Below are 54,040 nucleotides of genomic sequence, written 5' to 3'. Positions count from 1 at the left end.
ACGATGTACGGGCTCGACGTCTTCTATGACCCCGTCGTGACTCGGCAGCAGGCGGAGGCACTGATCGCCGAGGGCGGGCACGGCAGTGGAGAGCTTGCCGGGCGCCTGATCGCGTTCCAGTGCGACCGGTTCGAGCGGGCGTCGGCGACGATCGGCGATGCGGGCGCGGTCTGCGCCGTCATCGACCCGGAGGGGGTGACCTGCAGCGACCTACCGATGCGGGTAGAGCTCGCCGGCGCCTGGTCGCGCGGCCGCACCATCGTGGACCGGCGTGACTGGTCGGGCGACCATGCCCACGACCCGCATGGCCGATCGGAGAGCATCGTGCGGGTCGCGCTCGACGTGGACGGCCCTCGTTACACCCGCCTCTGGCTGGATACGGTGCGGGGTCACTGACCCCATCCCACCTTGATCGAGCAGCAGTCAGGGGGTTCGGGCGGAGCGCTTGAAGTTGGTCCACCCGGTCCAACCGCGTTCCCGGAGGAGTTCCAGGAAGCGGGGCGCGGCGGGCACCAGTTCGAGGAAGAGTTCGTCGAGCAGCCGCGCGAGGTCGTCGGGCATGTCTTTCGTTGGGTCGGACTTCTCCTGCGAGCGTGCTGGGTAGGCGGCCTCGAGTTGGGCGACGAGTCGGTCACCGATCGCCGGCAGTCGAGGATCGGTCGGCTCCCAGTCGATGGTCTCGGCGAGATCGCGGTACAGCGCCAGGCTCTCGGGGTCGTCGAGTTGCTGTTGTTTCATCGTCATGTACAGCGGCATCCGTTCGGGGAGCTGGGCAGCCACCAGGATCCACGCATCGCGTTCCCCACCGATGAATCGGTCCGTGAAGCCCAGCTCGCGCAGCCGGCCCAGATAGGCGACCGCCTCGGCGGGAAGTGCGAGACTGTCGCCGGCCACGAGACGGACGATGCGTTCTCGATGGCGTTGCCGCTGGCGGATCTCGGCCCGCAACTGGCGGTCGATGTCGTCGACCGCGGCCGCGAACTCCACACCGTCTACGGCAAGGAGCTCGCGGACCCGGGACAGCGGGACACCGGCTTCGGCCAGGGTGCGGATCTTGATGAGATCGGCGACCGCGGTGGCGTCATACCGGCGATACCCGGAGTGGTCGCGCTCCGGCTCGGGAAGCAGTCCCGTGGCGTGGTAGTGCCGGACCGCGCGCACCGTGACGCCGGCATACGCGGCGAGTTGGCCGATGGTCAGCATGACTCTATTGTCCGAGTCTCGTGTCAGGAGATCTTGCGGTGGTAGGTGTGCATCGCGAGTGTGTAGGCGACCAGCAGCGTGCCGGCGCACCAGGCGATGGCGATCCACCCGTTGTTGCCGACCGGTTGTTCGGCATACAGGTCTCGGATCGTGTTGACGATGGAGGTAACTGGCTGGTGCTCGGCGAACCAGCGCACCGGGCCCGGCATGCCCGAGGTGGGCACGAAGGCCGAACTGATGAACGGCAGGAATACCAGCGGATAGGAGAACGCGCCGGCCCCGTCGACCGACTTCGCCGTCAGCCCGGGGATCACGGCCAACCAGGTCAGCGCCAGGGTGAACAGGACGAGGATCCCGAGGACCGCGAGCCAGGCCAGGAGGCCGGCGCCGGAGCGGAAACCCATCAGGAGGGCGACGAGCACGACGAGCACCAGCGAGATCAGGTTCGCGACCAGCGAGGTCAGCACATGGCCCCAAAGCAGGGCCGATCGGGCGATGGGCATCGACTGGAGCCGTTCGAAGATGCCGGTCGACACATCGGTGAACAGGCGCAGTGCGGTGTAGGCGATGCCGGAGGCGATGGTGATCAGCAGGATCCCGGGCAGCAGGTAGTCGACGTACCTCCCACTGCCGGTGCGGATTGCGCCACCCAGGACGTACACGAACAGCGACAGCATGGCGATCGGCGTGAGGGCGGTGGTGATGATGGTGTCTGGGCTGCGCAGGATGTGCCGCAGTGACCGGCCAAGCAGGGCGATGGTGTTGCTGGCGACATCGGTTCTCATGATTTGCTCCCGACGGCTCTGCGGTCGTCGTGCCCGACGATCATGAGGAAGATCTCTTCGAGGGTCGGCTGCTTCTCGACATACTCGACCTTCGCGGGCGGAAGCAGCTTCCCCAGCTCAGCGAGTGTGCCGTCAGCGATGATCCGGCCCTGGTGCAGAATGGCGATCCGGTCGGCGAGTTGCTCGGCCTCGTCGAGGTACTGCGTGGTGAGCAGCACCGTGGTGCCGTGGCCGGCGAGCTCCCGGACGGTTGCCCAGACCTCGAGCCGCGCCTGCGGGTCGAGGCCCGTGGTCGGCTCGTCGAGGAAGAGTACCGGTGGGTTTCCGATCAGGCTCATCGCGATATCGAGGCGTCGGCGCATCCCGCCGGAGTACGTCGCGACCCGCCGACTCGCCGCGTCGGTCAGGTCGAACTGCGCCAGCAAGTCGTCGGCGATGGCTTCGCGGTCCTTCAGCCGGCGCAACCGAGCGATGAGGGCGAGGTTCTCCCGGCCGGTCAGGATCTCGTCTACCGCAGCGAACTGCCCGGTGAGACTGATGGACCGGCGCACTTCTGCCGAGTTGGTGGCGACATCGCACCCGTTTACCGTGGCGGTGCCATCGTCGGCCTTCAGCAGGGTCGACAAGATCCGCACGATGGTGGTCTTGCCCGCGCCGTTGGACCCGAGCAGGGCGAAGATCGAGCCGGCCGGGACGCTGAGATCGACGCCTCGAAGCACCGCGTTGTCGCTGTAGGACTTGGTGAGTCCGACGACTTCGATAGCTGTTTCGGTGGTCATGAGGAGAGTGTGCAACCCTGACGCAGCGTGAGGGTCAAGCCCAGCGTCGGGCCTAGCGCGCCATCCTGTGCCGCCCGGTGGATCTATGGCATGCACGTGCCGGCAACCGGCCGATCAGCTGCCGAGGTCCGGGATCCTGCCACGCTCCAACGAGCTCCAGAAGTCTCCACGCACGTAACGCTGCTCGGGAGCGGGGTCGAAGTCCCAGTGACGAACGCTGCCCGTCGCGAGAGCCCGGCTCACCAGCTGACGGCGCCGCTGGCTGACGCGCACCTGCTCCTCGAGAGCCGCGAAGTCGTAGCGGTCGTCCAGATCCTTGCGCAGCAACGCCACCCGCCTCGTGTGCTCCGGGTGTCCGGCAACGTTCACCAGCTCATCCGGATCGGTGTCGAGGTCGAAGAGCTGGTCCGGGTCCCCGGGACACCGGACGAACTTGTACTGCCCACGGACCACGGTCACGTGTGGTGCGACCGTGCCTTCGGCCAGGTACTCGATCACGATGTCACGGTCTGCCGCCGACGTGCCGGCCCCCTCGCGCCGGGCGATGTCCAGCAGCGAGGGTCCCGGATCATCACCGCCGGCCAGCTTCACCAGCGTGGGCGCCAGGTCGAGTAGCGACACCGGTGTGGCAAAGCGGCCGCGCGGAACCCGATCCTCCGGGCCGACGACGATCAGCGGCACCCGCGCAGACTGCTCGTAGGGCGACATCTTGTACCAGAGGCCCTTCTCGCCGCGCATGTCCCCGTGGTCGCTGGTGAGGATGACGACGGTGTTCTCAGCCATCCCGAGCTCGTGGAGCCTGGCGCGGATTCGCCCTACGTGGTCGTCGATGTATGCGACGGCTGCGTAGTACGCCCGACGCGCCCTGAGGATCTGCGCGGCGTTCGGCTGTCGGGCGTCGAAGCCGCTCATCGCCCGCAGCCGATGCGTATGCGGATCGCTGTCAGCGGTGGGAGGGTCCGGGTGCGTGGGTCCGTCGATCTCGACGTTGTCGTATCGGTCCCAGTGCTCGGGCGGCGGCTCGTACGGGTCGTGCGGGTGGATGAAGCTGGCGACCATGAGGAACGGGTTGCGCCGTCCGAGAGCTCGGTCCACCCGTGCGCGGTCATTGAGGTGTCGCAGTGCGAGAAAGCCCACCTCGTCGTCGAAATCCTGCTGCACCGTGGCCTTGCAGGCGCCGGCAGCGAACACACTGTCCGCCTCGTGGTACCACGGAAGTCGCTGTGACGAGTCCAGGTTCCAGTCCGGCACCATGTCGAGATCGGCGGGGTAGACGTCCGTGGTGAGTCGCTCTTCGAACCCGTGATGCTGGTCGGGGCCGATGAAGTGCATCCTGCCGACCAGAGCGGTGTGGTAGCCCAGTGCGCGCAGGTGATGGGCGAAGGTCGGTACGGAGGAAGGGAAGTCCGCGCCGTTGTCGTAGCAGCCGTTCTGTGACGGCAGCAGCCCCGTCATCATCGAAGCGCGGGACGGAGCGCACAACGGCGAGTTGCAGTAGGCACGGTCGAACACCGCGCCCGACTGGGCGAGTTGGTCGATGTGCGGGGCGGACACCACCTGGTTGCCGTACGCCCCGAGTGCGTCGGCCGCCAGCTGATCGGCCTGAAGGACCACGATGTTCGGAGGCGACGCGGCCTCGTGATCCCGCTTGGCGCGCTGGTCGCCGATCGCATCAACCACGCTGCATCGCTTCCCTTCGGTCATCGGGCGGACGCCTCCGACGCTACCGCAGCGGCAGAGCAGACACTCCACTCGGCGGAGGGGCGCGGGGGAACATGCGAGAGTCCGGGCCCGTTCGATCGAGCATGGACGACTGGTGGCGGCGCGTGGTGGAGGTGACCCCTCCGGCGGACCACCGGATCGTGCTCGCTGCCGGTCTGGTGGCCGTGCTGGTCATCGCGTGGTCGACGACCTGGCGCTTCGCGCGGCATGTGGTCACCGTGGTTCACGAGGGGTCCCACGGCCTCGTGGCACTGCTCGCGGGCCGGTCCCTGTCCGGAATACGGCTGCACTCGGACAGCTCGGGGCTGACGGTGTCCCGCGGCAAGCCGCACGGATTCGGCATGGTGGCGACCCTCTTCGCCGGGTATGTCGGGCCGGGGCTGCTCGGGCTGCTGGCCGCCTGGGTGCTGGGCACCGGTCACGCCATCGGCATGCTCTGGGGGCTGCTCGTGCTGCTCGGTCTGCTGCTCCTGCAAATCCGCAACCTCTACGGCCTGTGGGTCGTGATGGTCAGCGCCGCCATCCTCGTCGCTGTCACCGGCTGGCTCCCGGCGAGCTGGCAGAGCGGCTTCGCGTATGTCGTGGCGTGGTTCCTGCTGCTCGCCGGGCCATGGTCGGTGGTCGACCTGCAGCGCAGCCGAAACAGAGGGCGAGGGCGCACTTCGGACCCCGACCAACTCGCCCGGATGACCTGGCCGGGCGGTGGCGTCTGGGCGGCGCTGATGCTCGCCGTCGACGTCGGCTGCCTCGTGGTGGGTGCCAGGCTTTTGTTTCTGCGCTGATGGGGGTGGCGCGCTGCGGGCCGGTCAGGGCGGACACAATGACGGACATGCGAGTGCTGGTGGTGCCGGACCGATGCGATGACCTGCCTTCCGTCGAGGTGGCCCGGCTGGTGTCGCAGGGGTGGTCCGAGCGCAACCCTGAGGTTGAGGTCCAGGCTCTGCCCCTGGCGGCGGGAGACCGGGGATTCGTCTCGGCCCTGGCGGCGAGTCTTCCTGGTCGCCTCGAACCGGTGACGGCCACGGATGCCTGGGGGTGCGCGGCTCCCTGCACGCTGCTGCTTGTCGAGCGCGGCAGAGAACGGGTGGTCTATCTCGAGTCTGCGCAGGTGGCCGGCGGCTCCGTGCGAGGGAGGCGTGAGCTACCGGCTCCCCTCGGCACCTACGGCGTGGGAGAGCTGATCGCGTCGGCCCTGGACCTTGCGGCGACCCGGATCGTGATCGGCGTCGGGGGTCTGGCAGCGCTCGACGGTGGGCGAGGTGCCGTGGCCGCGCTGGCCGGACGGGCCGCAGGAGAGACGCCCGACCCTGCCGCCGACCTGCCCGCCGCCAGGGCCCGGCTGGGCACGGTCGGCCTGACGGCGGCGGTGAGCACGGACCCGGTGCTCCTGGGGATGCAGGGAGCGTGCGCCGGCGCCGTCGACGAGCTGCGCCTGACCCGGGCGCAGGCGCAGGAACGCGAGCAGGAGATGGGGGAGTACGTCGACCTCGCACGCCGCATCGTGCCCGAGCGGACGGACCTGCTCACTGGCAAGAGCCAGCGGGTGGACCGGCAGCCCGGCGCGGGCGCCGGTGGTGGTCTGGGTTATGGGCTCGCCCTGCTGGCTGCCCAGCTGACCGCGGGGCCGGCCCTCGTGGCCGCCACCGTGGATCTGGCCGGTGCGGTGGCCGGCGCCGACCTGGTCGTGACGGCCACCCAGGTCTTCGACTGGCGGGTCCTCGAGCACTCTGTCCTTCAGGAGGTCGCCGCCGCCGCCACGGCGGTGGCGCGGCCGGTTGTCGTGCTGGCCCAGGAGGTGCAGGTCGGTCGGCGGGAGACGATGTCACTCGGCGTTTCTGGTGCTTACGCGCTGGTGACCCCCGGTCGGCGCACGGCCGATGACAGTGGCGATCTCGGGGAAGGCCTGCGTGCGCTGGCGCGCCGAGTGGCGGGCACCTGGACACCACCGGGTCGTCGGGACGTACCCTGAAGGTGCACGGGAACAAGTTCGTCGTACACGGGAACAAGTTCGTCGTACACGGGAACAAGTTCGTCACATCGATGGTTAAACGTCGTTGAACCCACTTTCCATACGCAACCGGCCAAGTGAAGGAAGACCATGAGCGTCGACAGCAATACCACCACGGACACCTCGGTCGCGACCCACAACGTCGACCTCAGCGACCTTGCCGCCGGCAAGGTCAAGAGCCTCCTGGAACAGGAGGGCCGCGACGACCTGCGTCTGCGTGTCGGCGTGCAGCCCGGTGGCTGCTCGGGTCTCGTCTACCAGCTCTACTTCGACGAGCGGACGCTCGACGGCGATCTGGTGCGTGACTTCGACGGCGTCGAGGTTGTCATCGACCGGATGAGCGCTCCCTACCTGGACGGGGCCAAGATCGACTTCGCCGACACGATCGAGAAGCAGGGTTTCACCATCGACAACCCCAACGCGGGCAGCAGTTGCGCCTGCGGTGACTCGTTCAGCTGAGCACGCGGCAACCGACAACAGGCCGGTGTGGCGCGCCCCTGCGGGGGCGCGGCGCACCGGCCTTTTGCGTGTGCGGGCCGACTTGTAGGTTCGTCCTATGAATATCGCCGTGACCGGATCCATCGCCACCGACCACCTGATGACCTTCAAGGGGCGCTTCGCCGACTCGCTGGTCGTCGAGCAGCTGGACAAGATCTCCCTGTCCTTCCTCGCGGACGACCTGCAGATCCGCCGGGGCGGAGTTGCCGCGAACATTGCCTTCGGGATGGCCGTGCTGGGGGAGCGCCCGGTGCTGGTCGGCGCGGTCGGACAGGACTTCCTGGACTATCGCTCCTGGCTGGAACGCAACGGGGTCGACTGCGGGTCCGTCCACATGTCCGACACGAAGCACACGGCACGTTTTGTGTGCACCACGGACGACGACATGGCCCAGATCGCCACGTTCTACGCCGGCGCGATGAGCGAGGCTCGCGAGATCGAGCTGGGCCCGATCGTCGACCGGGTGGGTGGTCTAGACCTGGTGCTGGTCGGGGCCAACGACCCGGAGGGAATGCGACGCCACACCACGGAGTGCCGCACCCGCGGCATACCGTTTATCGCCGATCCGAGCCAGCAGCTGGCGTTCGCCGACGGGCCGTTCATCCGTGACCTCATCAAGGGCGCCACCTTCTTGTTCACCAACGAGTACGAAGCCCACCTGACCGAGCAGAAGACCGGGTGGAGCGCCGACGACATCCTCGACATCGTGGGGACCCGAGTGATCACGAAGGGCAAGGAGGGCGCCGTCGTGCTGCGCAAGGGTGCGAGCCCGGTCGAGGTCCCGGTCGCCGGTGAGGTCGTGCGCGCCGACCCGACCGGCGTCGGGGACGCCTTCCGGGCCGGTTTCCTGTGCGGACTGTCCTGGGGGCTGGAGCTCGAGACCTGTGCGCAGCTCGGTTCGATGCTGGCGACCTACGTCATCGAGACCGTCGGCACGCAGGAGTACGTCCTGCGCCAGGAGGACTTCCTCACCCGCCTCGCCGCCGCGTACGGCGACCCGGTCGCCAAGACGGTCGAGCCGCACCTGTCCTGCGCCCGGCCGTAGGCCGCGCCCGTCACCATGCCCATAGAGCCATCACCCACATCGTGGGACCTGGGTGGCGCCGATCTCGCGCAACCTCAGGACCTGTTGGGCGTGGGCGCCGACCTGGAGCCGGGCACGCTGCTGTCGGCCTATCGGCACGGTCTGTTTCCGATGGGCACGGGCCCGGGCGGTCACCCGCCAATGGGCTGGTGGTGTCCCCAGCGGCGGGGAGTGCTGTTGCCCGGCGACCATCACGTGCAGCGGTCCCTGCGACGCGCTCGCCGCCGATTCACCGTCTCGGTGGACCATGACTTCGCCGCAGTGATCGCCGCCTGCGCCGACCCGGCACGCGAGGGGCGGTGGATCACGACCGAGGTGACCCGGGCCTACACCCGGCTGCATGAGCTCGGCTGGGCGCACTCGATCGAAGTGTGGGACGACCGGGACGCGCTCGCCGGCGGTCTCTACGGCCTGTGTATCGGCGGGTTGTTCGCCGGTGAGTCCATGTTTCATCACGCCACGGACGCCAGCAAGGTGGCGTTGTGGGCGCTGGTGGAGATCGTCTTCGCCGACTGCGACACGCGCCGCATGATCGACGTGCAGTGGCAGACGCCGCACCTCCAGCGGCAGGGCGTGCGGGAGATCCCGCGCGCCACCTACCTGCGGCGCCTGCCAGAGGCGCTGGCCGCACCGGAGCCGGCCACACTGCATACGGCTTGATCTGCAACAGGGGTCGGGCGCGCTCTAGGAGGCAGTCACCACGAACTCGTCTGACGAGTGACCGCTCTCCAACGCGGTTGAAGCGTTGGAGCAGACCGGGTAGGTGCCGCTCACGCTTGCGGATGAGAGGGCCCCGCCGCAGTTGGGGTTCTTCACGGTCGAGCCTGCCGAGGTGAAGCCGGTCTTGGAGACGATCGCCCAGCCCGTGCCCGCGGGCACGTTGTTGATGATGCCGAGGGGCCTGGCGACGGTGACCGAGCACCCCGGGTGGCCGGCGAGGGTCACTGTCTGCTCGCCGCCGGTCCAGAACTCAAAGGTGTCGGTCGGGGCGCTGGTGGCGCTGAACGTCAGCACCGAATTCGCCGGACAGGCGGCCACGGGCAGCGCGGTGCAGAGCAGCTTGCCGGCCGTGTCGAACCCGCTGACGTAGTCGCCGCTCGGGCAGGAGGTTCCCGCCGAGGCGTTCACTCCTGCTGGTCCCTGTGGACCGGCCGGTCCCGCGGGTCCGGTTGCACCGGTCTCACCCTTCGGTCCGGTGGGTCCGGCTGGGCCGGTCGCTCCGACGGCACCACGCGCTCCGGTTGCACCGGTGTCGCCCTTCGCGCCGGTAGCTCCGGTTGCGCCCCGTGCGCCAGTCGCACCGGTCGCGCCAGTGGCCCCACGTGGTCCGACAGGCCCCTGTGGTCCCGTGGGGCCGGTCTGGCTCCACGTGATCTGCACCTGGTGCCCGACACAGTGTTTGCGGGGCGAGGTGCCGATCTCGACGTTGAAGATCTGCCCGGCCGCCTGGTTGAGGCAGCCGGTGAACTGCTGTGGTGGCGTCGAGGCGTTGGCGGTGCCGACCTCGAGCATGGCTCCGCCGAGGACTACTGCTGCGCCGACCACCATGAGCTTGCGGCTTGTGCGAATGCGTCGCATGACTTGTTCTCCTTCTAGCGGTGACACTCGTCTCGGCTCGCGCCGATCGGATGTGCACCGGGTGTTCTCTCAGTTGCGTGAGGGGTTCGAATGCTGCCCGCCCCGATCGGTCTTCTGGTCAGCTGCTGGGGCAGGTGGTGCCGGCTGTGGTGAGGTCGGCGGTGGTGTGGCCGAGGGTGATGTGTAGGGCGCCGTCGTGCAGGTCGAGGGCGGTGACCTGGATGCCGATGGTGTTGCCGGCGGTGTCTTTGATGGGGGTTTGTTCGTTGAGGGTGAGGGTGCCTCCGTGGATGGGGATGACCGTGTTCGGGGCTGGCTTGTAGGGGATCTTGGTTCCGTCGACTTTGGCGGCGGTGTAGGTGGTGGATCCGGTTGCGGTGACTGTGGTTCCGTTGCCGGTGGTGGTGGCGTCCGCGACGGTCTTGATGGTGCCGGACAGGGTGAGGCCAGGTTGTCCGGCGGTCAGGGTGCTGGTCGCGTGGGCGTCCTGGGTGCCGTCGGCCCCACGGGTGCCGGTGGCGGTGGTGATCTGGTGGCGGGCGGATCCGGTGATGCTGCCTGGGGTGGTGGTGCAGGTCAGGTCGGCGGGTGCGGTCGGCCCGTAGCGGTAGTACCGGCCGAGCGCGAGATTGATGCCGTAGGCGTGCGCGTCGAACCGCAGCTTCGGTGCTGGCACGGTGTAGCTGATCGTGATGCTTGCCGGGTCGGTGGTCACGGTCTGGCTGCCGCCGGCAGGAACCAGCGACGACCCGCCGCCACCTCCGGATGCACCGACGACGGTGGGGTGCGGTGCCTGCCCCGAGGCCAAGGACCCCGCGCCGCCCCCTCCGCCGTACAGCCCCCCGCCGCCGCCACCTGCGGTATCGATGAAGGTTGGGCCATTGCCACCGGTGCCGAGGCTACCGGAGCTCCCGGTGCTGGTCTGGCCTTCATATGTGGAGACGCCCCCGGCCCCGCCAGACGTGGGGGTGCCTGCGCCGCCGCCGGTGCTGGTGGGTGCAAACCCTGGGCAGTTCTGCCCGCCGGTACCATCCGTGCCGGCGTCTCCGCCGCTACCCCCGGCCGCAGTGGAGTCGCTGGTTTGACAGCGTTCGGAGGTGCCACCGCCTCCGCCACCGCCGGCGACCAGGACCCGCGAGTCGAGGCTGTCTGTCCCGGCAGAGGACACGGTGCGCAGATCGGTGGCTCCGCCGCCCCCGCCGCCGTAGCGGCTGCTGCCGCCGCCGTTGAACCCGCCCTGGCATGCGTCACCCGGGTAGCAGCCGGTACCAGTGGTTGGAGCCCCACCGACCTCCAGGTAAAGCGACTGGCCAGGGGCGACGGTAAGGTTGCCGGTGACCTTGGCGCCCTTCCCGGCACCGCTCGGAGTGAAGAACGCCGGTGCTCCGGTGGCACCGATGGCGGTGGAGTCGATCGTGGTGATGCCGGTGGGTACGGTGAAGGTCTGCTCGCCGCCGGTGTATTTGTAGGTGCAGGTGACGGTTTGCCCAGTCTGGGTGCATCCGCTCGGCAAGGTCGCGGCGTCGGCGTGGCTGATGGGTGCGGCCATGGCCAGGGCGAGCAGGCCGCCCGAGGCCAGCGCCAGTCCGGCTCGAGCGTGAGCGCGTGAGCGGGTGGGGGATGAGCTGGTGGACATGGCAGGGCCTTTCGTCAGGATCGCGGGCACCCAGCAGGGTGGGCCTTCTCCTGACGCTAGGGACCGGTGGCCGCGAAGTCCTACGGAAGTTCTACGGGTTTGCGACCGGCGCCACCCGCGAGCCTGCCGTTCGACAGACCCGTCAGCGTGCCGAGCAAGGCGTTTGCCGCCACCAGATCCGGGGTGTCCAGCCCCTCGGTGAAGGTGCCGAAGACGGCGCTTAGCAAGTCCTCCGCACACCAGCCATGGCCCCGCGAGACAAACAGCCGGGCCAGGCTCGTCGCTGCACGCAGCTGGAAGGACCGGTCATCCCGTGCCGCCGCCATCCGGTATGCCGTGACGAGCTCGGCCAGCGCGTCGCGCGCAGGCGCACAGTGGCTGTGCAGCAGCAGCTCGCCGTGCAGCCGGTGCAGCTCGGACTCGCTGCTGCGGTATCCGGTGCGCCCCATCGCATCCAGCTCTGACCGGACTGCGGTGGGCCCGGCCGCGAAACCCCCGGCGGACAGGCAGATCTCGGTATCCAGCCGGTTATGGAACGTGTCACCGATGCTCGCGAGCGCGTCCCAGTCCGCGGCACCCCGGCGCAGCCGGGCGAGTCCGGTGGGGCGGTCACCGAGCGTCGCGGTCGCCCAGCCGTCGAGAATGAGCCCGCCCGCTCCCCAGAGCGGCAGGTCGTGCTCCACCGCACGGGCCTCCAGCTCGGTGGCGAGCGACCGCACCCGGCCGGCGTCACCGCAGTGCAGGTGGATCACCGCGGCAAACCACAATGCCCGCGCCAGGCCTGCGGGGATGCACTAGGCCCAGGCGTCTGCCAGTGCCTGATCCGCGTGCTGTCGGGTCCGGTCGGGGCACCCGGGATGCCACAGCGCCAGGCCGACGAGCCGCGCGGCGTCGTCGCCGCGTGCGGCCAAGGTGTCGAGCTGCGTCACGACGGCCCGCATGGCGGCTCGAGCAGCCCCGGCAGCTGGACGAGCCAGGTCGGAGCACATCGGCGCAGCACGGCATACACCTCGGTCCCACCGGGACCGCGACACAGACCGCCCAGCGCCTGAAGGACCGGCAGGTACGGCTCACCGGGCCCCGTCTGCTGTGCACACTCGCCCCTGGCCGACCAGCGGCCGAGCATTCCTGGGGAGTCGCTGGACGAACTGGTCGACGAGTGCCGTCTTGCCGACGCCGGCCTGCCCGCCGACGAAGCCGACACCGCGCCGACCGCCGAGTGCCTGCGCCCACAACCGGGCGAGGGCGGCCAGGTCGGTCTCTCGGCCGACGAACGGGCGACGCGGCGCAGCCGTCTTCGGGCGTAGGAGTATCGCCTCGCCAGATCGGACCAGCCGACCACTGCCGGGTTCGAACCGGGTGTCATCCAGATAGACCGCGCGGTCCATCTGCCGCACCCTCACACGCATACCCGCGGCGGCACCGACGGCACCCGCCACATCATCAGAGTACTGGGCCGGATGCTCAGGGCGATGGTGTTGCGCAGGTGCGAGGAGGCGGTGCGAAAGCGGTCGTGACCCCGGCCGGTGAGCTCGCTGCATACATCTTGAAGTGCAGCCGGACCGGGGAACTTCGCAGGTGGGGAAAACAGTTGTGTTAACAGTCGTCCCCCCTCCCTCGGTTGGAGGTGGGCTGGGCTACTCTTGTGCCTGTGCCCGGATCCCAGAATTGGAAGGCGGCCATGACGCGCCGCCCTCACGAGACCCCTGCCCGTCACGGGCGTCGCAGACTGGCGTTCGCCGGCCTGGTCGTCGCCTTCGCGCTGCTGCTGTCCGGCTGCTCGCCGGTCGAGGAGCGCGGCTACCTGCCGAAGGGTGTGACCTCGCTCTCTCCCGAGATCACCAGCTTCTGGAAGACGACGTGGCTCTGGGCCCTGGGGATGGGTGTGCTTGTCTGGGGCCTGATCATCTACTGCATGGTGCGCTACCGGCGGAAGAAGACCGATACCGGTCTGCCGCCGCAGCTGGCCTACAACGTGCCGATCGAGATCCTCTACACGGTCGTGCCGGTGATCATGGTCGCCGTGCTCTTCGGCAAGACGGTGCAGTTGGAGAACAAGATGCTCGACACGACGTCGCAGAAGAACCAGGTTGTCGTCAACGTGGTCGGCAAGCAGTGGTCGTGGGACTTCAACTACGTGCACGAGGAGGTCTACGACGCCGGTGCACAGGCCGAGGTGAGCAGGGACACCGGAGTGCTGGAGGGGAGCCTGCCCACGCTCTACCTGCCGGTGAACGAGCGAGTCGAGTTCATCTTGACCTCACGCGACGTCATCCACTCATTCTGGGTGATCCCCTTCCTGCAGAAGATGGACATGATCCCGGGCAAGGTCAACAAGTTCGCGGTCACGCCGACGGAGATCGGCACGTTCCAGGGCAAGTGTGCCGAGCTGTGTGGCGCCTATCACTCCCAGATGCTCTTCGAGGTCAAGGTCGTCAGCAAGGCGAACTACGAGAAGCACATCCAGTCGCTGCGCCAGCGCGGAGACATCGGATTCCTCAGCAATGCGCTGAGCAGGTCGTCGCTGGAGCCAGATCAGCAGCAGTACCTGCCACCGAACATCCAGAAGTCTGAGATCGTGGAGGGCAAGTAATGGCTAGTGTTGTCATGCCGCGTAGCAGTGACACCGATGACGTCCAACGATCGGCCGCTGCCTACACCCGCCATCCTGGTCGAACGGTGGTCAAGTGGATCACCACGACGGACCACAAGATCATCGGCAACCTCTACTTTTTCACCTCCTTCAGCTTCTTCCTGGTCGGTGGTGTGCTGGCGCTGATGATCCGCGCCGAGCTGGTGGAGCCGGGCCTGCAGGTCGTGGACAACCCGGAGCAGTTCAATCAGCTGTTCACGATGCACGGCACGATCATGCTGCTGCTCTTTGCCACCCCGTTGTTCGCCGGTTTCGCCAATGCGATCATGCCGTTGCAGATCGGCGCCCCGGACGTGGCGTTCCCCCGGCTGAACATGTTCGCCTACTGGTTGTATCTGTTCGGTGGGTTGATTGCCTCGGCCGGGTTCTTGACCCCGCAGGGTGCGGCGGCGTTCGGCTGGTTCGCCTACGCCCCGCTGAGCAACGCGACCTACAGTCCGGGCCTGGGCGGCAACCTGTGGGTGTTCGGGCTGGCGCTGGCCGGCTTCGGGACCATCTTGGGCTCGGTCAACTTCGTCACCACGATCATCAGCATGCGCGCGCCGGGGATGACGATGTTCCGGATGCCGATCTTCACCTGGGGCATCCTGATCACCTCGATCCTGGTGCTGCTGGTCTTCCCGGTGCTGGCCGCGGCCCTGTTCGGGCTCGGCGCGGACCGGGTGATGGGCGCGCACGTCTTCGACCCGCAGACCGCCGGTGCGATGCTGTGGGAGCACATGTTCTGGTTCTTCGGGCACCCGGAGGTCTACATCATCGCGCTGCCGTTCTTCGGCATCATCTCCGAGATCATCCCGGTGTTCAGCCGCAAGCCGATCTTCGGCTACAAGACACTGGTCTTCGCCACCATCTCGATCGCGGCCCTGTCGGTCAGCGTGTGGGCGCACCACATGTACGCCACCGGCCAGGTGCTGCTGCCGTTCTTCGCGATCATGACGATGCTGATCGCGGTCCCCACCGGTGTGAAGTTCTTCAACTGGGTCGGCACCATGTGGGGCGGGTCGATCACCTTCGAGACGCCGATGCTCTGGTCGATCGGGTTCCTGGTGACCTTCTTGTTCGGTGGTCTGACCGGGGTCATCCTGGCCAGTCCGGCCCTGGACTTCTCGCTGACCGACTCCTACTTCGTGGTCGCCCACTTCCACTACGTGGTGTTCGGCACGGTCGTCTTCGCGATGTTCGCCGGGTGGTACTTCTGGTGGCCGAAGCTGACCGGGCGGATGCTGGACGAGAAGCTGGGCAAGCTGCACTTCTGGCTGCTGTTCATCGGCTTCCACACCACGTTCTTGATCCAGCACTGGTTGGGCGTCAAGGGCATGCCGCGCCGGTATGCGGACTACCTGCCGCAGGACGGCTTCCAGTGGATGAACGACGTCTCCAGTGTCGGTGCCCTGATCCTCGGCGTCTCGATGATCCCGTTCATCTACAACGTATGGAAGAGCTGGCGGAGCGCACCGATGGTGACCGTCGACGACCCGTGGGGCTACGGCGCCTCGCTGGAGTGGGCCACCTCCTGCCCCCCGCCGCGACACAACTTCGACTCCATCCCACGCATCCGCTCCGAGCGCCCCGCCTTCGACCTGCACCACCCCGAGGCCGCGGCCGGCGCAGTCATTGCGCCACCTGAGCCCGTTGGTGCGACCGTGGGTTCTGCTGGTTCGGGCTCCGCGGAGCATGGTTCGGAAGGTGACAACCAATGAAGGTTGAAAGTGCGCTCTTCGGAGTCATCGGGTCGTTCTTCGCAATGATGTGCCTGATCTATGGCTTCTGGAGCTACTGGGACGAGCCAGTGGGCACCGTCGGATTCGCACTTGGTGCTGCCCTGTGCTTCATGATCTCTTTCTTCTGCTGGTGGACCGGGCGCAAGACCGATCTTCGACCCGATGACAATCCCGAGGGCGAGATCGATGAGATCGAGGGCGACTACGGGTTCTTCAGCCCGTACTCCTGGTGGCCGCTCTACCTCGGCGGTGCGGCTGCGCTGATGTTCATCGGCCTGGCCGTCGGCTGGTGGCTCGTCATCCTTGCGGTTCCGTTGGTGGCCCTGGCCTCGGTGGGATGGGTCTTCGAATACTTCCGTGGCGACGACGCAATCTGAGCAGATGGAGAGCAGAGACCGGGATCGGGTGGCACCGCATAGTGCCACCCGATCCCGGTCTCTGCTGCCTGCCTACCCCGAGCGGAGTTATCCCCAGCCGAGCTCGTGCAGGCGGTCGTCGCTGATCCCGAAGTGATGGCCGATCTCGTGCCGGACGGTCACCTCGATCTCGCGGAGTAGCTGCTCGCGGCTGCGTGCCAGACGCGTCAGCGGACCCTTGAAGATGAAGATACGGTCAGGGAGCGACCCATACCCCCAGGCGTCCAGGCGCTCGGGCAGGGGAGTGCCCACATACAGCCCCAGCAGGGTCTGACCGTCGGGAAGGTTGCTGGTGTCCGGCTCGTCCTCGACCAGGATGGCCACGTTCTCCATCCGGTTCAAGAGGTCGTCCGGGATGCGTGCGAGCGCATCATCGACCGCCTGCTCGAACTGCGCGTCCGACATGTGCACGACCATGCTGTCAAGCCTGCCATGAGCGGCCAGGGGTAGAGCAAACGGGCCGAGACTGCTGCTGGTGTGCAGCGGTCGCGGCCCGTTCGATGCGCCTGGGCGACTGGAGAGGTTAGGCGTCGTCGTCGCTGCCCTGCTGGTGGGCGTAGGCGTTGTGCTCCTCGATCTCCTCTGCGCCACCGTGCAGGTGACCCCCGAACTCACCAGGGTGAGCGTCCTCGAGGGCGGCCGCCTCCAGCGGTGCGAGGGCCTCATCGGCCTGTCCGTCATGGTGCGCCGCGGCCAGCTCGAGCGGCGTCACCGGCTCGATGCGGTCGTTGAAGAAGAACTGCGAGAGCCGTGCGCGCGTGCGATCGGCGGACGCGGTCTTCGAGCGAACACCGTTCTCATCGGTCTCGGCGGGTGCCGCGATCGGACGGTGTGCCTCGAAGGAGACCAGGCGCCAGCGCTCGTACTCGTCCAGCGGCTCGTGTGCCTCGAAGAAGCGTCCCTCCGCCGTACGGACGATGCGACCGGTTTCCTTGCCGTGCAGAACCAGGTCGCGGTCCTTGCGCTGCAGGCTCAGGCAGACCCGCTTGGTCACCCAGAAGACGATGACGGGGGCCGCCACCAGCATGATGCGCAGAGTATTGGTGATGTCGTCGATCGACAGGTGCAACTTGATCGCGATGATGTCGTTGCCGGCTGCCCCGAACAGCACCGCGTAGAACGCGATGGCGGCCATGCCGAGGCCCGTGCGGGTCGGCACGTTGCGCGGGCGGTCAAGCACATGGTGCTCGCGCTTGTCACCGGTGACCCAGGACTCCACGAACGGGTATACCCCCATGAGCGTCCACAGGATCGGAATCAGCAGGATGGCGCCGAGCATGACGTTGAAGCTCCACGTATGCCCCAGGAGGGTGAACTCCAAGAAGCCCGGTAGCAGCCGCAAGGCACCATCTGCGAACCCCATGAACCAGTCGGGCTGCGAGCCGGCAGTGATCATGGTCGGCTCATACGGGCCGTACATCCAGATCGGGTCGATCGTGACCAGTCCGGCAATCAGCGCGGTCACACCGAACACGACGAAGAAGAAGCCGCCTGCCTTCGCGGTGTACACCGGCATGAGGGGGAATCCGACGACGTTCTTGTCGGTCTTACCGGGCCCGGGGTACTGGGTGTGCTTGTGCACCATCACCAGGATGATGTGCGCGGTGAACAGACCCACGATGATCGCGGGCAGCAACAGCACGTGAATGGTGAAAAACCTCGGAATGATCGCGGTACCCGGGAAACCACCGCCGAAGAGGAAGTAGGCGATGTAGGAGCCCACGATCGGGATGGAGAGCATGAAGCCCTGCGCGGCCCGGACGCCGGTGCCGGAGAGGACGTCATCGGGAAGCGAGTAGCCGATGAAACCCTCGACCAGGACGAGCATCGAGAGCACCAGACCGATGATCCAGTTGATCTCGCGAGGCTTGCGGAATGCACCGGTGAAGAACACCCGGAACATGTGCAACATGATCGCCACGATGAAGATCAGCGCCGACCAGTGGTGGATCTGGCGGATCAGCAGACCGCCGCGGACATCCAACGAGATGTCCACCGTGGACTTGAAGGCGTCACTCATCGTGATGCCCCGCAACGGCACGTAGGGGCCGTTGTAGACGCTCTCGCTCATGCTCGGCACGAACCAGAAGGTCAGGAACGTACCGGTGATCAGCACGATGATCAGCGAGTACATCGCGATCTCGCCCAGCATGAACGACCAGTGGTCCGGGAAGACCTTCTTCATCAGGAACCGGACGCCCTTGGCGGCTCCGGTGCGCTCGTCAACCCAGTTGGCGACGCCGCCGATGGCGCCACCATTTCCGGTGGGTGCCTCGGTCGTGTCGTCTGCGCGGAGCGCGTCGGCGCTTCGGCCTGACGTGTCTTCGTTCAGCGTGGTCATGCGCGCTCCCAGAAGCTTGGTCCGACGGGCTGGTCAAAGCCGTGGTCTGCCACCAGATATCCCTCGTCGTCCACTGAGATCTTCAGCTGTGGAAGGGCTCGTTTCGCCGGGCCGAAGATGACCTTGCAGTCCTCGGTCAGGTCGAACGTCGACTGGTGGCACGGGCACAGCAGGTGATGAGTCGTCTGCTCGTAGAGCCCGACGGGACATCCGACGTGAGTGCAGATCTTGGAGTAGGCGACGACGCCGTCCACACCCCACTTGCGCTCTCGGGCGCTCTTGATGAGGTTCTCCTGCAGGCTGATCAGGATGACGGCGGCCTTGAGCTTCTCGTTGTTCGGGTCCGGGGTGGCGTCGATGCCCTCCGGAAGCACGTGGAAGACCGAACCCAAGGTGACGTCGGACAACCGGATGGCGGTGCCGTCCGGGTCGCGCATCAGCCGACGGGGTTTGCCGCCGGGCAGCTTGGAGTCCCACAGGGTGGTTTCCAGGTCGGTGTGCGGAAGTGGGCCGAGCGAGCCGACCAGCTGCAGCCCGAGCGGTATCGCGAACAGGCCGAGAGCGCCGCCGAGCGTGTACTTGATCAGTGGGCGACGCTTGAGCTGTGAGCCCTCGAGTCCGTCCGCGAGGATCTTGACCGCACCCTCACGGGCCTCGTCGGGGGAGCGCAGCTCGTGGCGCTCCTCGACCACCTCGGTGTCGGGCATGAGGGTCTTCGCCCAGTGAATGGCCCCCAGGCCGATGCACAGCAGCGACATACCCAGAGTGACACCGAGACTGACGTGCAGCGCCATCGTGCGGCCGATGATCGGCAGGCTGACGACGGTGTCGTTGCCGACGGCGAAGTAGGACACGACGAACAGCACGGTCGCGAACATCGAGATTGCGAAGAGTGCGGCAACCTGCCGCTCGTAGCGTCGAGCAGCAGCCTCGTCGGAATCGCCGGCGCGGTGGATGTGCGCGGGCAGGCCCGGGTCCTGGAAGCGCTCCGGCAGGTTGTCCGAGCCTTCCCTGTGCTCAAGGCTTACCAGCGCGCGGTCGTCACCGGCCTCCGAGGTGGAGTCGTGTGTCACGGAGGATTCCTTGTCCGACGGGTTGGAGGGAGTGGTCATCACGCTGCCTTCCGGCCGAGCCAGACTGCCGCGCCGATCAGCAGACCGATACCGATGGTCCAGACGAACAGACCTTCCGGGACCGGGCCCAAGTTGCCGAGGTTGGCCCCACCTTGGTTCGGCTCGTCCTTGGTGTTCTGCAGAAAGCTGATGATGTCCTTCTTGTCCGTCGGGCTCATGTTGGTGTTGTTGAACACCGGCATGGACTGCGGGCCGGTCTCCATTGCCTCGTACATGTGCTTACCGCTGACGTCCATCAGGCTCGGCGCGAACTTTCCGCGGGTCAGCGCGCCGCCGGACCCGGCGAAGTTGTGGCACATTGCGCAGTTCACCCGGAACAGCTCGCCCCCCTTGGCGATGTCGCCGCCGCCGCTCGTCAGGTCGCTGGCCGGGATGCCGGGGCCCGGACCGAGGGATGCGACGTAGGCCGCCAGCTGGGAGATCTGCTTGTTGTCGAACTGCGGCCCATTGGTGTCGGCCTCGGCCTGGATGCCCGGTGCTGCCAGTGGCATACGGCCGGTGCCGACCTGGAAGTCGACGGCTGCGGCGCCGACACCGACCAGGTCCGGTGCCTCGTTGCCGCCGGTCGCGTTGACCCCGTGGCAGGTGGCGCAGTTCGACAAGAACAGCTGCTTCCCGGCCGCGATGTCGCTTGAGGAGCTGGTTGCGGCATCGGCGTTCTTGGGTGCCAGCGCGGCATACAGGCCACCGGTCACGATGAGCCCGAAGAGGAGCACGATGACCAGTGCGGCCGGATGCCGGCGGCGGGCAGCAAGGGAACTCACAATGACGTCCTGTCGTCGCGGGAATGGGGGAAAGCTGTCATGGCCGATTCGCCCCTTTACTGCAGCAGGTAGATCGTCGCGAACAGCGCGATCCACACCACATCGACAAAGTGCCAGTAGTAGGAGACCACGATCGCGCCGGTGGCCTGGTGATGGGTGAACTTCTTGCTCGTGAATGTTCGCCCGATGATCATCAGGAAGGCGATCAAGCCGCCCGTGACGTGCAGGGCGTGGAAACCGGTGGTCAGATAGAACATCGAACCGTAGGCGTCCGAGTTGAGGGAGATGCCATCACCGAACATGTTCGAGTACTCCAGGATCTGCCCGGACACGAACGTGGCACCGAAGAGGTAGGCCAAGACGTACCACTCGCGCATGCCCCACTTGGCCAGCTCGTAGAACTTGCCGGTGCGAGAGGCGATCCCGGCCTCCGCCTTGAACACACCGAGCTGACACCAGATGGAAGAGATCACCAGGATCAGCGTGTTGCCGAAGGCGTAACCCACCTCCAGGTGACTGGTGCGGCTGGTCCATAGGTCGCCGGCGACGGAGCGAATCGTGAAGTACATCGCGAAAAGCCCCGCGAAGAACATCAGCTCGCTGGCCAGCCACACGATGGTGCCGACGGCCGTCATATTCGGTCGGGTCACCGGACCGTGTCCGGCAGGTGTGCCATGTGCGCTCATTGGAGCGGTCGTTGCTGTCGCCACGTCCGACATTATGGCCCAATCGGACCCGCCATGTGCGAGCGACCCCCCGTCCGAGAGCACTTTGGGCACAGGGATCCCCGGTTTCACGACAGATGTCGTGCAAGACGTGCTCGAACATCGCTGCAACGAGTCGAAGCCGGTGCAGAGTTCCCGGTGCTCGTGAGTAGCATCAAGGCTATGAGTCCTACGTCTTCTGCCGTATCGGCGCCCACGAGCTCGACGATGCACAGTCTGACCGTTCTGCTGTACAGCGACGACATCGCCACCCGCGACGTGGTGCGGGTCGGCGCGGGCCGTCGGCCGGCCCGCGACGTCGAGATCGACTCCTGGTTCGAGTGCGCCACGGCGCAGGCGGTCGTCGACGCCGTGGAGACGCAGAAGTTCGACCTGCTGATCCTGGACGGTGAGGCCGCGAAGGTCGGCGGACTCGGCCTGACCCGCCAGCTCAAGAATGAGATCTTTCAGTGCCCCCCGGTGATCGTGCTGACCGGTCGTGCGGCCGATGGCTGGCTGGCGTCGTGGTCGGAGGCGGACGCCGCGGTGCCGCACCCCATCGACCCGTTGGTGCTCACCAGCACGATCGCCGATGTCGCGCGCCGCACGTCGTCCCGCTAGCCGCTCGAGACGGGTCGGCTGATGGGTGACTCGACGCAGACCTGGCCGCGGCTGCTGAGCAAGCTTCTCGCCGGCACCGACCTGCAGGCGGCAGACACCGCGTGGGCCATGGACCAGATGATGTCCGGTGCGGCGTCCCCGGTGCAGATCGCCGGCTTCCTCATTGCCTTGCGCGCCAAGGGCGAGACCGTGGACGAGCTGCGCGGTCTGGCCGACATGATGGTGCGCCATGCCGTGCCGATTCAGGTCCCCGGGGCGACGCTGGACATCGTGGGAACCGGTGGCGACGGGGCGCACACGGTCAATATCTCCACCATGTCGGCGATCGTGGCGGCCGGAGCGGGCGCGCGGGTCGTCAAGCACGGCAATCGTGCGGCGTCGTCGAAGTCGGGTGCGGCAGATGTGCTGGAGGCGCTGGGAATCAGTCTCGACCTCGAGCCCAGCGACGTCGCACGGGTCGCGCTCGACGCCGGGATCACCTTCTGCTTCGCCCAGACCTTCCACCCGTCGATGCGGCACGCGGGCGCCACCCGCAGCGAGCTCGGCGTGCCGACCGTCTTCAACGTGATGGGGCCGCTCACCAACCCCGCCAGGCCGCGATACTCGGCCGTCGGCGCCGCGAGTGCGCAGGTGGCCCCGCTGATGGCGGGCGTGTTCGCCGACCGGGACCGAAGCGCGGCAGTATTCCGTGGTGACGACGGTCTGGACGAGCTGACCGTCACGACGACGTCGACGGTCTGGTGGGTGCAGGACGGCCAGATCAGCCGGCACCAGGTCGATCCGAGCAAGTTCGGCATCGCGTCATCGCCCATCGAGGCGCTGCGCGGCGGCGATGCCGCGCACAACGCGCAGGTGGTGCGGGAGGTTCTGGACGGGCGAACCGGTGCCGCTCGAGATGCCGTCGTGCTCAACGCGGGTATCGCGCTGGCCGTCGTGGGCATCGAGTCCGGGCCGGGACGGTTCGGGAATGCCGCGGACTTCGAGGATGCGCTCGGCGTCGGTCTCGAGCGGGCCGCCACCTCGATCGACAGCGGCTCGGCCGCGTCGGTGGTCAAGCGGTGGGTGGCGGCGACAAAGTCGCCCTAGTCTTCGAGACCGATGGCGAACGCCGCGCCGAGATCCTTGGTGGAGTAGGTCCGGAACGCGATATGCGTCTGAGAGTCGCGCACCCCACGGACCTTGTTGAGCTGATCGGCAATGACGTCGGCGAAGTCCTCGTGCCTACTGACCCTGGCCACAGCGATGAGGTCGACGTCGCCGGTCACGGAGTACACCTCCGCTATGCCGTCGATCTCACTGATGGCCTGCGCAACCTCGGGGATGCGTTCGACGTCGGCCTTGATCATCACGATGGCGGAAATCACCCTGCCAGCCTAGTGCTGCCGGCTGCGCCACGGGTAGGCCGGATCCGCTCGACGGCATCACCGAACCCCGGAGCATCGGTGCGGGCGCGCACCAGTGGCTCCAGCCGGTCCCGCGCCGCGCCCGCTCCGTGCAATGGGCAGGTCCACTGGCCGTCGACGTGCACCATGCGTACTCCTGGCTGCTCCAGCCAGTGCAGCACCTTTTCCGTCTCCTCCGGATGAGCGGCGGGGACCGGCGCCGCCGGTGCCGAGACGACCTCCGCGGTATCGCGGAGCGCATCGATGTACGGCTGTGGGTCGGCGCCGGGCGGGCTCACCGTCACGCCCGCGAGACGGCCGTAACGCACGCAGATGATCTCCCAGCCACCGGCCGGCCCCCGTCGGGCGGCGACCATTTCGGCGCTGGTGGCCAGTGGCCGCAGCCGTTGCGCACGTGCGCCGGCACGGACCAACTCGAGCATCCGGTCGCGAACCGTGCTGGCCTCCTCGAAGCGCTCCTGCTCGCTGAGACCCCGCATTCGCTCATTGAGCGCGTCGACCACGTGACGGGCATCTCCGCTCAGCGCGGCCGCGACATCGGCAACCACCGTTGCGTAGTCGTCAACGCCCTGTGCGCCGGTGCACGGTGCGCCGCAGCGACCCATCTCGGCGAGCGCGCAGGCGGTCGAGGTCGTGCGTGCGGACAGTCGCTTGGTGCACTGGCGCAGCGGTATCACCTCATGGATGGCAGCCACCGCCAGCTCGGCACGTCCGCGCGAACCGAACGGCCCGGCATACTGCGCACCGTCGTCGCGCACCTCGCGCACGATCGACAGTCGGGGAAACGGCTCGACGGTGAGCTTGAGCCACAGCGCTCGCTCCGGGTGGCGCGAGCGGCGGTTGAAGCGTGGCTTGTGCTCGGCGATGAGGCGTAGCTCGCGCACTTGCGCCTCCAGGGCCGTCTCGCAGACGATCGGGGTCACCGAGGTGGCCAGACCGACCATCTCGGCCATTCGGCTGCGCTGCTCGCTGGCGGTGAAGTAGCTGGAGACGCGCTTCTTGATGTTGACCGAGGTACCGACGTACAACGTGCGGTCCTGGTCGTCCTTGAAGACGTAGACCCCTGGCGCGCTCGGAAGCCGCGACGCGAGGTAGCGCTTGCGGCGCTGCTTCGGACTGACCCTGCTGGAGTAGGACGCGAGCTCCTCGACGGTGTGCACCCCGAGGCTGCCCACCCGCCCCAGGAGGGCATGGAGGACGTCGACCGTGGCGCGGGCGTCGTGTAGTGCGCGATGGTCCGGACTTGTCGTCGCACCGAACAAGGCGGCGAGCGTGGCGAGCTTGTGGTTCGGGACCTCGTCGCGCGGCACGAGCTGGCGAGCCAGGTGGACGGTGTCGAGCACGCGGTTGCCGGGCCACGGAAGCTGCAGGCCGGCACAGGCGGCCTTGAGGAAGCCGATGTCGAAGGGTGCGTTGTGGGCGACCAGGACACTCCCGCGGGAGAAATCGAGGAAGGACGGGAGCACGGTCTGGATCGTCGGAGCGGCGGCGACCATGGAGTTCGTGATGCCGGTCAGGACGCTGATGAAGGCGGGTATGGGGGAGCCCGGCCGCACCAGCGTCTGGAACTCGCCGAGGATCTCCCCACCGCGCACCTTCACCGCGCCGATCTCGGTGATCTCGCACGCCTTCGCGCTGCCGCCGGTCGTCTCGAGGTCGACGACGACGAACGTGACCTCGGCAAGGGGGGTGCCGAGATCGTCGAAGGTGGCCTGAATGGCGTGCGTTGCTGCCATGGAACGGACAGTAGGCGCCAGGTGTGACAACGACCCGGCACCACGCCGTGGTGCGATGATCCGCAACGTCCCATCGCGCGGCCGGTGCTTCTACGGTGGGGTACGGCAGATCGGACGGCCGCGACAGGAGGAGACGTGCGCGACGACCTCGGTGAGCGGCTACCGGGCGGCAACGTCACGGGTGCGTGGCGGGTCGGCGGAACCGTGCGAAGGAGCACGGGGCCGTGGACGCCCGCCGTGCACGCCCTGCTTCGGCACCTGGTCGGTCGGCTGGAGCATGTGCCGGAGGTCGAGGGGCTGGACGGGCGCGGGCGAGAGGTCCTGACCTACCTGCCCGGGCGCATCGTCGACGAGGACACCGAGTTGCTCACGGATGCCCAGCTCTGGTCACTGACCCGGTGGACGCGTGAGATGCACTGTGCGGTCAGCGATTTCCGCTCCGGGGGTCCATGGCGCTTCTACCCGGTCGACCATTGGACGATGATCGGACACAACGATCTCGGCCCGTACAACGTGTGCTTCGACGGGGACGATCTGGTCGGGGTCTTCGACTGGGACCTGGCCGGTCCGAGCACGCCCCTGATGGAGCTCGCCTTCCTGGCCTGGAACAGCGTGCCACTTCGACGGGCTATCGGGGTGCGCGAACAGGCAGCCCGACTCACCCTGGTGGCGCAGGCCTACGGGGACGTCTCGGCGGCGCAGATCCTCGATGCCGTGCCCGACCGGGTCCGGTTGGTCCTGCGCGGCATTCCGGCCGCCGCGGCGGCCGGTGACCCGGGGATGCAGAATCTTCTGGCTTTTGGTGAACCGCAGCGCTCCCGGCGCGCACTGGAGGGTCTGCTCGCCCGCATCGACGCCATTCGCGGCCACTTGTGAGGAGGTGGATGTCAGACCCCTGTCCTAGCGTCGAGTCAACGATGTGAGGAGGCAACATGCGTATCGAGTGCGAGACCTGCCCGGTGAGGGAACAACACTGCGCGGACTGCATGGTCACTGCCATGCTTGAGTTGGCGGCTCCTGCGGTGGAGCCGTGGCCGGTGGACCTGTCCGTCGGCCACTATGACCTGCTGGACCGCGAGGAGCGACGTGCGGTTGACCTGTTCGCCTCGGTCGGGCTGGTCGCCGCGTCCGAGGCGGTCGGTGCGCGCGCATGGTGCGAGCCGGTGGTCGACCTGCGCTCGAGTGGGTGAGCCGGCCGCCCGGGATTGATCCGTAGTCTGACTCCATGGGTCGGACACGGTGGGGCTGCGGAGTCGTCGTCGGCGCTGTCATGCTGGCCGGATGCGGTGGTGCCGCCGCGGCCCCATCCAGCCCGACCGCCGCTGCGACCCCCAGCGGGACGGTTGCCAGGGTCATGCCTGACGCCGAGAACGTCCGGGGCACCTATGTCGTGGTGACAGGGGATGCATCCGAGTCCCGGTTGCGGCACACGGTGCAGGCCGCTGACCAGGCCGCCAGGTGGGTGACCCAGACCTGGGGTGACGTCTGGCGCGGTCGGGCGCGCGTCGTCGTGTATGCGCCGCGCAGCATGCCGGAGTTCCTGGCGCTGGGAGGCGGCTCGAGCGAGGGGGACCAGGTGTCCGCGACGACGACCGTGGCCGGTGCGGTGGTGCTCAGCCCGGAGCTGTCCACCGAAGTCACACCCGAGGGGCAGGTCGTCGTGCTGGCGCATGAGCTGACCCATGTCGCCCTGCACCAGGCAGGGCTCACACACACCCGGCGGTGGGTGATCGAGGGATCTGCCGAGCTGACTGCCTACCGGCCGACCGGACTGTCGGTGGCCAGGGCGGCGCCGCAGGTCGCCGTCCTGGTGCGCTCCGGCCGCTCGCCCGCCGGGCCGCCCACTGATGAGGCATTCTCCGGCAGCAGCGACGACCTGCAGATCTCCTACCAGCAGGCCTACACCTGGTGCCGCTTCCTCGGCCAGAAGTTCGGACTCCCAGCGTTCAAGAGGTTCGTCAAGCAGGCCGACCGCGGAGCCACGGAGACCGCATTCCGGGACCAGTTCCACACCACCCCGGCGGGCCTCGCGGACACCTACCGGACCTGGCTGCGGACGACGGTCTCCTAGCGTGGCAATGCTCTATCTACCGAAGCCGACCTCCGCCCGCCGGACCCCGGTGGGCGTCTCGTCCGTCATGCGGCTCGTGGCCGACTCCGGTACCCGTCCGATAGTCACCGCCCACGTCGGCGGCCTCGAGGTGTCGATGCAAGTTCACTCGAATGCGGGCTTCGACGCGATGCTCACCCACGATGCAGTTCGCAGGCTCACCGGGCGCAGCGTGGTGAAGGAGCAGGAGTTCGGGCTCGCGGACGACCTCAGCCTCAGTACCGCCGGCCGCGGGCGTACCCGAGTCGATTCGCTCGTGGTCGCCGGAGTCGCTCTAACCGATCTCGAGGTGGAGGTCTTCGACCTTCCGACGGATCAGTGTGAAGGTCTGCTCGGGGTCGGCTGGCTGCGCAGAGTTGGCGCGGTGATCGACTTCGGCACGAACCGGCTGATCGTCCCCGAGGACGCGGCGCAGCGCGACGCGATGCTGTTGCCGCTCGTCGGCCGAGCGTTGCCCTTGCAGTGGGACGCGGTTGCCGCGCGTTATGTCGCACGGGTTGAGATCGGTGGCGTCGCGGGCAGATTCGTCCTCAGCACAGTCGCGGGCCTAACGCTCGATCTCGCCTTCGCCCGGGCGAGCGGGGCACAGCTCGCCGGCCCGGTCGGCGAGGAGCATGGACCGACAGGTGCAGTCATCCCGCTCCACCGGACGGTTGAGCCCGTCGTGCTCCAGTCCGGCGGCGGTCCGCTTCCGCCAACCCCGGCGCAGGTGTACGACCTGTACGCCTACATGGGTGCCGAGCGCCCCACCGACGGTGCGCTCGACGGACACCTGGGTGCCGACGTCCTCATCGCGTGCGGGGCCGTCGTCGACTTCGGCGACTGATCCGGACCGGTTGACGATCGGCACACGGCGACGTGCCCCACTCAGGTGTCGTTGCTGCCGGCGATGGCGACGAGGGCGTCGCCGACGGGCGTACGGCGATACAGCACGGATCGTCCGACCCTTGAACCGCTGATGAGTCCGGCACGGCGCAGCGCCGCCAGGTGGTGGCCGACGCTGCCCAGGGCCAGACCGTGAGTGGCTGCGAGCTGTGTGGTGCTTGCGGGTTCTTCTACTGCCATGAGAACGAGGGCCGGAGTGCGGCCGAGCAGCTCGGCGAGCGCGCGGGTAGTTGGCGGGGGACTGGTGGACCAGAGTGCGGCGACCCCACGGGCTGGGTAGTCCAGCGCCGGGGGCCAGGGAGGTTCGAGTCCGAGTGCCAGGCCGGAGCCGATGAATACCGAGGGGATGAACAGCAGGCCCCGGCCGGCCAGATCGCCATCGGGCTGCTGCGGGCGATGCGCGACCTCGATACACCCGTCTCGCCAGCGAAAGATCGGGGTGCACGTCGGCGAGGGCGCTCTGCGAACCACCTCCTCGCGGCCCACCGCGATCCGGGCAACCTTTCGACTCACATCGAAACTCTACCGTTGGCGATCCGGGAGCCGCATGCTGCGGACATGACGATCAGCACCGCAGCCGCGCAGCGTCGCACTACCTACCGCGAGGTTCTCGCCGTCAGAGAGTTCCGGGTACTGTTCACCGGCACGGCCCTCCGGGCGCTGGCGGCCACCGCCGAGATCCTCGGACTCTCGGTCCTCGTCTACGCACGAACCGGTTCCGCCTTCTTGTCCGCGATTGCCTACGGCATCGGCTTCTTGCCCCAGCTGGTCGGCGGGGCACTGCTCACCTCGCCGGCGGATCGGCTCCGACCCCGGGGAGTGCTCTGCGTCACTTGCGGGGAATCGCTGATCGTCGCCTACATCGGCGCGAGCGGGCGACCAGCGAGCACCGCCGGCATCCTCCTGATCGCGATGCCCGTAGGCATGCTGGCCGGCGAGATCGCCGTCGGCAGACTCTGCAGCCCACCCGCCCGCGAACGGCTCTGCTTCCCGATGGCTGCCTTGATGGGCCTACCGCTGATCGCGTTCGCTCTCCAGATCCCGATACCGGTGGGCGCGGCACTGCTCGCGACCACCGGCACCGGCTTCGGCTACCAGCAACGCTTCCTGGACACCCTCGCCACACGCCTCCAAGACCAAGCCTTCGGGCTGCGGACGACCGGGCTGATGGGCGGCCAAGGCCTCGGGCCCGCCGCCGCAGGCGGCTTCGCCGCCGCGCTCGGCCCCGGAGCTGCAATCGCCGCCACCGGCGCGGCAACAGCACTCGCCGGACTCTGGCTGCGCGACACGCTCACGGGATGCCACAAGTACCCGCCGGCTCCTCCCGGCTCACCAACGGTCTGAGCTGGGCGACCAGGGCGAGGACGTGATCTCCTTGCTGTTGCGGCAGATCGAACGGGTCGGGCGCGCCGGCCGGGTGACGGTCTTGCGTCGAAGTGCCGCCGTGCCGGCCTGCGCAGGTACCCTCACCCCATGGCTGACAGCACCAGGTCCACAATCGAGATCGCCGCACCTCCCGCCCACGCTCTGGATGTGATTGCCGACTTCAACGAGTATCCGTCGTGGGCAGGGCAGGTCAAGAGTGCGACGGTCTTGGCCGAGGACAACGATGGCTGGGCCGAGCAGGTCGAGTTCGTGCTCGACGCCGGGGTCATCAAGGACACCTACACGCTGGCCTACGACTGGGATATCGATGAGACCGGTGTCGGCACGGTCAGCTGGAACCTGGTGAAGTCGACCATGCTCAAGTCGTTGGACGGCTCCTACCGCCTCGAAGAGTCCGCGGCGGGAACCAACGTGACCTACCAGCTCAGTGTCGACGTGAGCATTCCCGTCATCGGGATGCTGCGCCGGAAGGCGGAGAAGATGATCATCGACTCCGCGCTCAAAGGCCTGAAGAAGCGCGCCGAGTCCTGATGCTGCCACGGCTCGTCCTCGTCGGCGGGGCGGGTGGTGCGGGGGCATCCACCTGCGCGGCGGGCATCGCCGCGGCATACGCGGCGGACGGTCGGCGGGTCTCCCTCGCCACCCTCGACGGCTGTGCCGGCGCGGGCGACCTGGTCAGCGAGGCAACGGTGTCGCGCCTGGGTGCCGGCGCGCCCCGCCCGGACCTGAGCGCCGCGCGCGGTGCGATGGACCTGGCCGGCCTTGACCCGCGGCTCATCGACGAGCTCGGCGGGTTGCCCGGCCGCGAGCTGGTGGGCGTCCTTTGGGCCCTGGCAGACGCACCCGAGCACGACCTCGTGGTGATCGACGCGGGCGCTCGAGTTGTCGACCTGGTGCAGCTGGCCGGGATGCTGCCGTGGTTCGTGCAGGGGGTGCTACCCGCGCAGCGCGGCTGGTTGACGGCCACCCGGCCACTGCTGGCGGCGGCCGTGGGCCGACGCTGGCCGGGTCCGGACACCGCGGATGCACTTCGGGCCGTCTACGAAGCGACGGTGCGCGCTCGTGACCGGTTGCTCGGTGGGACGACCGCCACGGTGCTGGTGATGGGGGACGACGCGAGCGCACGTGCAAAGACGCGCTGGCTGGCGCGCGGGCTATCCCTTCACGACGCGTATCCGCGGGTGGTTGCGCGGCGCCAGGGGTCGACGTTCGGAGTGTCGCCCGTGCTCCCCGACGTGCCGGTGTGGGACCTGCCGGCCACCGCGGACGACACCGTTCAGTGCGGCGTCAGCGGGCTGCCCGACCTGACAGCACCCCCCGACCGGGCACGAGACATCCGGGCCGACGGGCAGGACATGCTATGGCGGATGGCACTGCCATTGATAGATTCGCAGAACCTCCGCCTCACCCAGGAAGGTGACGACCTGGTGCTGGAGGCGCACGGCCACCGGCGGCTCGTGGGACTTCCGACCGCGCTGCGTCGGTGCCGCCCTGCGGGTGCGCTGCTGCGGCACGGCATCCTTGAGGTGAGATTCAGACCAACGCAGCAGGAGCAGGCCACGTGACATCAGGTACGGACGGAACCGACGGCACCGATCCCGGCGGCGCGGTCGCTCAGGAGGCCCTGCGCCTGGCCGAGGCGGTGTCCGACTGGGCCCGCTCGACGCACCCGAACCCGGGCGACGCTCGGCCGGACGCCGAGACGTCCCGGGACACCGACCCGCCGTCGGCAGAACGGACGGCCGGTCGCAGCTGCGGCTGCCACGAGTCGGGCGCAGTGGACTCGGTATGCCGCGTCTGCCCGATCTGCCGGGTGGCCACCGTCGTTCAGGCGATCCAGCCCGAGGCGCTCGAGCGGGTCGCCGACGTCCTCGCGATGTTCGCGGGAAGTCTGAATGCGGTCGCCGAGGACCGCCGGGCCGGCGCCAGGAATCCGACCCCGTCGTCGCCGGCGAAGCCCGAGCACACCGACATACCGGTCAGTGGAGACACCGACGACGAGGGTGGAGCACCGTGAACCGCAAGACCGCTGCACAGCTGGCGATCGGCATCGACATCGGCGGCACGAAGGTCGCCGGCGGGCTGGTCGACGAGACCGGCGCCGTCGTGCGGCGGACCCGCCGAGACACACCGCACCGGTCCACGAACGCCCGGGTCGTCGAGGACACGATCGTCAGTGTCGTCGACGAGCTGATGGAGTTCGCCGATGGGCAGGTGCAGGCGGTGGGCGTCGGCGCGGCCGGTTTCGTGGCGGCCGACCGGGCCACTGTGGTCTTTGCGCCGCACCTGTCGTGGCGACACGAGCCGCTGCGAGACCGGCTGTCTCGGCGGGTGAGCGTCCCGGTCTGCGTCGACAACGACGCGAACGCCGCGTGCTGGGCGGAGTGGCGCTTCGGCAGCGTGCAGGGGGAGAGCCATCTGGTCATGGTGACGCTGGGCACCGGGATCGGCGGGGCGATCCTCACCGATGGGCAGATCCAGCGGGGCCGATTCGGGATCGCCGGCGAGTTCGGTCACATGCAGGTGATGCCCGGTGGGCACCGGTGCGAATGCGGGAACCGCGGGTGCTGGGAGCAGTATGCCAGCGGCAATGCCCTGGTGCGGGAGGCCCGCTCGCTGGTGCTCGCAGGCTCACCGCTCGCCGCGGACCTCGCGACGCTGGCGGATGGAGACATGACGGCGTTGACCGGCCCGATGATCACCGAGGCGGCACGCTCGGGTGACCCGATGGCCGCCGAGCTGCTCGCCGAGATCGGCACCTGGCTGGGCACCGGCCTGGCCAACCTGGCCGACGCGTTCGACCCGGGGGCATTCGTCATCGGTGGTGGTGTCAGCGCCGCGGGTGGCCTACTGCTGGACGCAGCCCGGGACTCCTTCCGCAGGCATCTGGCGGGGCGCGGCTTCCGGCCCGAGGCGCGCATCGTGCACGCCCGGCTGGGCAATGAGGCGGGGCTGATCGGCGCGGCCGACCTGGCGCGCAAGGAAGCCGTGCAGGTGTGAGCAGGACGTCCGCAATTCTCCGCGTCGCGACCTACAACGTGCGCGCCCTCAAGGACGACCGGGACGCACTGATCCGTGTTGTCCGGTCGATCGATCCGGATGTCCTGTGCCTGCAAGAGGCTCCACGGCACCCCTTCTCCGGGCATCGGGTCGCGGCGCTCGCCACCGACCTGGGCCTGACGTGGAGCGGCGGGCATCGCGGCCGGATGAGCACGACGCTCCTGACCGGGCTGCGGGTGGACGTGCTCTCCAGCGCACACCGCAACCTGCCTGTGCGCCGGTTCGACGAACCACGCGGGTATGCCGTCGCGACCGTGCGGCTGCCCGGGCAGGCCGCGCTTCGGGTGGCCAGCGTGCACCTGAGCCTGCGCGCGGAGGAACGGCCGCTGCATGCTCGTGGTGTGCTCGATGCGGTCGCCGGTGACGTGCCGGTGGTAGTCGCGGGCGACCTCAACGAGACCGATGACGGGCCCGCCTGGTCCGCGCTGGCCACGGCACTGCGGGATGTCGGGCCGCGCACGCCGACCGTCTCGGCGTCGGAACCGGTCCGCCGGATCGACACCATTCTGGTCTCCGTCGGTCTCCTGACGCGTGATCCGGAACTGGCGCTGGACGAGCGAGATCTCGCGGCCGCGTCCGACCATCTGCCCGTGGTCGTCGACATCCTGCTGCCCGCGAGCGACGGCCCGGCCGAGTGAGCGCTCGCGTCTGCGCCTACAGCAGGTCGTCGTCCGGGTCGTCGTGGTTCTTGGGCTGGCGCAGCACCAGCAGGACCACCCCTGCCACACAGGTGCCGACCGCGAGAACCCACCACAGCGATCGGGCGTAGCGATCGAAGATCGCCAGGTAGAACACCCACATCGGTCCGCCGATCAAAGTGGCCAGGATCGCCCAGAAGTGGAGGTCGTCCTTGGGTAGCGGAGCGGGCGGCGGCGGGACGAAGTCCTCTTCGTCGTCGAGGTAGGAGAGGCCGTCCCCGTCCGGCACCCGCCACTGCGAAGGAAGTCCCGCAAGCGGATCAGGGGGCTGCGGCTTCGGGTCGTGATACTGGTTCTCGAACTTCCGCCAGGAGGTGGTGGGGTTGGTCGAGGCGCCCGGGTGAGCGCCGGGCACATCGGGTGGCCGGTCGCTCTTGGTGACCTCGGTGTCCTGGGTGTCCTCGTCGGGGTCACCTGGGCCCGACCCGGGACGGTCGTCCTCCTCGGAGCCGAACTGCGAGACGATCTCAGCGAACCGGCTGTCGAAATCGGCCTGCCGATCGGAGTCGTCGTGCCTCTCTGCGGTCATGGCAGGTGGGTGCGGTAATGGAGGGCCACAGCCTCATCCTCGATGAGTGCGGCCCCATTGTCGAGCCTGGTGACCGGAGAGCTGTCGTCGGGCAACATCTCGGCGACGTGGCCCCGCGACTCTGCGCCGACAAGGATCGCCATACAGATATCTTTGCACCAGACCAAGAAGCCGTGCGGCGCCGTCGTAAGGTTCACCGCGGAAGGAACAGGAGGCACGGTGTTCTACTGGCTGCTCAAGTGGGTCCTGCTGGGTCCATTGCTCAAGTTCATCTTTCGGCCCACGTCGGAAGGTGCTGACAATGTGCCCGAGGCTGGGCCCGCGATCCTGGCAAGCAACCACTTGTCATACGCAGACTGGTTGTTCATGCCGCTGGTGATCCAGCGACGCGTGACGTTCGCTGCGAAGGCGGAGTACTTCACCGGCACGGGGGTGAAAGGCTTCTTGCAGAAGGCCTTCTTCTCGGGTGCCGGTCAGGTGCCCATCGATCGCAGCAGCGGCAGCGCGGCGGCCGGCGCGATCTCGACCGGCCTGCGCATTCTGGCCGGCGGCGAGCTCTTTGGCATCTATCCGGAAGGCACTCGCTCGCCCGACGGCAGGCTCTACAAGGGCAAGACCGGCGTTGCGCGCATGGTGCTCGAGGCGAAGGTGCCACTGATCCCCGTTGCCGTGATCGGGACCGACGAGGTGGCCCCACCCGGCAAGGTGTTCGGCCGGCTGGTACGACCGCGAGTGCGGTTCGGCAAGCCGATGGACTTCTCCAGGTACGAGGGGATGGAGAACGACCGGTTCGTCCTGAGGTCCATCACCGACGAGATCATGTACGAGCTGATGCTGCTGGGCGGCCAGGAGTACGTCGACGTCTATGCGTCCACCGCCAAGGACCGCATCGCGGCCATGGCCAAGGAGATCGGTGGTGGCGCGGCAGCCATCGCCAGTCAGGTGCAGCAGCAGGTCCAGCAGCGCCGGCACCACGGGGACGAGGGCGCCGCCGAACCCGACCCGGATGCCGCAGCGAGCCACACCTGAGCGATGTCCGCGTCGTGGGCGGGCGGTCGGCCGACGAGAACGTCGACGTACCCTGAACCGGTGAGCACCACCAGTCGCCTCGATCTCCCGGCCGTCAACACGCCATCCTCGGGTGCCCTGAGCTGGCCGGACCTGCCGGCTGCCCAGCAACCGAACTGGCCGGATGCGGTCGCCCTGGAGCGGGCGCGCGCGGAGCTTGCCGCATCACCGCCGCTCGTGTTTGCCGGCGAGTGTGACGTGCTGCGCCAGAACCTGGCGGCCGCGGCGCAGGGCGAGGCCTTCTTGCTACAGGGTGGGGACTGCGCGGAGATGTTCTCCGCGGCGACCGCGGACAACATTCGAGATCGGGTCAAGACCATCCTGCAGATGGCCGCGGTCCTGACCTACGGCGCGAGCACCCCGGTGATCAAGCTGGGGCGCATCGCCGGTCAGTACGCCAAGCCGCGCAGCAAGGACCTCGAAGTTCGCGGGGACGTTACGCTCCCCGCCTACCGGGGTGACATGGTCAACGACTTCGCCTTCACCGAGGAGTCACGTCGACCCGACCCGCAGCGGCTGGTGCGGGCCTACCACACCAGCGCCGCCACCTTGAACCTCGTGCGCGCCTTCACGACCGGCGGTTTCGCCGACCTGCGGCACGTGCACGAGTGGAACCGTGGGTTCATCGCCAACGGCGCCTACGCACGCTACGAGTCGACCGCCCAGGACATCGACCGCGCCATGAAGTTCATGGCGGCCTGCGGTGTCGACTTCGACGCCCTGCGCACGGTCGAGTTCTTCGCCAGTCACGAGGCGCTGCTGCTCGACTACGAGAAGCCCCTCACTCGCATCGACTCACGCACCGGTCTGCCGTATGCCGTGTCGGGCCACTTCGTGTGGGTCGGCGAACGCACCCGGCAGCTCGACGGCGCGCACGTCGACTTCGTCTCTCGGATCCAGAACCCGATCGGCGTCAAGCTGGGCCCGACCGCGGATCCGGATGAGGTGCTGCGACTGATCGACCGGCTCGATCCCGAGCGGCGCCCCGGGCGGCTGACGTTCATTGCCCGGATGGGCGCACCGCGGGTTCGCGAGAAGCTACCGGCCCTGGTGGAGCGCGTCGATCGCAGCGGCGCGAAGGTCGTATGGGTCTGCGACCCGATGCACGGCAACACGTTCGAGTCGACAACCGGCTACAAGACGCGTGAGTTCGACGACATCATCGACGAGGTGCGCGGGTTCTTCGAGGTGCATGAGGCGCTCGGGACGGTGCCCGGCGGTATCCACGTCGAGCTCACCGGCAACGACGTGACCGAATGTCTCGGGGGCTCGGAGAAGATCCTGGATGCCGACCTGGAGAAGCACTACGAGACGGCCTGCGACCCACGGCTGAACCACCAGCAGAGCCTGGAGCTGGCGTTCCTGGTGGCCGAGATGTTGCGCAGCCGGGTCACACGACCGAGATCGTGACCGTCGTCCCGATCGGGACGCTCTGGTGCGCACTCGGCGTCTGGCCCCGGACGTTGTCGAAGATGCCGCCGAAGTAGCGGTTCACCTGCACCTTCAGCCCGGCCTTCTGGAGCGCCGTGGTGGCCTGCGCGGTCGTGTCGTTCCTGACGTCGGGCACCGTGACCATCTGCGGCCCCTTGGAGACCACCAGATTCACCGTGTCGCCCTTGTGGCCCGGGCCGGTGGTCGGGGTCTGAGTGATGACGTCGCCCTTGCCGACCGTGCTGCTGTAGGCGTCGTCGCCGAAGGTGACCTTCAGCCCGAGGTCGGTCAGGGCGCTCGTCGCGGCGGGTTTCGGCTGTCCCGTCACGTCCGGGATGTCCACGGGCTGCAGGCCCTTGCTGACCACCAGGTCGATCGCGGTCCCCTTCTTGGACGGGGTGCCTGCCACCGGCGAGACGCTGATGATCTGGCCCGATGGCACGCTCGGGCTGTAGTCGTTGGTCACGGTGCCGAGGGTGAGGTGCCCCGCCCGGAGCGCGCTGGTGGCCGCCGTGAGGGTCTGGCCCGTCAGCGTCGGCACGTCGTACCGCTCGGGCCCCTTGGAGACATGGAGTGTCACCGAGCCGTGCTTGCGGACCCGGTCGCCGGACGCCGGGGTGGCCGAGATGACGGTGCCCTTGGCGACCGACTCGCTGAAGTCCTGGGTGACTCGCGCCTGCAGATCCGCACGCTGCACGGCGGCGACCGCGACCCCTTGGGTTCGGCCGCGAAGCGACGGCACGGTCGTCTGCCCGAGCGGACCCAGCGTGAACACCCAGACCCCGGCGACCAGCAGGACTACCAGCAGCGCGGCCAGCCACGACCTGCGGCGGAACCGAGGCCTCTTGTCCGGCCGCTCGTCGATGGGCCGCAACGGGTCGGTCGAGTTGGTGCTGATGGCACGAGTGTGCCCGTCGGGTGAACTGTCCGGCGCCCCGGCCGGGTGGCCGACGACGGGGGAGTCCGCCGGTTCCGGGAGATGCTCGAGATCGGACTCGCTCAGCCCGCGTCGGGTGGCGCGCAGAGCCGCCAGGTAGGCGGTGGCGTCGGCGGGCCGGTCATCCGGGTCCTTCGCGGTGCCGAGGGCAAGGAGGTCGTCCAGGTCGACCGGCACCGTCGGCACCAGGTCCGACGCGACGGGCATCTGCCCGTGCACGTGCTGGTAGGCCACGTGAATGGGGGAGTCGCCCGGGAAGGCTTTGCGCCCGGTGAGCATCTCGAAGAGGAGCAGCGCGGCGGCATACACGTCGGTGCGCTCGTCGGCGGTGCCGTGCTCGACCTGCTCGGGGGACAGGTATGCGGCGGTTCCGAGCAGCACGTCGCTGTCTGCGGTCAGCGTCTCGGTCGTCACGGCACGGGCCAGGCCGAAGTCGGCCACCTTGACGGCGCCGTCCTCGCCGATGAGGACGTTCTCCGGTTTGACGTCGCGATGCACCAGGCCCGCCCGGTGGGCGGCCGAAAGTGCTTGCAGGATGGCGTCGGCGATGTCCAGCGCCTGACCCGGTGGCAGCGGCGCCTCCTCGCGGATGACGGTCCGCAGCGTCCCGCCGCGGACCAACTCCATCGCGAGGAAGACGTAGTCACCGTCCGCGCCCTGGTCGGTCACCGAGACGACGTGCGGATGCGCGAGCCGGGCGGCCGACTTGGCCTCCCGCCGGAAGCGGGCGACGAAGGCCTCGTCTCGCGCCAGGTCCGGTCGCATGATCTTGAGGGCAACATCCCGGTCGAGACGACGGTCCATCGCGATGTACACCGACCCCATCCCACCATCGGCCACATGGCTCTGCACGGTGTATCGCCCGTCGACCGTCCGGCCGACGAGTGACATGGGTATGGAGGTTGACACGACCAAATTGTACGAACTCCGAGCGGTTGTCCCGGTCAGGCGCGGCCGCTAGAAGCGCGCCATGTGTGCGTGCACCGCGCGCACGTACGCCTTGGTGTCCGGCAGCATCCCGTGCGCCTGGATGCCGCCCAGGCCCTGGTAGTAGCCGCCGATGGCCTCGTCGAGGTTGCCGGCGTGAGTCGTGAGGTAGCGCAGGACGACCACACCTGCGGTGACGTTGTCACGGGCATCCAGCAGGTTGAGCCGGTGCCGTGCCAGGCCGGCCGCCCAGGTGCCGGTGCCCGGCATCACCTGCATGACTCCGATGGCGTTGCACACCGACACGGCCCGCTGGTTCCATCCGGACTCCTGCCAGGCAATGCCGAGGGCCAGCCTCGGGTCGATGCCATAGCGGTGTGCGGTGCTGACGATCAGTGACTTGACCGCGGCACGCGAGGGCGCGGGCCGCTTCGCCAGGTAGCTGCGGGTCGAGATCGCGGACTCCACCACCTTCTCGGGGTAGGTCCAGCCGGCGAAGGTGCGTTCCTTCTTGGTGAGGTGCTTCGGTGCCTTCTTCGTCGCCTTCTTCGGCGTCGCCCTCCCCGCGACCTGCAACCGCTGGCCGGTGCGCACCAGGTTGGCGTTGCTGAGGTGATTGGCCTTGAGCAGCGCGGCCAGACTGGTGTGGTGCGCCAGGGCGATCGAGCTGAGGGTGTCGCCCGCTCGCACGGTGTAGGACGTGTGGTGGGCCGCCGGCTTGGCCGCGTGTCTCACGGCGGACCGTGCGGGTTTGGTGGAGGTGACCTTGGCGCTGGTGGGGACCCGCAACTCCTGGCCGAGGCGCACGAGGTTGGCATCGCTGAGGTGGTTGGCCTTCATCACTGCGCCGACCGTCGTGTGATGGGTCAGAGCGATCGAGGTGAGGGTGTCGCCGGAGCGCACGGTGTAGCCGCTGGTGCGACGGGTCGGTGTCTTCGCGGCCCGGTGTCGTTGCGGGACCGGCTTGGTGGCCGGTGCCTTGGAGCGAGTGGGACTCGAGGCCGGCACTGCGATGTGCTGACCGGCCTTGATGTCCGACGAGTGGTTCCGGTCTCGGAGGGCGGTCACGGTGGTGCCATAGCGTGCGGCGAGCGCGCTCAGGGTGTCACCGCGGCGCACCGTGTAGATCTTCCAGTGGCGCGTGGCCGACTGCGCTGACTTCTTGCCGTGCTCGGCATGAACGACGGCCGGTGGGGGTGCCTGCGCCATGGGTGCCATGTGGGGGTGTGCCTCCTGTGACGCATGTTGCACGAGCGTCTAGTGTGGTGTAGTTCCCTGGCAACCTAGCGGAATGTCGCCCAGATACCCGCCAGGCAGGGCGGCGCGTGTCGCCCTGCCCGGCCCTGCGTGATGATGCCGGTGGCTGCCCGGATCACCCGTGGACGAAGTCGGCCACGACCTCGCCGAGGCGCTCGCCGGCGTCCTCCTGCAGGAAGTGACCGGCGTTCGCAATGACGGTGTGCGGCTGTCCCTGAGCGCCCGGCATACTCCGCCGGAGGATCGGCGCCATCGCCGCGGTGATCGGGTCGCCGTCGCTGAATGCCACCAGAAACGGCGTCTCACTGTGGGTCAGACGCGCCCATGCGGCGCGGTTGGCATCGGTCGCCGGGTCGTCGGTGCGAGTTGGGACCAGCGCCGGCATCGCCCGTGGGCCCGCCTTGAACGACTCGTCCGGGAAGGGTGCGTCGTAGGCCGCGCGCACCTGGTCGGTCATCGGGGTGCGGCAGCCGGACTGCACAAAACGTCCGATGTCCAGTGTCTCGGCGGCCTCCACGGCCCGGCGAAACTGCCACCACACCTTCGGCATGTCGGTGTCGCCGGTCGGTAGGCCGGTGTTGGCCGCGACGATCCGGGCGAACCGGCCCGGGTGCTCGCCGGCGAGGCGGAGCCCGATCAGGCCGCCCCAGTCCTGCCCGACCAGCGTCACGTCGGTCAGGTCCAGCGTGTCGAAGGCCAGGCTGCGCATCCACTCGACGTGCCCGGCATACGTGTGGGCGGCGGTTTCGGACGGCTTGTCCGAGCGGCCAAATCCCACCAGGTCCGGTGCAACACAACGGATTCCACGTCCTGTCAGGACCCGGATCACGTGCCGGTAGAGGAACGACCAGCTCGGTTCTCCGTGCAGCAGCAGGGCCACCGGTCCGTGGGCCGGCCCCTCGTCGACATACGCCATCCGCAACTCGCCGTCCGGGGAAGGGACGGAGGCGTAGCGCGGCTCGTAGTCGAAGTCGGGCAGGTTGGCGAATCGGTCATCGGGTGTGCGAAGAGTGGGCATGTCGGCGATTATCGCAACGTCAGAGCCCGGGCTACACACCGATCAGTCAGCCACGTGGATCGCGATCTTGCCGCGGATGTGCCCCTCCATGCTGGCGCGGAAGGCGTCAGCCGCCTGCTCGAGCTCGAAGGTCTGGTCGATCGGCACCGTCAGCCGACCCTTGTCGGCCAGTTCGGCCAGCGCCTGCAGGTCGGCCGTGTCCGGGCGCACCCACATGTAGTGTCCGCCGCGCTCGGTCACCGAGCCGTCGGCGATCGAGGCGTGGCGGCCGCCCTCTGCGAGCACCGCGAGCGTGTCTTCCAGGACGCCTCCGACATAGTCGACCACCACGTCGACGCCGTCGGGGGCATGCTCGCGTACCCGCCCGGCGAGGCCGTCGCCGTACGTCACCGGCTCAGCGCCGAGCTCACGCAGGAAGTCGTGGTTTCGCTCCGATGCCGTGCCGATGACGCGGGCGCCGAGACTGCAAGCAATCTGCACCGCGAGGCATCCGACACCACCGGCCGCCGCGTGGACCAGAACCGTCTCGCCCTCGCGGGTGCCCAGCCGGGTGAGGGTCTGGTAGGCGGTGAGGCCGGCCAACGGGAGTGCGCCGGCCTGCGCCCAGTCCAAGGCGGCCGGCTTGTGGGCTGCCGTGCGCGCGGGTGCGGTGACCAGCTCGGCATACGTGCCGCCCTGGACCCAGTCCTTGCGTGCGTAGGCGATGACCTGGTCACCCACGGCGAACTCGGTGGTGTCCAGGCCGACCCGCTCGACGACCCCTGCCACATCCCAGCCGGGGACGGCCGGCAGGTCCACGTTCATCAGCGGGTCCAGGCCACCGGCCACGATCTTCCAGTCCACCGGGTTGACCGAGGTGGAGTGCACGCGGATCTGGATCTCGCCCGGTCCGACCTTGGGCTCGCTCACCTCGCGTAGTTCAAGGACCTCGGGATTGCCAAAGCGCGAGTACGTGATTGCCTTCATGGCGATGACAGCGTGCGGGCTACGGAGAGTATTCCGCGAGCAAGCACTCGCCGACTCTCAGTACGGGTCAGCCCTTGTCCTTGGTCAAGGTCAGGCCCTTGGGCATGAACTCCATCATGAAGCCGCAGTTGCTGCACGTCAGCGTCTCCGACTCCTCGCTGGCCCAGCCCAGGCCGAGAAGCTCGGCGCGGGACGAATTGAGCTTGACGCGGCGGCGCCAGAACAGCAGGTCCCGACAATGGGTGCACGTGACCGCGACGCCCGCGCCGTCGCGGTATAGACCGGCATCTTGAAGAGCCCCATGAGCATCCCCCTTGATGTGGAGGCTCAAACGCTACCGCTCGCGCGGGTTGTGCTGGTGTCCAGGTCCTTCTTGGTCAGGACGGCAACGGTCGTCAGATCGATCTCGTGCAGCGTGTTCGCTCCCGGCTCCGAGCGATCGATCGCGCACACGACCGTGTGCACCGTGGCGTCGAGCCCTCGCAGCGCGAGTGCGGCGTTGCGCACGGCCCCACCCGTGGTGACGATGTCCTCGATCAAGGTGATGGTTCGCCCGGCGAAGTCGCCGCCCTCGGCCAGTTTGCAGGTGCCGTACTTCTTGGCCTCCTTGCGGACGAACAGCGCCGGCAGTCCGGTCAGCGAGCTGACCAGCGTGGCGATCGGCACCCCACCCAGTTCGAGGCCCCCGAGGATCTCCGTGTCCGCGGGCAGCAGCGCAACCATGTGCTCCGCCACTTGCCGCAGCAGGAGGGGATCCGCCTCAAAGCGGTACTTGTCGAAGTACTCGTTCGTGGTGAGGCCGCTTCGGAGGGTGAACTCTCCGCGGATGCGGGCAGACTGGTCGAGGGCGGCAGCGAGCTCATGAATGTCGTCGGGCACAGCCCCATGATGTCATCCGACGCCGCTCGGATCAGATCATCCCGTGGGTGCGAGGCGTCGCCAGACCTGTTCCATGCTCGCAACCTGCTGCGCAGGATCCACCGGTTGTATCGACGGACTAGCAGCACTGCCAGCCTGAGAGCGAAGGCGGATGCGACAAGGATCAGCAGCACAGTCTAAGCGTGGGAGTAACCGTCGCTGTGCCCCAGGTGGTCCGTGCGCGACGTGGTGGGTCACATTGCGAGTTACGACGTGCTCAGCTGGCCCGCGGGGGTGGCGTTGTTCGCCCGTTCGGGATTCTCGCCGGACCGCTGCAACCGGGTCGGCGTCGAGCCGAGCCGCCAGCTTCGGACGGAGGAACTGGTAGCCCGGCTTCGTGCGCATGCCGTCCCCCGGGGCGTCACGACAATGTTTGGCTGCGCGATCGCCCTCACCGACGGCCTGATCCATCACCAGGATATTCGCCGAGCACTAGGCAATCCACGGGCGGTGCCCCAAGAGCGACTGGTCGCGGCGCTGGAGTTTGTACCTCGCGCGCGTACTGCCCGCGCCCGCGAACCTCCGCGTGCTCCGGGTGATCGCGACCGACATCCACAGGACGCACGGAACCGGTCTCGAGGTGCGCGGGCCGGGCGAAGCTCTGCTCGTTTCCCTCGCAGGCCGACCGCAAGGCCTGGCTGACCTCGAGGGCTCCGGACCCGACACCTTGGCAGCAGGCTGCTCCGGTGACCGATCGTTCAACGGGCACCGGTGCGGGGCGAGAGCCGAACATGACGCCCGTAGGAAATGGGCTCGGCCCGAGGGACTCTGCGGTGGTGCACTGTGCGCTCTGCCCGGTTGGGGACCCTCGGGTTCGAGCAGTCGTGATTTTGGTCGTCGGCTGCATCGGAGCACAGTCCGGTCACCGAACGCTCACCGGCGACGACACGCAGAAGATCGAGGTCCCGAGCTCAAATCTCCGGACCGTCCCACACGGTGCTCTATGGGACGCCCACAACGATGGCGGCGCACCGCAAAGCCGGTCGCTCTACAGGGGACTTCACCCAGCCAACTGGCCGACCGTTCCGCTACCTCGAGTTCGGGCACCGCTGCTGTGACACCGGCGATCATCGCCGCTACCGGCGGGCGATGAGTCGCCTGCTGAGTCGGTGGCCCGCCTGGCGTGCCCGGCGCTTCAGGTCGTCGACGGCCAGCACCTTCCGTGGAGTCATCCACCCCTGGGAGGGCTTATGCATCGCCCAACCATCGCCCAGGACCACGGCGGCATGCTGTGCGGTTCCCTGCCGATCGCGCCAGACGAGCACGGTGCCGGCTTGGTGGTCGCCTCCGCCTGGGCCGGTGTTGTCGCTCAGCCACTGCTCGAACGGCTCCTGCGTCATCCACTGCTCGGCGGCGGCCGGAACGCCTGCGGTCGCCATCACCGTGCCGAAGCAGTTCGGGCCGCTGGAACGCGCGAAGGTGCCCGCGAGGTCGCGTGCGCCAGGCAGAACCGCAGCCGCCTGCCGCCAGGTCTCTGCGCCCACCCGCGCATGCTGGCTGGGCAGCATGTCGTCCGCGACAAATCGCAGGAGCGGCTCGTCACCGGCACGGTCAAGGGTGTCTGGCCACCACACGAACCGATACCCGTCACCATCGACGCGTAACTCATTGCGCAACTGCCGGCCTGTGCTCCGCAACGTCGGCACCGCACGACGGCCCGCGACGACTTGATAACGCACGAGTGCAGCACGTGTCTCGGCACCCAGCCGGGTGAACACCTCGTGAGTCAAGCCGACCAGGTCGCTGTGCTGGTCCTGGTCGTAGAGCAAGAACGTGTCCTGCAGTTCCATCGACATTTCTAGTGGCAGACCCTCACCCACGATGGCGCGTAGCTGCTCGTTGACGACGAAGGGCTGCACCTCAGGGGCGAACCACCCCCGCCACTGCCTGATCAAGTGCCTATCGGCGGGGACGCCGACGACCCGGACCGTCTCTGAGCTCACCACGCACGGGAACATCTCACGGCGAAGCCAGACAGCACAACTAATTTCGAAGCTGGGACCTTGTCCGGCCGACGCCGAGTGGCGGGCACGAATGCCCGCAAGCGGAACCATCATCGGCGACAGGAAGCTGCGGTCTCGGTCGCCACCGTCCGTCTCCTAGTGATGTCACCGGTTCGTGCGAGGTTGGGGGGGTGACGAGAACCCCGTTGTTCACGGCCCTGAGCATCGATGGCTTCATTGCCGATGCGGACAATTCTCTGGAGTGGCTGTTCGAGGCCAGTTCGGTAGGCCGAAGTGAGGACGGATTCAGGCCGTTCTTCGCCGGCGCCGGCGCCATGGTTATGGGTGCCCATACCTATCAGTGGGTGCTGCAGCACGAGCGGCTCTTGGACGATCCGGGCGAGTGGCACGGCTACTACGGCGATACGCCCTGCTGGTTTACCGCAGTGGATCGTGACGGACGGTTCATTCACCTCATCTACCAGGTCACGACGACGGCCGCCGCCGCCAATTGAGGAACGACCACCGGGACCGATGCGGCGATCCTCTCCCAGTCCGGTGGCGTCGCGGTCGACGTCCCGCAGGGGTGTCCTGTACGGCACGCCCACGACGATGTCTGCGCACCGGTTGAGCTCGCCATCGGCTTACGAGACCAGCTAGCACTTGTGCTACTTATTTGTATGGGCACAGTAGGACTGCGGGAACTGCGGCAGGACGCATCTGAGTTGGTGCGGCGGGTACAGGCCGGTGAGGAGATCACGATCACTGTCGCTGGCCGGCCCAGCGCGCGCTTGATTGCTGCGGCCCCTCAGCCATGGCGCAGTTTCGAGGCGATCGCGGAGCTGTTTGACGGCCCGCAAGACTCTGAATGGGCAACGGATCGGGACCGCATCGATCAAGCAATTCGTGACCCCTGGACCGTGGCGTGAGGGCGATCCTTGACACCAGCGTGGTGATCGCCATCGATGTTGGCCCCCTGGAGGGAGATCTGGCCATCAGTTCGGCCACGCTGGCCGAGCTGCACTTCGGTGTGCTCGTGACCACGGAGGCCGGTGTACGCGCCGAACGGCTGCGCCGGCTGTCCATCTTGCAGCACCACTTCGATGCCTTGCCCGTTGATGAAGCAGTGGCGGCAAGCTACGGGCGACTGGTCGCCGCGGTCGTCACCGCCGGACGCCAGCCTCGAGCACGAACGATGGACCTGCTCATCGCGGCAACCGCGCACGCGCACTCCGCACGCGTCTACACTCGCAACGCGAAAGACTTCCTCGGCGTGGACAGCCTGGTCGAGATCGTCGCAGTCTGACCAGGTCAACCCACCGCTCGTTCACCCCATCACCGGTGACCGATCCGCGTGTGGGATAGGCGAGGTCGACAGCCCTTGCGCACGCGGAACAAGATGACGCGTGGAGTTCCAACTGACCATGCTCACCTCGGTGACGACGCAGACGTCGATGCGAAGTACGCGCAGCTGACGGATGCGGGCTACCACGGTCGGATGACACCGCAGCGCACCAACGCACCCTACGCAGCAATGGTCGACGATCCCGACGGCAACGTCATCCTCTTGACCTCCGACAACGCGCTCGGAATCCACGGCGCCACGCGAGGGACCGCCCATCCTTGGTGGAATCCTACTGGGCCGACCTGGAACGCAACGCGTGGTCGTGTACCGGCGCCGGCTGGTACGCGCACCTTTCCCGCACGCCGTCCGGAGGATGGACTCGTATCCCATGCATGACGTCAAGACGCGCGAGGTTCCCGAGCAGGACCGGCTCACCGAGCAGGTCCATGTAGATGTCGCCCAGCTCCCGGCGTGGATCGTGAAGGCTGGTGCCTGCCGATGCCAGCACGCCAGGAGCCCTGTGAGAGGTCTACTTCGCCGATCCCTCCGACGGTGACGAAAACGAGCCTGTGGCCGACATCGCGTACCCCATCAAGTAGGTGCGCGACCCACTGCACCACGCCCAACCACCTTCCGGGTCGCGCGAGTGGCGCGTAATCGCCGGCCATTCGGAGGACGACCACATCGCCGGACGACCCGTCCCGCAGAGCCTTGGATCGTCGATCGTGGGCGGGTCCACGGGCCCGGCTACAGGTTGAGAACGAGGGAGAGGGCCTCGTCTACGGACCGCATCTCGGTCATGGTCAAGCAGCCGGCTTGCTCCGTGAGGCGGTTCAGGTCGACGGTGGCGACTTGGTCGCACATGACAAGAGTCTCGTTGTTGGCGATGACAACCGCCGGTCGGAAACTGGCCGGGCGGGCGCTCGTGCTGGTGAACGCGACGATCCAGGTGCTCAAAGAGAGCCAGTCCGGTTGCAGTACGACGGCGTACCGGCGGCCACGCTGTTCGTGACCCTTGCCCCGTGCCGGCAGTCGGTAAACCTCACCCCTCATGCAGGGCTGCGATGTCGTCCTGGATCGCACGGATCTCGGCGAGGTCAGCGGGGTCGTCGGCGAGTGTCCGGGCCTCCGCGGCAGCAATTGCGCGACGTTCATCGCGGCGCATGGCGGCAAGGGCGGTGAGGATGACTTGGTCTGCGGTCTGATGCCGCGCGGATCCGATGGAGCGGAGGAGGTCACGGGTGCTGGTCCGCACTTTGACGGTGGTGGTGGTCGCCATGCCGCCAGTCTACTCGAGGTAGACCGGCGGCCAGGAGAAGCTCAGCCCTCACAGGCTGAGGCCCGTAGGACGATCGGTGTGCGGAACGGTCTGATGGGGGCTCGGGTTCTTAATCAGACAGTTGCTCCTTTGGTGCGCGTGGGTTGGGCAGACGGAGACTGGGCGCGGCGCCAAACCTGCGCACCGACCGACGACCAGTCGTGTCACGCCCAGTGCTTGGTTAGCCGGCCTGCTGCAGTTCGATTTCGATGCGTCCCGCATCGATCGCTGCCCATTGGAACGCGATGAACGTCGGCTTCCCGGTCACGGTCAAGACGGCGACCTATGTCGTGTCATCGATCCGGAAGACCGTACGTGGCATCAGCGATCGCTCAAGCGCGACGCCTTCCCAGAACCCAACGAGATCGGCACCGCGCGACGTGGCCACGCGCACTCCGTCATCGGCACTGAGCATCTCGTGCCAGTTGCCCTCGTGCTCGAGTTGGGCGAACGTCGGCCGGTGACGGTTCGTCTTGCGGGACTGTCAGCAGGTGGAACGACCGCTCTCGCCGGTAGACCAGCGCCTTTTTCATCGACTTCGCACTTTCCCGCCTTACCCCTCATCGAGATCGCATTATCCGGCCCCGTTTTCGCAATTTCGGGCAGGATGGTGCGATCTCGTGCGAACATCGGTCCAAAGACTGCTGCTTCGCGCAACAAGCCATCACCGTCGACCGATCCGCATGCGGGCCATGGCGGCGAGCACTGCGCTCAACCGGCTTCGGCGACCCTCTTCAGCCCGGCGAGCATGTCCTCCCACTTCTGCGAGAACTGCCGCGCCTGTCCTGGGGAAGGTCCTTATCGCCGCTTGGCGGGCTGTCGTGGGTAACCTCCAGCAGGCGGGCCGGCTCGGCCGCGAACCTCGCCCTTGTCTTGGTACGGCTCGCCCTTCCACTGGCCCGACCAGGTGATCGGGCTGCCCGGCTTCCAGTCGGTCTCGGCGCGCGAGCCCATCATGTATTGGGCAACCTGGTCTGGGTCGGTCAGCGCGTTCCACACTCGCTCGGGTGGCGCGTCTACCTGTGGGGTGCGGAACTGTCCGATGGAGCCCGTCGTGCACATACAGGCCAGCGAGGCCAGCCCGAGCCGCCCCACAAGCCGAAGGCACCTTCGGGACGACACACAGGTCAACACGTGTCAGGACCTGCGTAGATGACCCCACGTCGCCGGTGGATAGGCTCCGCCTGCCGACGCGCGGATAGACGCTCACTCGCTGCAAAATCATGCAGATGCGAACCGCGCTCCTGTCGAACGACCAGTGACGTCAGAGGTCATCGACCAATGGCGCGGGAGTTCACCGACACCCGAGCGTGCGGTCGCGCACCTGCGGGCACCCGCCGGACCCTGGCGTGGCAGGCTTGGGCCGTGAACGACATAGAGACTCTCGTGGGTCATTGGCTCTCCGTGCCGGAGGTTGCGGATGCCCTGGGCATCCCGCACCGGCAGGCCCGCAAGATGATTGCGGACGGCGACATCCTTTCGCAGCGGGTGGGTGCCAACCAGGCGGTGGGCGTGCCCGCCGTCTTCATCAAGGACGGGGCGCTGCTTCCTGCCCTCGCCGGCACGGTCACCGTGCTGCTGGACGCACACCTGAGCCGGGACGAGGCGCTGCAGTGGCTGTTCACCCCGGACGACACGCTGCCGCTCGACGGTGCGCCCATCGACATGCTGGTCGCCGGTCGGAAGGCCGAAGTGCGCAAGCGGGCCCAGGAGATGGCGTTCTGACGACGAGATGAGCCATCTCGCCTACACCGCGATGCTGGTCTTCTGCCTCGTGGGGACTGTGCCGCTGGTGCCGGTCTTCGGTTTGCGCCGGGTGCGGCCCCGGCGGGTCCTGCTGACCGCAGTGTGCGCCGGTGCGCCGTTTCTGGTGTGGGACATCGCCGCCGCCCGGGCGGGTCAGTGGTCCTTCGATGCGCGGCAGACCCTGCCGGTGCGCCTCCTCGGCCTGCCCCTCGAGGAGTATGCGTTCTTCCTGGTGATTCCGTTCGCGGCGATCGCCACGTATGAGGCCGTCGGGGTCATGCTGCGCCGTCGCAACGGGGCGCGCCCTCCGGATGGGCGCGGGCGATGAGCTACACCGTCGCCGCGGCGGTCGCCGTCCTGGCGGTGCTGGTCATCGACCTGTTCGTCACGCGGACCCGTCTGGTCTGCACCCTGCGGTGGTGGCTGTCCTACGCAATCATCGCGGCGTTTCAGCTGCTCACCAACGGATGGCTCACCGGACGCAGCATCGTCACCTATCGACCGGACGCGATTCTCGGCGGCGGCGCCGTGCGGTTCATCGGTGACTGGCGACTGGCCTACGCACCGGTGGAGGATCTCGGGTTCGGGTTTGCGCTGGTCCTTCTCACGCTCATCGTGTGGAGCCGAGTGGGTGGTCGGGAACGCCGCTGAGCGCGCGCAGCACACCGGTCGTTCGGCGTGCTGCCGGCACGACGACCCGTCCGGCGAATACGTTGTAGTCGGTCCGCTCGATCTCGGTGAGGATGCCGGAGTAGAGCGCGATCGCCGACCGGATGCAGGGTCGGACCAGTCCCGGGAGCATCGGCACCCCGGGCGCGGCCGCGGCATACAGTCCGCGGGCCCGGTCGATCTCGAAGGCGAGCAGCCGGCGCACCGCGGGGGTCGGCACGCCGTCGGCGACGCACACCTGAAGGTCGGCGGGCGTCACGTCACACGCTGTGAGATCCTCGATCGGCAGGTAGATGCGCCCGAGCCGCAGGTCCTCGGCAACGTCGCGGACGAAGTTGGTCAGCTGAAAGGCCTCGCCGAGCAGGGCGGCATACGGCGTCGCGTAGGACGGGGCGGACAGCACCGGCGCCATCAGCTCGCCGATGACGGCGGCGCTGCCACGCATGTAGCGCCGGAGGTCGCCCCAGGTCTGGTATCGGGTGACGTGCAGGTCCAGTGCCATCGAGTCGAAGAACTCCTCGAGCAGCCGGGTCGACAGGTTCAGCTCGGCGAGGGTGTGCCAGGTGGCGGTGAGCACCGGGTCCGTGAGTGGACACGGTGGGGCGGCCGCGCCGAGCGTGGCGCAGGCGTGCTCCCGCCAGGTGATCAGGTCCTGCCCTCTGGTGTCCTCGCCGACAGGCACCGTGTCGACGATGTTGTCCGTCACACGGGCGAGCGCGTAGAGCGCCCAGACGTGACGGCGACGCGCTCGGGGTAGCAGACAGGTTGCGCGGTAGAACGACCTGCCGTGCTCGGCCTGGATGCGTCGGCACTGCTCGTAGGCACCGGCCAGGGCCGGATCGGGTCCGCTCATGAGGGCGACGCGCCTACCAGCCGTTCGGCGGCGAGCCGCCCGCTGATCAGCACCATCGGCACGCCGACGCCGGGTGTCGTGCCGGAACCGGCAAGCACGACTCCGGGAGCAACCACGCTCGGCTGACGGAACGGTCCGGACTGGGTAAAGGTGTGAGCCGCGGAAAATGGCGTGCCCGCAGGCAGTCCGCGCCGCTTCCAGTCATGGGGCGTGATGAGCTCCTCGACCTCGATGTCCAGGTCGCCATAACCCGCCGTCGCGAGATGGCGCAGCAGCTGGTCGCGGTACAGGGGGCGGATCCGATCCCAATCGACGGGTGAGCGTCCGGAGTCCAAAGACGGCGCCGGAAACAGCGCGTAGAGGACGTCGCACCCGGCCGGCGCCAGGCTCGGGTCGGTCCGCGTGGGCACCGACACGAGGAACGACGGATCGCGCATGAGTCGGCCGTCCGCGAGGTCGTCGAAGACCTCGTCCCAGGCGTGTCCGAAGTGGATGCGGTGGTGCGCAGCGCCGGGCACCCGCCCGCGCACCCCCGCGGCCAGGAGCACGCAGCTGGGGGAGCGCACGACGCGCTTGCGGGGGGTTCGTCCGAGCAGCGCGAGCGAGCACTCGGGCTCGGCGGTCAGGACCACCGCATCGGCGGTGAGCGCGCGAGCATCGGTGTGGACCCGGTGGCCGCCACCGTGCCGTGGGGCGACCCGCTCGACTCGCTCGCCGAGGCTGATCGAGACGCCGTGAGCGCGCGCGGCTGCGGTCATCGCTGCCGGCACCGCGTGCATCCCACCGGCCGGGTAGGAGACCCCGTGCCCGAGGTCCATGGCGGTGATGACGGCGAAGAGGCCGAGTGCACGGGCGGGGGACACCCCTGCATACAACGCCTGGAAACTGAACGCTCGCCGCAGACGCTCGTCCTGGAAGAAAGACGCGACCAGCGGGCCGAGCCGCCCGAACCCGCCGAGCCGGGCCACTCGTGCCAGATCTGGTTGCAGGAGAGACACGAGCCCATCGATGTTGTGGTCGATGAAATGGGGCATGACCACCTCGTAGAGGCGTTCCACGTGACCGGCGAACCGGTCATAGCCGGCGGCCTCGGCCGGTCCGGCGAAGGTCTCCACGGCGGATCGCATCCGCGCCCGGTCGGTGACCAGGTCCAGCGCGGAGCCATCCGCGAACCTCGCCTGGTATGCCGGGTCCAGACGGTGCAGCTCGACCCAGTCCTCCAGGCGCTCGCCGACGGCGGCGAAACAGCCGGCCAGCAGGGGGATCTCGGTCAGCACCGTGGGGCCGGTGTCGAGCCGGTAGGCACCAGACCGGCCGGTGCGCTCCGTCAGGGGAGCCCGGCCGCCCACCCAGGGTGCCTGCTCGACCACGCTCACCTGCACGCCGGCGCCGGCGAGGTGGAGTGCTGCGGACAGCCCGGCGAGGCCGGCCCCCACGATGACGACATGGTCTGGAGTGGCAGCACTCCCGCGGTTCACGACGTGCGCGCGGTGGAGATCCGGGCGAGATCGCTCAGCATGGTCCGTCCGAGATCGGACAGGTCCGCATCCGCCAGATGCCGGCCGGCCGCCCGGACCCGGGCGTCGATGAGGTCCTCGGTGCGATCCACGGCGCCCGTGCGTTCGCAAATCTCGCGCAGGACCTCGACCTGACCCTCATCGAGGTCGGGACGGCCGAAGGTGCGCCGGAAGTGCTCCAGCTCGGCCGGTGTCGCGCGATCGAGTGCGTAGGCGATGAGGACTGTGCGCTTGCCCTCGCGCAGGTCGTCTCCGGCGGGTTTGCCGGTCCGCGCCGGGTCCCCGAAGACGCCGAGCAGGTCGTCGCGCAACTGGAAGGCCTCACCGAGCGCGAGGCCGTAGTCGGACAGGTGTCGCAGGGCGGACTCGTCCGCGCCGGCGCAGGTGGCGCCGATCAGCAGGGGGTGCTCGACGGTGTACTTCGCGCTCTTGAACGCGATCACCCGCAGGGCGCGCTCGACCCGCTCGCAGGTCGGCACCCCGGCCCAGCTGCCGGCCGCCTCCAGCACGTCGAGGAACTGGCCACCCATGAGCTGGGTCCGCATGGTGTCGAAGATCCGCCGGCCACGGCGCAGCTCCTCCTCGGGCAGGCCGCTCGTGCTGTAGATCTCGTCGGTCCAGTTCAGGCAGAGATCGCCCGCCAGGATCGCGCCGGCGTCACCGAAACGGTCTCCGTCGCCCGCCCAGTCACGCTCCCCGTGCAACTGCGCCAGCCGGCGGTGCGCGGTCGGCATGCCCCGGCGGGTCTCACTGCGATCCATCACGTCGTCGTGCAGCAGGGCGGCGGCCTGGAAGACCTCCATCGAGCTGGCCGCTCTCACCAGAGCGTCGCTGTCCTCGCCTCCGGCAGCCCGGTAACCCCAGTAGAAAAAGGCGGCGCGCAGCCGTTTGCCGCCGCGCAGCAGGTCGAACACGCTGGAGACCAGGTGGTCCATGTCAGTGCCGAGAGGGGCGAGCACCGCCTGCTGGGTGTCACGCTCCAGGTCGAGCGTGCGCTGCACGCGGGCGCGCAGCTCTTCGACATCGAGGGGCTCAGGCACCGAGGCATCCTTCCAGAACGTGGTTGGCTCCAGCCTAATTGCCGCACGCGCCCCTAGGATCAGCGGTATGACTGTGCCCCGGCCCCAAGCCATCGGACCACGCGGACGAAGCATTCCGCAGATGCTCGAGGAGGACGGGCCATCGTTCAGCTTCGAGTTCTTTCCGCCGAAGAGCGATCGCGCCGAAGCGCTGCTCTGGGAGTCGATCCGCCGGGTCGAGCAGCTGCGCCCGACCTTCGTGTCGGTGACGTATGGGGCCGGTGGGTCGACTCGGGACCGCACGGTGCGGATCACCGGTCGGATCGAACGAGAGACCACGCTGACGACGATGGCTCACCTCACCTGCGTCGGCTCGTCGGTGAGCGAGCTGCGGCAGGTGGTGGGGGCGTATGCCGACGCGGGCATCCGCAACGTGCTGGCGCTGCGGGGCGACCCGGCGGGTGGACTGGGGGCGCCGTGGACGCCACATCGGGACGGCCTGGACCACGCCGACCAACTGGTGTCCATGGTGCGATCCCTCGGCAGCTTCACGGTCGGGGTGGCCGCGTTCCCCGACACTCACCCGGAGTCGGCCGACCTGGCAGAGGACGCGGACGCGATTGTGCGCAAGGCCGATGCCGGTGCGCAGTTCGCGATCACGCAGATGGTGACCGACGTCGATGCGTACCTGCGGCTGCGGGACCTCGTCGCGGGCCGTGGCCGGTCCATTCCGATCATCCCGGGCCTGATGCCCGTGACGGCCTACGGGCAGTTGGAGCGGATGACCAAGCTGAACGGACAGCCGCTGGCGACGGATGTGCTGGACCGGATCGGCGCGGTCAAGGACGACCCCGATGCAGTCCGCGAGACCGGCGTGCAGATCTGCACCGAGCATGCGACACGGCTGCTCCAGGAGGGTGCGCCGGGGCTGCACTTCATCACGATGAATCGATCCACCGCCAGCCAGGAGGTGTTCGACAACCTGCGCGCCGTCTCCACCAGGCACTGATCGGCCACCCCGCGTGCTGCGGTCGTCCGTGTCGGTGGGCGCAACTAGCCTTTCCTCATCGAACAAAAGTTCGATGAGGACGGATGAGGAGACGGTGAGATGACCATGACGGCAACGACACGGCGACGCGCGGCGCGACAGACCCCACCCGCGGTCGCAGCAACCGTGCTGGGCCTGGTGGACCGCGCGCGCGATGGGCTGCTGCAGGCCTGCCACGTGGCCGCCGCCGCGGAGCGCTATGAGCTCGCCCACCTTGCGGCGTTGCGGGCCGCGGCCGCGCTCCTGGCCGGGCGCGAGGGGGCCGACGTTTCGCGGTCCGGGCCGCGAAACGTGTGGGCCGCGGTGCCGGTGGTGGCGCCGGAGCTGGCCGAGTGGGCCGAGTTCTTCGCCGAGACGAGTCGGCGACGGCAGGCGGTCGAGCGGGGCTCAGCGACGGTGTCCACCCGGGAGGCCGACGACCTGGTGCGACAGTGCGAGACGTTTCTTGAGCTGGTCCTGGCCGCGCTCGGCCTGCCCATGCGGGCCCCCGTTGCCACCTGTGTCATACCGACCAGGTCCACGCGCCCGGTGATCTGAGCACGGGTACAGTGCGGGCACAAAGTTGGTGTGTGCAGCGTTGCATAGGTAAGGGTTGCCTGGAGTAGAT

Annotated in this window: 64 protein-coding genes (1 of these 64 running past the window's edge); 33 read left to right on the top strand and 31 right to left on the bottom strand. The window is 68.2% G+C overall.

The window, feature by feature from the left end; all coding sequences use genetic code 11:
- A protein-coding gene (locus FGL98_RS08120) for a nucleoside hydrolase (protein WP_146316254.1) crosses the window boundary here: on the top strand, nt 1–396 show its 3' end. 573 nt of this gene lie to the left of the window's left edge; only the last 396 of its 969 coding nucleotides appear in the window; its start codon lies beyond the left edge, outside the window; the stop codon is at nt 394–396.
- A 27-nt stretch (nt 397–423) separates the two neighbouring features.
- Here FGL98_RS08120 and FGL98_RS08115 read toward each other — a convergent pair whose 3' ends face one another.
- The 4 genes from FGL98_RS08115 to betC form a co-directional block, all read right to left on the bottom strand.
- Nucleotides 424–1,203, bottom strand: a complete 780-nt coding sequence (locus FGL98_RS08115) for a MerR family transcriptional regulator (protein WP_146316253.1) — start codon at nt 1,201–1,203, stop codon at nt 424–426.
- A gap of 23 nt (nt 1,204–1,226) precedes the next feature.
- A complete protein-coding gene (locus tag FGL98_RS08110) occupies nt 1,227–1,988 on the bottom strand; it encodes an ABC transporter permease (protein ID WP_146316252.1) in 762 nt (253 codons plus the stop codon).
- A complete protein-coding gene (locus tag FGL98_RS08105; RefSeq protein ID WP_146316251.1) occupies nt 1,985–2,767 on the bottom strand; it encodes an ABC transporter ATP-binding protein in 783 nt (260 codons plus the stop codon). The genes FGL98_RS08110 and FGL98_RS08105 overlap by 4 nt, the downstream gene beginning before the upstream one ends.
- 114 nt (nt 2,768–2,881) lie before the next feature.
- On the bottom strand, nt 2,882–4,471 hold the full coding sequence (gene betC / locus FGL98_RS08100; protein WP_146316250.1) for a choline-sulfatase: 1,590 nt from the start codon (nt 4,469–4,471) through the stop codon (nt 2,882–2,884).
- A gap of 101 nt (nt 4,472–4,572) precedes the next feature.
- Here betC and FGL98_RS08095 point away from each other — a divergent pair, with 101 nt between their 5' ends.
- From FGL98_RS08095 to aat, 5 genes are all read left to right on the top strand, one after another.
- Nucleotides 4,573–5,271: a M50 family metallopeptidase gene (locus FGL98_RS08095; protein ID WP_146316249.1), complete on the top strand. Its 699-nt coding sequence runs from the start codon at nt 4,573–4,575 to the stop codon at nt 5,269–5,271.
- A 38-nt stretch (nt 5,272–5,309) separates the two neighbouring features.
- Entirely contained in the window at nt 5,310–6,458 is a 1,149-nt protein-coding gene (locus tag FGL98_RS08090) for a glycerate kinase (protein ID WP_186526050.1), read from the top strand.
- Between the two features lie 129 nt (nt 6,459–6,587).
- The gene (locus FGL98_RS08085) at nt 6,588–6,956 is read left to right on the top strand and encodes a HesB/IscA family protein (RefSeq protein ID WP_146316247.1); all 369 of its coding nucleotides are present in this window, start codon (nt 6,588–6,590) and stop codon (nt 6,954–6,956) included.
- A 97-nt stretch (nt 6,957–7,053) separates the two neighbouring features.
- Nucleotides 7,054–8,040: a carbohydrate kinase family protein gene (locus FGL98_RS08080; protein ID WP_146316246.1), complete on the top strand. Its 987-nt coding sequence runs from the start codon at nt 7,054–7,056 to the stop codon at nt 8,038–8,040.
- 15 nt (nt 8,041–8,055) lie between these two features.
- Entirely contained in the window at nt 8,056–8,739 is a 684-nt protein-coding gene (gene aat, locus FGL98_RS08075) for a leucyl/phenylalanyl-tRNA--protein transferase (RefSeq protein ID WP_146316245.1), read from the top strand.
- A 24-nt stretch (nt 8,740–8,763) separates the two neighbouring features.
- Here the strand turns inward: aat and FGL98_RS26710 are convergent, their stop codons facing one another.
- The 5 genes from FGL98_RS26710 to FGL98_RS08055 form a co-directional block, all read right to left on the bottom strand.
- Nucleotides 8,764–9,657: a collagen-like domain-containing protein gene (locus tag FGL98_RS26710; RefSeq protein WP_146316244.1), complete on the bottom strand. Its 894-nt coding sequence runs from the start codon at nt 9,655–9,657 to the stop codon at nt 8,764–8,766.
- A gap of 118 nt (nt 9,658–9,775) precedes the next feature.
- A complete protein-coding gene (locus FGL98_RS08065) occupies nt 9,776–11,293 on the bottom strand; it encodes a choice-of-anchor P family protein (RefSeq protein ID WP_146316243.1) in 1,518 nt (505 codons plus the stop codon).
- Between the two features lie 80 nt (nt 11,294–11,373).
- Nucleotides 11,374–12,045 (bottom strand): hypothetical protein, encoded by a 672-nt coding sequence (locus tag FGL98_RS08060; RefSeq protein ID WP_146316242.1) that lies wholly within the window; start codon nt 12,043–12,045, stop codon nt 11,374–11,376.
- A 42-nt stretch (nt 12,046–12,087) separates the two neighbouring features.
- Nucleotides 12,088–12,222 carry a hypothetical protein gene (locus tag FGL98_RS26705; protein WP_281289158.1) on the bottom strand — a complete coding sequence of 45 codons (135 nt, stop codon included), beginning with the start codon at nt 12,220–12,222 and terminating at the stop codon, nt 12,088–12,090.
- Nucleotides 12,223–12,363: 141 nt separating this feature from the next.
- Nucleotides 12,364–12,732: an AAA family ATPase gene (locus FGL98_RS08055; protein WP_186526049.1), complete on the bottom strand. Its 369-nt coding sequence runs from the start codon at nt 12,730–12,732 to the stop codon at nt 12,364–12,366.
- A gap of 212 nt (nt 12,733–12,944) precedes the next feature.
- Between FGL98_RS08055 and ctaC the strand changes: the two genes are divergently transcribed.
- The 3 genes from ctaC to FGL98_RS08040 are packed head-to-tail and all read left to right on the top strand — an operon-like array spanning nt 12,945 to nt 16,044.
- Nucleotides 12,945–13,886: an aa3-type cytochrome oxidase subunit II gene (gene ctaC / locus FGL98_RS08050; protein ID WP_246136434.1), complete on the top strand. Its 942-nt coding sequence runs from the start codon at nt 12,945–12,947 to the stop codon at nt 13,884–13,886.
- Nucleotides 13,887–13,900: 14 nt separating this feature from the next.
- On the top strand, nt 13,901–15,646 hold the full coding sequence (ctaD, locus tag FGL98_RS08045) for an aa3-type cytochrome oxidase subunit I (protein WP_146316306.1): 1,746 nt from the start codon (nt 13,901–13,903) through the stop codon (nt 15,644–15,646).
- The gene (locus FGL98_RS08040) at nt 15,643–16,044 is read left to right on the top strand and encodes a cytochrome c oxidase subunit 4 (protein WP_146316240.1); all 402 of its coding nucleotides are present in this window, start codon (nt 15,643–15,645) and stop codon (nt 16,042–16,044) included. Before ctaD ends, FGL98_RS08040 begins: the two co-directional genes overlap by 4 nt.
- Before the next feature lie 87 nt (nt 16,045–16,131).
- Here the strand turns inward: FGL98_RS08040 and FGL98_RS08035 are convergent, their stop codons facing one another.
- The 5 genes from FGL98_RS08035 to ctaE all read right to left on the bottom strand — a co-directional run bounded on the left by FGL98_RS08035 (nt 16,132) and on the right by ctaE (nt 21,007).
- Nucleotides 16,132–16,500: a metallopeptidase family protein gene (locus tag FGL98_RS08035; protein ID WP_146316239.1), complete on the bottom strand. Its 369-nt coding sequence runs from the start codon at nt 16,498–16,500 to the stop codon at nt 16,132–16,134.
- A gap of 106 nt (nt 16,501–16,606) precedes the next feature.
- Nucleotides 16,607–18,424, bottom strand: coding sequence for a cytochrome bc1 complex cytochrome b subunit (gene qcrB / locus FGL98_RS08030; protein WP_146316238.1), 1,818 nt, complete (start codon nt 18,422–18,424; stop codon nt 16,607–16,609).
- Nucleotides 18,421–19,497 carry a cytochrome bc1 complex Rieske iron-sulfur subunit gene (qcrA, locus tag FGL98_RS08025; protein WP_425460989.1) on the bottom strand — a complete coding sequence of 359 codons (1,077 nt, stop codon included), beginning with the start codon at nt 19,495–19,497 and terminating at the stop codon, nt 18,421–18,423. The genes qcrB and qcrA overlap by 4 nt, the downstream gene beginning before the upstream one ends.
- 38 nt (nt 19,498–19,535) lie before the next feature.
- Nucleotides 19,536–20,321, bottom strand: coding sequence for a cytochrome bc1 complex diheme cytochrome c subunit (qcrC, locus tag FGL98_RS08020; RefSeq protein ID WP_146316236.1), 786 nt, complete (start codon nt 20,319–20,321; stop codon nt 19,536–19,538).
- 56 nt (nt 20,322–20,377) lie between these two features.
- Entirely contained in the window at nt 20,378–21,007 is a 630-nt protein-coding gene (ctaE, locus tag FGL98_RS08015; RefSeq protein ID WP_246136433.1) for an aa3-type cytochrome oxidase subunit III, read from the bottom strand.
- 201 nt (nt 21,008–21,208) lie between these two features.
- Between ctaE and FGL98_RS08010 the strand changes: the two genes are divergently transcribed.
- Together FGL98_RS08010 and trpD are read left to right on the top strand one after the other, a co-directional pair.
- Entirely contained in the window at nt 21,209–21,646 is a 438-nt protein-coding gene (locus tag FGL98_RS08010; protein WP_146316235.1) for a response regulator transcription factor, read from the top strand.
- A gap of 21 nt (nt 21,647–21,667) precedes the next feature.
- Complete coding sequence (trpD, locus tag FGL98_RS08005) at nt 21,668–22,732, top strand: anthranilate phosphoribosyltransferase (protein ID WP_146316234.1); 1,065 nt, start codon at nt 21,668–21,670, stop codon at nt 22,730–22,732.
- On the opposite strand, the gene FGL98_RS08000 is transcribed toward trpD, so the two are convergent.
- Nucleotides 22,729–23,010, bottom strand: coding sequence for an Lrp/AsnC family transcriptional regulator (locus FGL98_RS08000; protein WP_146316233.1), 282 nt, complete (start codon nt 23,008–23,010; stop codon nt 22,729–22,731). The two genes, trpD and FGL98_RS08000, sit on opposite strands and share 4 nt — an antisense overlap.
- Nucleotides 23,007–24,785 carry a DEDD exonuclease domain-containing protein gene (locus tag FGL98_RS07995; protein ID WP_146316232.1) on the bottom strand — a complete coding sequence of 593 codons (1,779 nt, stop codon included), beginning with the start codon at nt 24,783–24,785 and terminating at the stop codon, nt 23,007–23,009. Before FGL98_RS07995 ends, FGL98_RS08000 begins: the two co-directional genes overlap by 4 nt.
- A gap of 135 nt (nt 24,786–24,920) precedes the next feature.
- Between FGL98_RS07995 and FGL98_RS07990 the strand changes: the two genes are divergently transcribed.
- The 4 genes from FGL98_RS07990 (at nt 24,921) to FGL98_RS07975 (ending at nt 27,721) form a co-directional block, all read left to right on the top strand.
- Nucleotides 24,921–25,661 (top strand): phosphotransferase, encoded by a 741-nt coding sequence (locus FGL98_RS07990; RefSeq protein ID WP_146316231.1) that lies wholly within the window; start codon nt 24,921–24,923, stop codon nt 25,659–25,661.
- A 122-nt stretch (nt 25,662–25,783) separates the two neighbouring features.
- On the top strand, nt 25,784–25,975 hold the full coding sequence (locus FGL98_RS07985; protein ID WP_246136432.1) for a hypothetical protein: 192 nt from the start codon (nt 25,784–25,786) through the stop codon (nt 25,973–25,975).
- A 35-nt stretch (nt 25,976–26,010) separates the two neighbouring features.
- Nucleotides 26,011–26,856, top strand: coding sequence for a hypothetical protein (locus FGL98_RS07980; protein WP_146316229.1), 846 nt, complete (start codon nt 26,011–26,013; stop codon nt 26,854–26,856).
- 1 nt (nt 26,857) lies between these two features.
- On the top strand, nt 26,858–27,721 hold the full coding sequence (locus FGL98_RS07975; RefSeq protein WP_146316228.1) for a hypothetical protein: 864 nt from the start codon (nt 26,858–26,860) through the stop codon (nt 27,719–27,721).
- A 41-nt stretch (nt 27,722–27,762) separates the two neighbouring features.
- Here the strand turns inward: FGL98_RS07975 and FGL98_RS07970 are convergent, their stop codons facing one another.
- A complete protein-coding gene (locus FGL98_RS07970; RefSeq protein WP_146316227.1) occupies nt 27,763–28,293 on the bottom strand; it encodes an ArsR/SmtB family transcription factor in 531 nt (176 codons plus the stop codon).
- A gap of 45 nt (nt 28,294–28,338) precedes the next feature.
- Here FGL98_RS07970 and FGL98_RS07965 point away from each other — a divergent pair, with 45 nt between their 5' ends.
- From FGL98_RS07965 to FGL98_RS07940, 6 genes are all read left to right on the top strand, one after another.
- A complete protein-coding gene (locus tag FGL98_RS07965) occupies nt 28,339–29,124 on the top strand; it encodes an MFS transporter (protein ID WP_186526048.1) in 786 nt (261 codons plus the stop codon).
- A gap of 129 nt (nt 29,125–29,253) precedes the next feature.
- Nucleotides 29,254–29,697, top strand: coding sequence for an SRPBCC family protein (locus FGL98_RS07960; RefSeq protein ID WP_146316226.1), 444 nt, complete (start codon nt 29,254–29,256; stop codon nt 29,695–29,697).
- On the top strand, nt 29,697–30,731 hold the full coding sequence (locus tag FGL98_RS07955) for an ArsA family ATPase (protein ID WP_146316225.1): 1,035 nt from the start codon (nt 29,697–29,699) through the stop codon (nt 30,729–30,731). Before FGL98_RS07960 ends, FGL98_RS07955 begins: the two co-directional genes overlap by 1 nt.
- Nucleotides 30,728–31,183, top strand: coding sequence for a hypothetical protein (locus FGL98_RS07950; protein ID WP_146316224.1), 456 nt, complete (start codon nt 30,728–30,730; stop codon nt 31,181–31,183). Before FGL98_RS07955 ends, FGL98_RS07950 begins: the two co-directional genes overlap by 4 nt.
- Nucleotides 31,180–32,166: an ROK family glucokinase gene (locus tag FGL98_RS07945; RefSeq protein ID WP_146316223.1), complete on the top strand. Its 987-nt coding sequence runs from the start codon at nt 31,180–31,182 to the stop codon at nt 32,164–32,166. Before FGL98_RS07950 ends, FGL98_RS07945 begins: the two co-directional genes overlap by 4 nt.
- On the top strand, nt 32,163–32,864 hold the full coding sequence (locus tag FGL98_RS07940; RefSeq protein WP_146316222.1) for an endonuclease/exonuclease/phosphatase family protein: 702 nt from the start codon (nt 32,163–32,165) through the stop codon (nt 32,862–32,864). The genes FGL98_RS07945 and FGL98_RS07940 overlap by 4 nt, the downstream gene beginning before the upstream one ends.
- A gap of 16 nt (nt 32,865–32,880) precedes the next feature.
- Here the strand turns inward: FGL98_RS07940 and FGL98_RS07935 are convergent, their stop codons facing one another.
- A complete protein-coding gene (locus FGL98_RS07935; protein ID WP_146316221.1) occupies nt 32,881–33,453 on the bottom strand; it encodes a hypothetical protein in 573 nt (190 codons plus the stop codon).
- A 42-nt stretch (nt 33,454–33,495) separates the two neighbouring features.
- Between FGL98_RS07935 and FGL98_RS07930 the strand changes: the two genes are divergently transcribed.
- On the top strand, nt 33,496–34,482 hold the full coding sequence (locus FGL98_RS07930) for a lysophospholipid acyltransferase family protein (RefSeq protein ID WP_342779956.1): 987 nt from the start codon (nt 33,496–33,498) through the stop codon (nt 34,480–34,482).
- Between the two features lie 60 nt (nt 34,483–34,542).
- Nucleotides 34,543–35,931 carry a class II 3-deoxy-7-phosphoheptulonate synthase gene (locus tag FGL98_RS07925; RefSeq protein WP_425460988.1) on the top strand — a complete coding sequence of 463 codons (1,389 nt, stop codon included), beginning with the start codon at nt 34,543–34,545 and terminating at the stop codon, nt 35,929–35,931.
- On the opposite strand, the gene pknB is transcribed toward FGL98_RS07925, so the two are convergent.
- The 6 genes from pknB to pyrE form a co-directional block, all read right to left on the bottom strand.
- A complete protein-coding gene (gene pknB, locus FGL98_RS07920) occupies nt 35,912–37,798 on the bottom strand; it encodes a Stk1 family PASTA domain-containing Ser/Thr kinase (RefSeq protein WP_246136431.1) in 1,887 nt (628 codons plus the stop codon). The two genes, FGL98_RS07925 and pknB, sit on opposite strands and share 20 nt — an antisense overlap.
- Nucleotides 37,799–37,846: 48 nt before the next feature.
- Complete coding sequence (locus FGL98_RS07915; protein ID WP_186526047.1) at nt 37,847–39,025, bottom strand: lytic transglycosylase domain-containing protein; 1,179 nt, start codon at nt 39,023–39,025, stop codon at nt 37,847–37,849.
- 163 nt (nt 39,026–39,188) lie between these two features.
- Complete coding sequence (locus FGL98_RS07910; RefSeq protein WP_146316218.1) at nt 39,189–40,091, bottom strand: haloalkane dehalogenase; 903 nt, start codon at nt 40,089–40,091, stop codon at nt 39,189–39,191.
- 42 nt (nt 40,092–40,133) lie between these two features.
- Complete coding sequence (locus FGL98_RS07905; protein ID WP_146316217.1) at nt 40,134–41,057, bottom strand: NADP-dependent oxidoreductase; 924 nt, start codon at nt 41,055–41,057, stop codon at nt 40,134–40,136.
- A gap of 67 nt (nt 41,058–41,124) precedes the next feature.
- Nucleotides 41,125–41,388 carry a hypothetical protein gene (locus tag FGL98_RS07900; RefSeq protein WP_146316216.1) on the bottom strand — a complete coding sequence of 88 codons (264 nt, stop codon included), beginning with the start codon at nt 41,386–41,388 and terminating at the stop codon, nt 41,125–41,127.
- Nucleotides 41,385–41,936, bottom strand: coding sequence for an orotate phosphoribosyltransferase (gene pyrE, locus FGL98_RS07895; protein WP_146316215.1), 552 nt, complete (start codon nt 41,934–41,936; stop codon nt 41,385–41,387). The genes FGL98_RS07900 and pyrE overlap by 4 nt, the downstream gene beginning before the upstream one ends.
- Nucleotides 41,937–42,134: 198 nt before the next feature.
- On the opposite strand from pyrE, the gene FGL98_RS27085 reads away from it, so the two are divergent.
- Nucleotides 42,135–42,617, top strand: a complete 483-nt coding sequence (locus FGL98_RS27085) for a maleylpyruvate isomerase family mycothiol-dependent enzyme (RefSeq protein WP_146316302.1) — start codon at nt 42,135–42,137, stop codon at nt 42,615–42,617.
- A gap of 434 nt (nt 42,618–43,051) precedes the next feature.
- On the opposite strand, the gene FGL98_RS07885 is transcribed toward FGL98_RS27085, so the two are convergent.
- Nucleotides 43,052–43,921, bottom strand: a complete 870-nt coding sequence (locus FGL98_RS07885) for a hypothetical protein (RefSeq protein ID WP_146316214.1) — start codon at nt 43,919–43,921, stop codon at nt 43,052–43,054.
- A gap of 188 nt (nt 43,922–44,109) precedes the next feature.
- Here FGL98_RS07885 and FGL98_RS07880 point away from each other — a divergent pair, with 188 nt between their 5' ends.
- From FGL98_RS07880 to FGL98_RS27080, 4 genes are all read left to right on the top strand, one after another.
- Nucleotides 44,110–44,433 carry a dihydrofolate reductase family protein gene (locus FGL98_RS07880; protein ID WP_146316213.1) on the top strand — a complete coding sequence of 108 codons (324 nt, stop codon included), beginning with the start codon at nt 44,110–44,112 and terminating at the stop codon, nt 44,431–44,433.
- 165 nt (nt 44,434–44,598) lie between these two features.
- The gene (locus FGL98_RS07875) at nt 44,599–44,847 is read left to right on the top strand and encodes a type II toxin-antitoxin system Phd/YefM family antitoxin (protein WP_146316212.1); all 249 of its coding nucleotides are present in this window, start codon (nt 44,599–44,601) and stop codon (nt 44,845–44,847) included.
- Entirely contained in the window at nt 44,844–45,224 is a 381-nt protein-coding gene (locus FGL98_RS07870; protein WP_146316211.1) for a type II toxin-antitoxin system VapC family toxin, read from the top strand. Before FGL98_RS07875 ends, FGL98_RS07870 begins: the two co-directional genes overlap by 4 nt.
- Before the next feature lie 93 nt (nt 45,225–45,317).
- On the top strand, nt 45,318–45,659 hold the full coding sequence (locus FGL98_RS27080) for a VOC family protein (protein WP_425460987.1): 342 nt from the start codon (nt 45,318–45,320) through the stop codon (nt 45,657–45,659).
- 351 nt (nt 45,660–46,010) lie between these two features.
- On the opposite strand, the gene FGL98_RS07865 is transcribed toward FGL98_RS27080, so the two are convergent.
- The 3 genes from FGL98_RS07865 to FGL98_RS07855 form a co-directional block, all read right to left on the bottom strand.
- A complete protein-coding gene (locus tag FGL98_RS07865) occupies nt 46,011–46,316 on the bottom strand; it encodes a type II toxin-antitoxin system PemK/MazF family toxin (RefSeq protein ID WP_146316210.1) in 306 nt (101 codons plus the stop codon).
- Nucleotides 46,306–46,542: a hypothetical protein gene (locus FGL98_RS07860; RefSeq protein ID WP_146316209.1), complete on the bottom strand. Its 237-nt coding sequence runs from the start codon at nt 46,540–46,542 to the stop codon at nt 46,306–46,308. Before FGL98_RS07860 ends, FGL98_RS07865 begins: the two co-directional genes overlap by 11 nt.
- Before the next feature lie 837 nt (nt 46,543–47,379).
- Nucleotides 47,380–47,676, bottom strand: a complete 297-nt coding sequence (locus FGL98_RS07855; RefSeq protein WP_146316208.1) for an SRPBCC family protein — start codon at nt 47,674–47,676, stop codon at nt 47,380–47,382.
- Between the two features lie 270 nt (nt 47,677–47,946).
- Between FGL98_RS07855 and FGL98_RS07850 the strand changes: the two genes are divergently transcribed.
- From FGL98_RS07850 to FGL98_RS07840, 3 genes are read left to right on the top strand one after another with little or no spacing between them, the layout of a single operon-like run.
- Nucleotides 47,947–48,306, top strand: coding sequence for an Rv2175c family DNA-binding protein (locus tag FGL98_RS07850; protein WP_146316207.1), 360 nt, complete (start codon nt 47,947–47,949; stop codon nt 48,304–48,306).
- Nucleotides 48,307–48,313: 7 nt separating this feature from the next.
- Nucleotides 48,314–48,655, top strand: a complete 342-nt coding sequence (locus FGL98_RS07845; RefSeq protein ID WP_146316206.1) for a lycopene cyclase domain-containing protein — start codon at nt 48,314–48,316, stop codon at nt 48,653–48,655.
- Complete coding sequence (locus FGL98_RS07840; protein ID WP_146316205.1) at nt 48,652–48,978, top strand: lycopene cyclase domain-containing protein; 327 nt, start codon at nt 48,652–48,654, stop codon at nt 48,976–48,978. The genes FGL98_RS07845 and FGL98_RS07840 overlap by 4 nt, the downstream gene beginning before the upstream one ends.
- Here FGL98_RS07840 and FGL98_RS07835 read toward each other — a convergent pair.
- Genes FGL98_RS07835 through FGL98_RS07825 form a run of 3 tightly spaced genes read right to left on the bottom strand, consistent with a single transcriptional unit; the run spans nt 48,938 to nt 52,406 of the window.
- Nucleotides 48,938–49,849, bottom strand: coding sequence for a phytoene/squalene synthase family protein (locus FGL98_RS07835; RefSeq protein WP_146316204.1), 912 nt, complete (start codon nt 49,847–49,849; stop codon nt 48,938–48,940). The two genes, FGL98_RS07840 and FGL98_RS07835, sit on opposite strands and share 41 nt — an antisense overlap.
- Complete coding sequence (crtI, locus tag FGL98_RS07830; protein WP_146316203.1) at nt 49,846–51,327, bottom strand: phytoene desaturase family protein; 1,482 nt, start codon at nt 51,325–51,327, stop codon at nt 49,846–49,848. Before crtI ends, FGL98_RS07835 begins: the two co-directional genes overlap by 4 nt.
- Nucleotides 51,324–52,406 carry a polyprenyl synthetase family protein gene (locus FGL98_RS07825; RefSeq protein ID WP_146316202.1) on the bottom strand — a complete coding sequence of 361 codons (1,083 nt, stop codon included), beginning with the start codon at nt 52,404–52,406 and terminating at the stop codon, nt 51,324–51,326. Before FGL98_RS07825 ends, crtI begins: the two co-directional genes overlap by 4 nt.
- A gap of 67 nt (nt 52,407–52,473) precedes the next feature.
- On the opposite strand from FGL98_RS07825, the gene FGL98_RS07820 reads away from it, so the two are divergent.
- Together FGL98_RS07820 and FGL98_RS07815 are read left to right on the top strand one after the other, a co-directional pair.
- Complete coding sequence (locus FGL98_RS07820; RefSeq protein WP_146316201.1) at nt 52,474–53,394, top strand: methylenetetrahydrofolate reductase; 921 nt, start codon at nt 52,474–52,476, stop codon at nt 53,392–53,394.
- 99 nt (nt 53,395–53,493) lie between these two features.
- Nucleotides 53,494–53,970, top strand: coding sequence for an SAV_6107 family HEPN domain-containing protein (locus FGL98_RS07815; RefSeq protein ID WP_246136430.1), 477 nt, complete (start codon nt 53,494–53,496; stop codon nt 53,968–53,970).
- Nucleotides 53,971–54,040 lie beyond the last annotated feature (70 nt).

This window comes from Leekyejoonella antrihumi, from assembly GCF_007845645.1.
In the GTDB taxonomy this organism is placed as follows: Bacteria; Actinomycetota; Actinomycetes; order Actinomycetales; family Dermatophilaceae; genus Leekyejoonella; species Leekyejoonella antrihumi.
The sequence above is the reverse complement of the archived record's forward strand: the minus strand, read 5'-3'. Positions and strand labels throughout refer to the sequence as shown.

Excerpts from the sequence above, each read along its gene's own strand:
- FGL98_RS08115 (WP_146316253.1), bottom strand. The coding sequence starts at position 1,203 with ATGCTGACCATCGGCCAACTCGCCGCGTATGCCGGCGTCACGGTGCGC.
- FGL98_RS08110 (WP_146316252.1), bottom strand. The coding sequence starts at position 1,988 with ATGAGAACCGATGTCGCCAGCAACACCATCGCCCTGCTTGGCCGGTCA.
- FGL98_RS08105 (WP_146316251.1), bottom strand. The coding sequence starts at position 2,767 with ATGACCACCGAAACAGCTATCGAAGTCGTCGGACTCACCAAGTCCTAC.
- betC (WP_146316250.1), bottom strand. The coding sequence starts at position 4,471 with ATGACCGAAGGGAAGCGATGCAGCGTGGTTGATGCGATCGGCGACCAG.
- FGL98_RS08095 (WP_146316249.1), top strand. The coding sequence starts at position 4,573 with ATGGACGACTGGTGGCGGCGCGTGGTGGAGGTGACCCCTCCGGCGGAC.
- FGL98_RS08090 (WP_186526050.1), top strand. The coding sequence starts at position 5,310 with ATGACGGACATGCGAGTGCTGGTGGTGCCGGACCGATGCGATGACCTG.
- FGL98_RS08085 (WP_146316247.1), top strand. The coding sequence starts at position 6,588 with ATGAGCGTCGACAGCAATACCACCACGGACACCTCGGTCGCGACCCAC.
- FGL98_RS08080 (WP_146316246.1), top strand. The coding sequence starts at position 7,054 with ATGAATATCGCCGTGACCGGATCCATCGCCACCGACCACCTGATGACC.
- aat (WP_146316245.1), top strand. The coding sequence starts at position 8,056 with ATGCCCATAGAGCCATCACCCACATCGTGGGACCTGGGTGGCGCCGAT.
- FGL98_RS26710 (WP_146316244.1), bottom strand. The coding sequence starts at position 9,657 with ATGCGACGCATTCGCACAAGCCGCAAGCTCATGGTGGTCGGCGCAGCA.
- FGL98_RS08065 (WP_146316243.1), bottom strand. The coding sequence starts at position 11,293 with ATGTCCACCAGCTCATCCCCCACCCGCTCACGCGCTCACGCTCGAGCC.
- ctaD (WP_146316306.1), top strand. The coding sequence starts at position 13,901 with ATGCCGCGTAGCAGTGACACCGATGACGTCCAACGATCGGCCGCTGCC.
- FGL98_RS08040 (WP_146316240.1), top strand. The coding sequence starts at position 15,643 with ATGAAGGTTGAAAGTGCGCTCTTCGGAGTCATCGGGTCGTTCTTCGCA.
- FGL98_RS08035 (WP_146316239.1), bottom strand. The coding sequence starts at position 16,500 with ATGGTCGTGCACATGTCGGACGCGCAGTTCGAGCAGGCGGTCGATGAT.
- qcrB (WP_146316238.1), bottom strand. The coding sequence starts at position 18,424 with ATGACCACGCTGAACGAAGACACGTCAGGCCGAAGCGCCGACGCGCTC.
- ctaE (WP_246136433.1), bottom strand. The coding sequence starts at position 21,007 with ATGAGCGCACATGGCACACCTGCCGGACACGGTCCGGTGACCCGACCG.
- FGL98_RS08010 (WP_146316235.1), top strand. The coding sequence starts at position 21,209 with ATGAGTCCTACGTCTTCTGCCGTATCGGCGCCCACGAGCTCGACGATG.
- trpD (WP_146316234.1), top strand. The coding sequence starts at position 21,668 with ATGGGTGACTCGACGCAGACCTGGCCGCGGCTGCTGAGCAAGCTTCTC.
- FGL98_RS07995 (WP_146316232.1), bottom strand. The coding sequence starts at position 24,785 with ATGGCAGCAACGCACGCCATTCAGGCCACCTTCGACGATCTCGGCACC.
- FGL98_RS07985 (WP_246136432.1), top strand. The coding sequence starts at position 25,784 with ATGCTTGAGTTGGCGGCTCCTGCGGTGGAGCCGTGGCCGGTGGACCTG.
- FGL98_RS07980 (WP_146316229.1), top strand. The coding sequence starts at position 26,011 with ATGGGTCGGACACGGTGGGGCTGCGGAGTCGTCGTCGGCGCTGTCATG.
- FGL98_RS07965 (WP_186526048.1), top strand. The coding sequence starts at position 28,339 with ATGACGATCAGCACCGCAGCCGCGCAGCGTCGCACTACCTACCGCGAG.
- FGL98_RS07960 (WP_146316226.1), top strand. The coding sequence starts at position 29,254 with ATGGCTGACAGCACCAGGTCCACAATCGAGATCGCCGCACCTCCCGCC.
- FGL98_RS07955 (WP_146316225.1), top strand. The coding sequence starts at position 29,697 with ATGCTGCCACGGCTCGTCCTCGTCGGCGGGGCGGGTGGTGCGGGGGCA.
- FGL98_RS07935 (WP_146316221.1), bottom strand. The coding sequence starts at position 33,453 with ATGACCGCAGAGAGGCACGACGACTCCGATCGGCAGGCCGATTTCGAC.
- FGL98_RS07930 (WP_342779956.1), top strand. The coding sequence starts at position 33,496 with ATGAGTGCGGCCCCATTGTCGAGCCTGGTGACCGGAGAGCTGTCGTCG.
- FGL98_RS07915 (WP_186526047.1), bottom strand. The coding sequence starts at position 39,025 with ATGGCGCAGGCACCCCCACCGGCCGTCGTTCATGCCGAGCACGGCAAG.
- FGL98_RS07910 (WP_146316218.1), bottom strand. The coding sequence starts at position 40,091 with ATGCCCACTCTTCGCACACCCGATGACCGATTCGCCAACCTGCCCGAC.
- FGL98_RS07905 (WP_146316217.1), bottom strand. The coding sequence starts at position 41,057 with ATGAAGGCAATCACGTACTCGCGCTTTGGCAATCCCGAGGTCCTTGAA.
- FGL98_RS07875 (WP_146316212.1), top strand. The coding sequence starts at position 44,599 with ATGGGCACAGTAGGACTGCGGGAACTGCGGCAGGACGCATCTGAGTTG.
- FGL98_RS27080 (WP_425460987.1), top strand. The coding sequence starts at position 45,318 with ATGACGCGTGGAGTTCCAACTGACCATGCTCACCTCGGTGACGACGCA.
- FGL98_RS07865 (WP_146316210.1), bottom strand. The coding sequence starts at position 46,316 with ATGAGGGGTGAGGTTTACCGACTGCCGGCACGGGGCAAGGGTCACGAA.
- FGL98_RS07860 (WP_146316209.1), bottom strand. The coding sequence starts at position 46,542 with ATGGCGACCACCACCACCGTCAAAGTGCGGACCAGCACCCGTGACCTC.
- FGL98_RS07845 (WP_146316206.1), top strand. The coding sequence starts at position 48,314 with ATGAGCCATCTCGCCTACACCGCGATGCTGGTCTTCTGCCTCGTGGGG.
- FGL98_RS07840 (WP_146316205.1), top strand. The coding sequence starts at position 48,652 with ATGAGCTACACCGTCGCCGCGGCGGTCGCCGTCCTGGCGGTGCTGGTC.
- FGL98_RS07835 (WP_146316204.1), bottom strand. The coding sequence starts at position 49,849 with ATGAGCGGACCCGATCCGGCCCTGGCCGGTGCCTACGAGCAGTGCCGA.
- FGL98_RS07820 (WP_146316201.1), top strand. The coding sequence starts at position 52,474 with ATGACTGTGCCCCGGCCCCAAGCCATCGGACCACGCGGACGAAGCATT.
- FGL98_RS07815 (WP_246136430.1), top strand. The coding sequence starts at position 53,494 with ATGACCATGACGGCAACGACACGGCGACGCGCGGCGCGACAGACCCCA.